The sequence below is a fragment of the Pantoea sp. ME81 genome (assembly GCF_903970985.1).
Taxonomy (GTDB): Bacteria; Pseudomonadota; Gammaproteobacteria; order Enterobacterales; family Enterobacteriaceae; genus Pantoea; species Pantoea communis.
Genome location: NZ_CAJCKS010000025.1, coordinates 1 through 45,253, shown reverse-complemented (window position 1 = coordinate 45,253; position 45,253 = coordinate 1). Strand labels below are relative to the sequence as shown.

42 protein-coding genes and 2 pseudogenes are annotated in these 45,253 nt (G+C 54.4%); 30 read left to right on the top strand and 14 right to left on the bottom strand.

The features are described from left to right. Positions 1-858, bottom strand: an 858-nt coding sequence (locus H7A81_RS07070; RefSeq protein WP_182057093.1) for an SDR family oxidoreductase, incomplete at its 3' end; no start/stop codon positions are given. Between the two features lie 103 nt (positions 859-961). Here H7A81_RS07070 and H7A81_RS07065 point away from each other — a divergent pair. Beyond that, positions 962-1,786 carry a helix-turn-helix transcriptional regulator gene (locus H7A81_RS07065; RefSeq protein WP_182057092.1) on the top strand — a complete coding sequence of 275 codons (825 nt, stop codon included), beginning with the start codon at positions 962-964 and terminating at the stop codon, positions 1,784-1,786. On the opposite strand, the gene H7A81_RS07060 is transcribed toward H7A81_RS07065, so the two are convergent. Next, positions 1,728-2,159 (bottom strand): helix-turn-helix domain-containing protein, encoded by a 432-nt coding sequence (locus tag H7A81_RS07060; protein ID WP_182057091.1) that lies wholly within the window; start codon positions 2,157-2,159, stop codon positions 1,728-1,730. The two genes, H7A81_RS07065 and H7A81_RS07060, sit on opposite strands and share 59 nt — an antisense overlap. 110 nt (positions 2,160-2,269) lie before the next feature. Between H7A81_RS07060 and H7A81_RS07055 the strand changes: the two genes are divergently transcribed. After that, complete coding sequence (locus H7A81_RS07055) at positions 2,270-3,319, top strand: NAD(P)-dependent alcohol dehydrogenase (protein WP_182057090.1); 1,050 nt, start codon at positions 2,270-2,272, stop codon at positions 3,317-3,319. Positions 3,320-3,353: 34 nt separating this feature from the next. On the opposite strand, the gene H7A81_RS07050 is transcribed toward H7A81_RS07055, so the two are convergent. Together H7A81_RS07050 and H7A81_RS07045 are read right to left on the bottom strand one after the other, a co-directional pair. Then, positions 3,354-4,277: a formyltransferase family protein gene (locus H7A81_RS07050; RefSeq protein ID WP_182057089.1), complete on the bottom strand. Its 924-nt coding sequence runs from the start codon at positions 4,275-4,277 to the stop codon at positions 3,354-3,356. Positions 4,278-4,473: 196 nt separating this feature from the next. Continuing rightward, entirely contained in the window at positions 4,474-4,914 is a 441-nt protein-coding gene (locus tag H7A81_RS07045) for an ester cyclase (protein WP_097117666.1), read from the bottom strand. A gap of 111 nt (positions 4,915-5,025) precedes the next feature. Between H7A81_RS07045 and H7A81_RS07040 the strand changes: the two genes are divergently transcribed. From H7A81_RS07040 to H7A81_RS07030, 3 genes are all read left to right on the top strand, one after another. Beyond that, positions 5,026-5,937, top strand: coding sequence for a LysR family transcriptional regulator (locus tag H7A81_RS07040; RefSeq protein ID WP_160866927.1), 912 nt, complete (start codon positions 5,026-5,028; stop codon positions 5,935-5,937). A gap of 118 nt (positions 5,938-6,055) precedes the next feature. Beyond that, on the top strand, positions 6,056-6,697 hold the full coding sequence (locus H7A81_RS07035) for an aspartate/glutamate racemase family protein (RefSeq protein ID WP_182057088.1): 642 nt from the start codon (positions 6,056-6,058) through the stop codon (positions 6,695-6,697). A gap of 137 nt (positions 6,698-6,834) precedes the next feature. Beyond that, positions 6,835-8,670, top strand: a complete 1,836-nt coding sequence (locus H7A81_RS07030) for a methyl-accepting chemotaxis protein (protein ID WP_182057087.1) — start codon at positions 6,835-6,837, stop codon at positions 8,668-8,670. 40 nt (positions 8,671-8,710) lie between these two features. Here H7A81_RS07030 and H7A81_RS07025 read toward each other — a convergent pair whose 3' ends face one another. Then, positions 8,711-9,973 carry an MFS transporter gene (locus H7A81_RS07025; protein WP_182057086.1) on the bottom strand — a complete coding sequence of 421 codons (1,263 nt, stop codon included), beginning with the start codon at positions 9,971-9,973 and terminating at the stop codon, positions 8,711-8,713. Between the two features lie 275 nt (positions 9,974-10,248). Here H7A81_RS07025 and H7A81_RS07020 point away from each other — a divergent pair, with 275 nt between their 5' ends. After that, positions 10,249-11,334, top strand: a complete 1,086-nt coding sequence (locus H7A81_RS07020) for a diguanylate cyclase (protein ID WP_166935300.1) — start codon at positions 10,249-10,251, stop codon at positions 11,332-11,334. Here H7A81_RS07020 and H7A81_RS07015 read toward each other — a convergent pair whose 3' ends face one another. Then, positions 11,335-11,793, bottom strand: coding sequence for an OsmC family protein (locus H7A81_RS07015; protein ID WP_034822428.1), 459 nt, complete (start codon positions 11,791-11,793; stop codon positions 11,335-11,337). It lies immediately after the preceding gene. A 72-nt stretch (positions 11,794-11,865) separates the two neighbouring features. Then, a complete protein-coding gene (locus H7A81_RS07010) occupies positions 11,866-12,525 on the bottom strand; it encodes a helix-turn-helix domain-containing protein (protein WP_034822430.1) in 660 nt (219 codons plus the stop codon). Between the two features lie 133 nt (positions 12,526-12,658). On the opposite strand from H7A81_RS07010, the gene H7A81_RS07005 reads away from it, so the two are divergent. The 9 genes from H7A81_RS07005 (at position 12,659) to H7A81_RS06965 (ending at position 21,278) form a co-directional block, all read left to right on the top strand. Beyond that, positions 12,659-13,576 (top strand): carbon-nitrogen hydrolase family protein, encoded by a 918-nt coding sequence (locus tag H7A81_RS07005; RefSeq protein WP_160833158.1) that lies wholly within the window; start codon positions 12,659-12,661, stop codon positions 13,574-13,576. Beyond that, positions 13,569-14,351 (top strand): ABC transporter ATP-binding protein, encoded by a 783-nt coding sequence (locus H7A81_RS07000; RefSeq protein WP_034822435.1) that lies wholly within the window; start codon positions 13,569-13,571, stop codon positions 14,349-14,351. Before H7A81_RS07005 ends, H7A81_RS07000 begins: the two co-directional genes overlap by 8 nt. Positions 14,352-14,363: 12 nt before the next feature. After that, positions 14,364-15,206: an ABC transporter permease gene (locus tag H7A81_RS06995; protein WP_034822437.1), complete on the top strand. Its 843-nt coding sequence runs from the start codon at positions 14,364-14,366 to the stop codon at positions 15,204-15,206. 2 nt (positions 15,207-15,208) lie between these two features. Beyond that, positions 15,209-16,216, top strand: coding sequence for an ABC transporter substrate-binding protein (locus H7A81_RS06990; RefSeq protein ID WP_034822438.1), 1,008 nt, complete (start codon positions 15,209-15,211; stop codon positions 16,214-16,216). A gap of 66 nt (positions 16,217-16,282) precedes the next feature. Beyond that, positions 16,283-16,486, top strand: coding sequence for a hypothetical protein (locus H7A81_RS06985; protein ID WP_034822440.1), 204 nt, complete (start codon positions 16,283-16,285; stop codon positions 16,484-16,486). Continuing rightward, positions 16,479-17,849: an amidase gene (locus H7A81_RS06980; protein WP_182057085.1), complete on the top strand. Its 1,371-nt coding sequence runs from the start codon at positions 16,479-16,481 to the stop codon at positions 17,847-17,849. The genes H7A81_RS06985 and H7A81_RS06980 overlap by 8 nt, the downstream gene beginning before the upstream one ends. 5 nt (positions 17,850-17,854) lie before the next feature. After that, positions 17,855-18,721: a DMT family transporter gene (locus tag H7A81_RS06975; RefSeq protein ID WP_182057094.1), complete on the top strand. Its 867-nt coding sequence runs from the start codon at positions 17,855-17,857 to the stop codon at positions 18,719-18,721. A 446-nt stretch (positions 18,722-19,167) separates the two neighbouring features. Further along, positions 19,168-20,403, top strand: coding sequence for a polysaccharide biosynthesis C-terminal domain-containing protein (locus H7A81_RS06970; RefSeq protein ID WP_182057084.1), 1,236 nt, complete (start codon positions 19,168-19,170; stop codon positions 20,401-20,403). 5 nt (positions 20,404-20,408) lie between these two features. After that, positions 20,409-21,278 carry an ATP-grasp fold amidoligase family protein gene (locus H7A81_RS06965; protein WP_182057083.1) on the top strand — a complete coding sequence of 290 codons (870 nt, stop codon included), beginning with the start codon at positions 20,409-20,411 and terminating at the stop codon, positions 21,276-21,278. A 107-nt stretch (positions 21,279-21,385) separates the two neighbouring features. On the opposite strand, the pseudogene H7A81_RS06960 reads toward H7A81_RS06965, so the two are convergent. Beyond that, positions 21,386-21,511 (bottom strand): annotated as a pseudogene (locus H7A81_RS06960) (Fic family protein); the annotation flags it as partial. Positions 21,512-21,921: 410 nt separating this feature from the next. On the opposite strand from H7A81_RS06960, the gene H7A81_RS06955 reads away from it, so the two are divergent. The 5 genes from H7A81_RS06955 (at position 21,922) to H7A81_RS06935 (ending at position 25,104) form a co-directional block, all read left to right on the top strand. Continuing rightward, a complete protein-coding gene (locus H7A81_RS06955) occupies positions 21,922-22,635 on the top strand; it encodes a response regulator (RefSeq protein WP_370529941.1) in 714 nt (237 codons plus the stop codon). Between the two features lie 155 nt (positions 22,636-22,790). Beyond that, positions 22,791-23,312, top strand: a complete 522-nt coding sequence (locus tag H7A81_RS06950; RefSeq protein WP_182057081.1) for an autotransporter outer membrane beta-barrel domain-containing protein — start codon at positions 22,791-22,793, stop codon at positions 23,310-23,312. 175 nt (positions 23,313-23,487) lie between these two features. Continuing rightward, complete coding sequence (locus H7A81_RS06945) at positions 23,488-24,111, top strand: response regulator transcription factor (protein ID WP_182057080.1); 624 nt, start codon at positions 23,488-23,490, stop codon at positions 24,109-24,111. 226 nt (positions 24,112-24,337) lie between these two features. After that, entirely contained in the window at positions 24,338-24,559 is a 222-nt protein-coding gene (locus H7A81_RS06940) for a hypothetical protein (protein WP_058960781.1), read from the top strand. Positions 24,560-24,654: 95 nt separating this feature from the next. Continuing rightward, a complete protein-coding gene (locus tag H7A81_RS06935; RefSeq protein WP_182057079.1) occupies positions 24,655-25,104 on the top strand; it encodes a GNAT family N-acetyltransferase in 450 nt (149 codons plus the stop codon). Positions 25,105-25,111: 7 nt separating this feature from the next. On the opposite strand, the gene H7A81_RS06930 is transcribed toward H7A81_RS06935, so the two are convergent. Beyond that, positions 25,112-25,720 (bottom strand): TetR/AcrR family transcriptional regulator, encoded by a 609-nt coding sequence (locus H7A81_RS06930; protein WP_182057078.1) that lies wholly within the window; start codon positions 25,718-25,720, stop codon positions 25,112-25,114. A 190-nt stretch (positions 25,721-25,910) separates the two neighbouring features. Here H7A81_RS06930 and H7A81_RS06925 point away from each other — a divergent pair, with 190 nt between their 5' ends. Next, positions 25,911-27,116: an MFS transporter gene (locus tag H7A81_RS06925; protein ID WP_182057077.1), complete on the top strand. Its 1,206-nt coding sequence runs from the start codon at positions 25,911-25,913 to the stop codon at positions 27,114-27,116. A 93-nt stretch (positions 27,117-27,209) separates the two neighbouring features. Here H7A81_RS06925 and H7A81_RS06920 read toward each other — a convergent pair whose 3' ends face one another. Continuing rightward, the gene (locus H7A81_RS06920) at positions 27,210-28,133 is read right to left on the bottom strand and encodes a LysR family transcriptional regulator (protein WP_182057076.1); all 924 of its coding nucleotides are present in this window, start codon (positions 28,131-28,133) and stop codon (positions 27,210-27,212) included. Between the two features lie 110 nt (positions 28,134-28,243). Here H7A81_RS06920 and H7A81_RS06915 point away from each other — a divergent pair, with 110 nt between their 5' ends. Both H7A81_RS06915 and H7A81_RS06910 read left to right on the top strand, forming a co-directional pair. Continuing rightward, positions 28,244-29,383 carry a M20 family metallopeptidase gene (locus H7A81_RS06915; protein ID WP_182057075.1) on the top strand — a complete coding sequence of 380 codons (1,140 nt, stop codon included), beginning with the start codon at positions 28,244-28,246 and terminating at the stop codon, positions 29,381-29,383. Continuing rightward, positions 29,370-30,770: a YfcC family protein gene (locus H7A81_RS06910; protein ID WP_182057074.1), complete on the top strand. Its 1,401-nt coding sequence runs from the start codon at positions 29,370-29,372 to the stop codon at positions 30,768-30,770. The genes H7A81_RS06915 and H7A81_RS06910 overlap by 14 nt, the downstream gene beginning before the upstream one ends. A 65-nt stretch (positions 30,771-30,835) precedes the next feature. Here H7A81_RS06910 and H7A81_RS06905 read toward each other — a convergent pair whose 3' ends face one another. The 3 genes from H7A81_RS06905 to H7A81_RS06895 are packed head-to-tail and all read right to left on the bottom strand — an operon-like array spanning position 30,836 to position 36,246. Further along, positions 30,836-32,827 (bottom strand): hydantoinase B/oxoprolinase family protein, encoded by a 1,992-nt coding sequence (locus H7A81_RS06905; protein ID WP_182057073.1) that lies wholly within the window; start codon positions 32,825-32,827, stop codon positions 30,836-30,838. Between the two features lie 15 nt (positions 32,828-32,842). Continuing rightward, positions 32,843-34,894: a hydantoinase/oxoprolinase family protein gene (locus H7A81_RS06900; RefSeq protein ID WP_182057072.1), complete on the bottom strand. Its 2,052-nt coding sequence runs from the start codon at positions 34,892-34,894 to the stop codon at positions 32,843-32,845. 8 nt (positions 34,895-34,902) lie between these two features. Beyond that, positions 34,903-36,246 (bottom strand): FAD-binding oxidoreductase, encoded by a 1,344-nt coding sequence (locus H7A81_RS06895; protein WP_182057071.1) that lies wholly within the window; start codon positions 36,244-36,246, stop codon positions 34,903-34,905. A gap of 247 nt (positions 36,247-36,493) precedes the next feature. Between H7A81_RS06895 and H7A81_RS06890 the strand changes: the two genes are divergently transcribed. The 3 genes from H7A81_RS06890 (at position 36,494) to proX (ending at position 40,329) form a co-directional block, all read left to right on the top strand. Then, positions 36,494-37,243, top strand: a complete 750-nt coding sequence (locus H7A81_RS06890; protein WP_182057070.1) for an IclR family transcriptional regulator — start codon at positions 36,494-36,496, stop codon at positions 37,241-37,243. A 267-nt stretch (positions 37,244-37,510) separates the two neighbouring features. Further along, the gene (locus H7A81_RS06885; protein ID WP_176505742.1) at positions 37,511-38,878 is read left to right on the top strand and encodes an MFS transporter; all 1,368 of its coding nucleotides are present in this window, start codon (positions 37,511-37,513) and stop codon (positions 38,876-38,878) included. A 452-nt stretch (positions 38,879-39,330) separates the two neighbouring features. Then, the gene (gene proX / locus H7A81_RS06880) at positions 39,331-40,329 is read left to right on the top strand and encodes a glycine betaine/L-proline ABC transporter substrate-binding protein ProX (RefSeq protein WP_182057069.1); all 999 of its coding nucleotides are present in this window, start codon (positions 39,331-39,333) and stop codon (positions 40,327-40,329) included. A 62-nt stretch (positions 40,330-40,391) separates the two neighbouring features. On the opposite strand, the gene H7A81_RS06875 is transcribed toward proX, so the two are convergent. After that, complete coding sequence (locus H7A81_RS06875; RefSeq protein ID WP_182057068.1) at positions 40,392-41,162, bottom strand: GntR family transcriptional regulator; 771 nt, start codon at positions 41,160-41,162, stop codon at positions 40,392-40,394. A 79-nt stretch (positions 41,163-41,241) separates the two neighbouring features. Between H7A81_RS06875 and H7A81_RS06870 the strand changes: the two genes are divergently transcribed. From H7A81_RS06870 to H7A81_RS27960, 4 genes and pseudogenes are all read left to right on the top strand, one after another. Beyond that, a complete protein-coding gene (locus H7A81_RS06870) occupies positions 41,242-42,522 on the top strand; it encodes a M20 family metallopeptidase (RefSeq protein WP_166935348.1) in 1,281 nt (426 codons plus the stop codon). A 21-nt stretch (positions 42,523-42,543) separates the two neighbouring features. Then, positions 42,544-44,142: an ABC transporter substrate-binding protein gene (locus H7A81_RS06865; RefSeq protein ID WP_182057067.1), complete on the top strand. Its 1,599-nt coding sequence runs from the start codon at positions 42,544-42,546 to the stop codon at positions 44,140-44,142. Between the two features lie 9 nt (positions 44,143-44,151). Continuing rightward, positions 44,152-45,099 (top strand): ABC transporter permease, encoded by a 948-nt coding sequence (locus H7A81_RS06860; protein WP_084932348.1) that lies wholly within the window; start codon positions 44,152-44,154, stop codon positions 45,097-45,099. Further along, positions 45,065-45,253, top strand: a pseudogene (locus tag H7A81_RS27960) (hypothetical protein); the annotation flags it as partial. The gene H7A81_RS06860 and the pseudogene H7A81_RS27960, both read left to right, overlap by 35 nt.

Genomic DNA, 45,253 nt, shown 5'->3' with positions numbered 1-45,253 from the left:
CTGCAGCAGTCCCGGTCCGGTGGGCTGACAGTTAAATGTTTGACGTGTCCATTCACTGGAAGCCGGATTATCAATGGAAGCAAAGAACGCCATCCAGCCCAGCCACTCTTTCGCTTCTTCCGTGCTCAGGCTTTTCACCGGCAGAGACAAACCTGCACCAATGGTTTCGGCGATCTGGCGGAATGCGATGCCTCCTTCCTGAATCGCATGCAAAATCGTGCCGGCTTCGGCGTGCTCGGCGGCGAGGCAGAACAACTCTGCCGCATCATCACGATGCACCGCAGGCCAGCGATTCGCACCATCCCCGATATACACCGCCGCGCCTTTCTCTTTCGCCATATTAATGATCATCGGCACAAAGCCGTGGTCGCCTGCGCCGTGTACCGTGGGCGGAAGACGCACTAGCGAGACGCGCACCCCTTTATCCGCCAGCGCGAGTGCGGCGATGTTGGAGTCGGAACGAGGATGGCCGCCGGAAACCGGTTGAGTCTGTTCAACCGCGAGACGTCCTGGCGAGACCAATGCAGTACCGGTGGTCACCACCAGCGGACGGTTTGACCCGGCTAGTACTTCACCCATCGCCAGAATCGCCTGCTGATCGATAGCCGCTGCGTGATCCATGCGGCTGAAATCATGGATATAGCCGGCATGGATCACACCGTCACTCTGTTCAACGGCGCTACGCAGGCTGGCAATATCTTCTAAATCGCCGCGCATCACCTGGACTCCCTGCTGGTGCAGCTTCTCTGCTGACGCGTCACTGCGTGCCAGTCCAAGCACGTCCACGCCGCGTGCCTGCAGTTTTTTCACAATGGCCGAACCGATAAAGCCGCTTGCGCCGGTCACAAAAAGTCGCATATTCGTACTCCTATTTCTGGCTGTTGAAGCACTATGATAAAAGTCTGCGGCGCGGCGAAAAGTCGTGAGCTTATACAGGTATAGGCACTAACAGGATAACGCCATGACCCAACAAGACGACAATCTGCTCGGCAACTACCTGCGTGAACGACGTCAGCGACTGGATGCCGGCAAACTCGGCTATCCGTTGCTGCGGCGTCGTACGCCCGGATTGCGTCGGGAAGAGGTGGCGGTGCGCGCCTGCGTCAGCACCACCTGGTACACCTGGCTGGAGCAGGGCAGAGGCGGTGCGCCCTCCGAAGAGGTATTGGAACGGTTATCCAAAGCGTTGGAGCTAAGTGCCGCCGAGCGCGACCACCTGTTTCTGCTGGCGCAGAATCGTTTGCCGGGCGTCACCTGGCAGGCGGGCGTGGATGTTTCACCCTCGTTGCAACGCGTCCTGGATAGCATGACGCACACGCCCGCGCTGGTGAAAACCGCTGAATGGCAGGTGGTGGCGTGGAACCGAGCGGCGACCAAAGTATTTGTGGATTACGCCCAACTGCCGCCGGAACAGCGCAATATCCTGTTGATGATGTTCAGCAACGAAGAGATGAAAAAACGCCTGCCGGATTGGCATCAGGTCACGCGTAACATGGTGGCGAATTTCCGTGCCGACGTAGCACGTACCGGTGCCAGCGAGCATGTGCGCACGCTGGTGGAAGAACTCAGCGCGATGAGCGAAACCTTCCGTCAACTGTGGCAATCGCAGGAAGTGAGCCAGCATGGCGAAGGGATAAAGCAACTGTGGCTACCGGACGAAGGCGTGCTGGAACTCGAATACAGCACCTTCGCCGTTGAGGGTAAGCCCGGCCTGAGCCTGGTGGTGTTTAATCCTCGCTTGCCGAGAGATCGTGAGACGGTGGCGCGTCTGATGGCACGTCCGTAGCCGCGCGCAGGTTGGCGTCCATTGCATCCAGCGCCGCCTGATTCTCCAGTCCCCACTGGTACATCTGTTCGATTGGGGCTGCAAAGGTCTGTCCCAGCGGCGTCAAACGGTAATCCACTTTCGGTGGAACCACGTCGTACACATGGCGGGCAATCAATCCGCGTTGCTCCAGCTCTTTTAATGTCTGAAACAGCATCTTCTTCGAAATTCCCTGCAGGCTGCGCTGCAACTCGCCGGTGCGCGCACGCTGTCCCGGCCAGTGATAAAGCGCGTGCAGCACCATGCTGCTCCACTTCAGCGAGAACAAATCCATCAAGCGACGCGGCGGGGAATCCGCATAAAAAAACAGCTTGCCGTCAACCCAGGCTGGCATCAGTGTCACTCCTCTATGGTCACCAAAAGGTGACTACTATCATTTCTGCACCACGTTGACTATAGTCTGCCGCCTTCAACTCAATAACGCCAGCACCTTGCGGAGGCACCATGAAAATCAACGCATTAGTCGCACACGACGCGGCAAAACCTTTAGTATCCAGCCAGATCGCGCTGCGTCCACTGCAACCGCAGGACGTTAAAATCGATATCCTGTACTGCGGCGTGTGCCACTCCGATCTGCATATGGCACGTAACGAATGGGCGGTGAGTCGTTATCCGCTGGTGCCGGGCCACGAAATTGTCGGCCGCGTGCGGGAAACTGGCGTAGCGGTCACAAACTTCAAGGTCGGTGATGTGGTGGGTGTCGGCGTGATGGTCGATTCCTGTCGTGAATGCCATTTCTGCCAGCAGCAGGAAGAGCAGTACTGCGAAGCCGGATTTACCGCGACCTATAATGGTATCGACAAACACACTGGCGACAGCACCTGGGGCGGCTATGCACAGAATGTGGTGGTCGATCAGCATTTTGTGGTGTCAGTGCCGCAGAACCTGCCGCTGGCAGGCGTTGCGCCGTTGCTGTGTGCGGGCGTCACCGTTTGGTCACCGCTGCGTCACTTCAAGGTGCAGGCCGGCGACAAAGTCGGCGTAGTAGGCTTAGGCGGGCTTGGGCATATGGCGGTAAAACTGGCGAGTGCGATGGGTGCGGAAGTGACGCTGTTCACTACCTCTCCGGAAAAAGGTGCCGATGCGCGACGCCTGGGGGCCAGCCGCGTGGTGGTCTCACGCGATGCGGAACAGATGGCAGCGGCGCAAACCTCTCTCGACTTCATTATCGACTGCGTGTCCGCGCCTCACGATCTCGATCCCTACCTCGCCACGCTCAAAACCAATGGTCGTTTGGTGCTGGTAGGCATTCCGGAACAACCGCATCAGGCACCTGACGTCACGCCGATGGTCTTCCGTCGCCTGAGCATCAGCGGCTCATCCATCGGCAGCATCAAAGAGACGCAGGAGATGCTGGATTTCTGCGGCGAACACAACATCACGGCAGATATCGAATTGATTGCGGGTGAAGCAGTCGAAGATGCATTTGCGCGCATGCTGAAGGGTGATGTGAAATATCGCTTTGTGATTGATATGGCAGCGACCCGCTGGTGATAAAGGTTGGCGATTTCAGCCTGAAATCGCCAGCTCAACATGACTTCAGTTGCATCCCCACGCACAGTGAGAAGTGCTGCACGAGCTGCGCCGCACTAAGATTGTCGTGATGCGATAACCCCGTCGCGACAATTTCCAGCACATTTTCGCCACAGGCGATATACAGCGGATCGATGGAAATAATGCTGCCCGCTGCGTGCTGATGCGACTGGGTAATCACGCGGCTTTTCCACACGATAAAACGCTGTTCTCCCATCAGGCTATACGCACCAGGCCACGGATAAGCAACGCCGCGAATCAGAGCATGAATCTCATCGGCAGACTGATGCCAGTGAATCTGCCCATCCTCAGGCTTTCGTTGTCCCGGTTCGCTGGCGAGACTTTCATCCTGCACGCGTTCAATCAAACTACCCGCCCGCAGAGCGCGCAGCCAGTTTGGCAACTGTTCACGTGTGGTGCGTACCAGTTTGCGATGTAATGAAAGCGCCTCATCTTCATCAGTGATAGCGACACGGCTTTGCGCCAGAATTGGCCCGCCGTCTGGCACGTCATTAATGCGATGAAGCGTCACCCCGGTTTCACGCTCATTGCGGATAATCACCCAGTTGAGATGCGCACGTCCGCGATAGGCGGGCAGCAGCGAAGCATGCACATTGAATGCGCCTTTTTTGGCGGTGGCAATCATGGCAGAAGAGAGCGCTTGTCGATAAGACAGGGTCAAAATCGCATCGGGTTGCAGCGACGCTACTTTGGCAATCCATTCTGGCGTATTGATATCGTCCGGACAAAACACCGGGATCTGTTGCTGCAGCGCCATGGCTTCAACCGAGTCAAAGAAGCTATTTTCCTGATGGGCGCCCGCGTGGGTGAACACGCAGACCACTTCAAATCCCACTTCCTGCAAACTCTCCAGCGCCGCGCATCCCATCTCATGATACGCACATAACACGACTTTCATTCTTCCGCCTGTGAACACTGATTAACGTCTGGTGCTTAGCATAGCAGGGGAAGATTATGCCTGGCTTAAACCATGCAGTTGATCGCTGTTAATTCGTCAAAGACTTGTTTATGTCCTTAACTCTCCGCTGCGTCATTAGTGACTAACAATGCCGCGGACTTCTGCCATGAGTTATACGCTATCTGCAGTGCTTCTTTTAGGGAGTTGGGAATTGCCCAATTTGCTGGAACATGGCAAACCAATCTTCCATATGCCAGGTGGTGGTCACGCGCTCGCCGTTGAGCAAGTGGAATTCGTGCAGGCGCACGCTAATGCGACGACCGGTTGGTGCAATGCCCATAAACTCACCCTGGTGCGTACCGGTAATTTCTGCACGCACAGCAATCTTTCCAGGCTCCTGAAGCATGTCGTGCACGGTGATGTTGATATCCGGGAACGCGGCGATAAAACCTGCCAGTAGTGGCTTAAATCCTTCTGGTCCCGGCCCCTGACCTGGCGCCAGTGGGATGTCATCCCAGTCTTGTGTGACCGCCAGATCCAGCAGATCGGGATTTTTGTCACTAAAAGCGCGATAGAGGTTTTCTACCGCAGTACGTTCAGCTTGCAGGCGTTGGTTCAGTGGTTGTGTCGCAGACATGTTGGAAACCTTATTGGATTAGTTAGCGGTGCATCTCACCGGCTTGTGCAGTATTCCTGAATCTGACACTATCCATCCAACAAATGATTGGTATAGAGCATTATACAAAATATGAATTTTGAAGGATTCGATCTCAATTTGCTGGTGGCATTTAATGCCTTAATGCTGGAGCGCAACGTCACTAAAGCGGCGGCACTGGCTGGCGTAAGCCAACCGGCGATGAGTGCCGCGCTTTCTCGCCTGCGTCGTGTTTTTGACGATCCTTTGTTTATCCGCAGCGCAGAAGGCTTGTTACCCACGGCGAAAGCGCAGGAGATTGCGATACCGGTGGCCGATGCGTTAGGGCAGGTGCGTCATTTAATGAAGCCCGCAGAGGTCTTTGATCCCACAGCCAAACAGCGCAGTTTTACCCTGGGATTGACGGAGTATCCGATGCATGTGCTGCTGCCTGCGCTAACCAAAAAGCTCGCGGCGGTGGCACCTCATTGCACGATTCATGTGCGTTATTTTATTGATCGCGATGAGGTTGTTGCGCTACTCGATGCGGGCAAGATTGATATTGCCGTAGGCGTACCGCCAACCAAAGCAGAGAACCGAATTCTTTCCCAGCCATTGCTACGTGATGACTTTGTCACCTTAGTCGGGCGCGACCACGAAGCCGCGCGTAAAGGCATGAACCTGCAAGCGTTTCTATCAATGCGCCACATCCTGGTGTCACCGGAAGGCAACCATTACGGCTTGGTGGACCAACAATTGCGAGAGCAAGGTTTAGCGCGCACCATTAGTCTGACGTTGCCCACCATGTTTACCGTGCCCGCGCTCTTGCCGGGAACGGATTATGTGGCAACGGTACTGCGCCGCGTGGGCACCACTTCATCCCGCCAGGGCGACATCATCATGTTTGAACCGCCGTTGGCGCTGCCCTCGATTCCATTTGATCTGCTTTGGCATCGCAGGACGCAGGACAGTGCGGCGCATCAGTGGTTGCGCGGTGTGATCGCGGAAGTCGGAGCAGCATTGTAGATCAAACCAGCGGCAGGTACGTGTTGCCGCTTTTGCATAAACCTGCCATGTTACTCGACACAATAAAAAACCAGTCCGCTTTGCAAACCCATTTAACATCAGACCAGGAGTAACAGCCATGCTGGGGATAATCCGCGTATTAACCCATCCAGATCAGCACTTTGTCGAAGAACATGGTCGGCTGATTCATCAGGAGTACGCTATCAACTCAATTAGCCGGGCGATCCCCGATCAGCACAAAGGCATTTTCGATGATGCCAGTGAAGCGCTGGCGGTGCCTAAGATCGTTACGCTCGGGCGGCAATTAGAGTCCGACGGCTGCAATGCGCTGTTTCTCAGCTGCGCCGCCGATCCTGGCCTTGCGGCATTGCGCGATGCCGTATCGATTCCCGTCATCAGCGCCGGTTCGGCATCGGCAAGTATTGCGCGTATGCTCAAGCGTCCTGTCGCGGTGATGGGGATTGGCGCGACGGCCCCGGCGCCTTTCCGTCAGTTGCTGGGTGAATCCGTGCGTTACGCGCGTCCGGAAGGGGTGCTGAACACCACGGACTTGCTGAGCGCAGAAGGTCGCGCCAGCGCCCTGGCCTGTGCGGATAGTCTTTATCGCGATGGCATTGAAGTCATCGCCTTCTCATGCACCGGTTTTTCCACCATCGCGCTAGGCGACAGCATTCGCCAGCAGTTAGGGAAAGTGGCGGTGGATGCGGTGAGTGCGGCAGGCCTGTTTATCAGCCAGTTAGCCCCGCAATCCGCGCGATAACCTGCTCGCGCCGCTGCCCGGCGGCGCATAACATCCTGTAATCGTTTTTTTGTGATCTCCGCGATAAACAAATCCCGCTTCGCTCCGATAACTCCCTTACCAGAATTTACAAAAACAACATTCGCAGGAGAGGGAACATGGGGCTGGTATCCCGTTTACGTAATGTACGCATCACCCGAAAATTGTCAGCAGGATTTGGCATTGTGTTGCTGTTAGTGGCATTAGCCACCGGCATCAGCGTGCAGCGTTTCAATGCGATTCATGACATCTATCAGAAAACCAATCTGATCTATGACATCAATATCGAGGTGTTCCAGGCCAAAATTAACCGCCTCAAATACCTTTATGGTGATGATAAATCCGGCAAGGTGATGGCCGACTATGTCACTCATGCACAGCAGCTGAATCGCGAGGCTAAACAACTCTCCTGGTCAGATAACGCGCGTCCTCTGGTGGATGAACTCGATACCCATCTCGCCAGTTTCCAGAACAGCATCGGGGCGATGACGCAAGCCACCCAGCAACTGAACAGTCTGCGTGCACAGCTTGATTCCCTGAGCCAGCAAGACATGACTTCGCGCTACACGCAGTTGATTCGCACGCCAGTGGCCAATCCAGAACTGACCAATCAGATCTATGAGCAGCTCTTCGCCATCAGCAACGTGCGTGAAGAAGCCTGGGCGCTGCGCTTCAATGTCTCCGATACCCTGCGCAATACCTTGCAAACCCATTTCCAGCAGGCCGATCAGGGTATGAAAGCCTTGTTGGCTCAGCTGCCACCGGAACAGCAGGGCGAATTTACCGCGCTGTGGCAGGATACCGAACGCTTTAAAGATCTCAGCCTGCAAGCGGCGGACAGCTATGGTCAGCTGCGTGCGTCAGAAGACACGGTAAAAGTCGCGGGTGATAAGAGCAGTGCGGCGATCAAAAAGATCATTGCCATCGTCAAGGAGCGCAATGATGAACTGGCGAACGGTTCAGCAACGCTATCCCTGTTGATTGGGGGGCTGGCGATTCTGTTTGGCGTACTGGTAGCGTGGTACATCATCCGTCAGATTACGCGTCCGGTATTCCACAATCTTGAGCTGGCGGAGCGCATTGCCAGCGGCGATTTAAGCTCGCAGTTTACCACCGATCGTCATGATGAACTCGGCAAGCTGACCTCGGCGATGGGGCGGATGAACGACCGTCTGCGCAGTATGATTGGCGATGTGTTGCATAGCGTCAGCAGCGTTTCGCAAGCTGCTAGCGAGATCAATCAGGGGAACCTCGATTTGTCATCACGTACCGAGCAGCAGGCGGCGGCGGTGGTGGAAACGGCTGCCAGCATGGAGCAGTTAACGGCTACCGTTAAAAATAACGCCGAGAACGCGCGGCAGGCCAGCCAGATTGCCGCAGAAGCTTCACACAATGCGAATCAGGGCGGTAAAGCGGTGCGCGATGTGGTCAGCACCATGGGGGAAATCTCCGACAGCTCGAAGAAAATCGCCGACATTACTGCCGTCATTAACAGCATCGCTTTCCAGACCAATATTCTGGCATTGAACGCGGCGGTCGAAGCGGCCCGAGCCGGTGAGCAGGGGCGCGGTTTTGCCGTGGTCGCCAGTGAAGTGCGCAACCTGGCACAGCGTAGCGCCGGTGCAGCGAAAGACATCGAACAGTTGATCAGTGAGTCGGTGAGCCGCATCAGCAACGGGCATCAGCAGGTAGCGCGTGCTGGCGAAACCATGGATCAGATTCTCGGCAGCATTGCGCGCGTGAATGAGATCATGGAGGAAATTTCTGCTGCTTCCGATGAGCAGAGCCGTGGCATTGAGCAAATTGCTCGCGCGGTAGGTGAACTTGATACCACTACCCAGCAAAACGCCACGCTGGTTAGCGCATCCTCGCATTCGGCAAACTCGCTGGAAGAACAAGCGATGATGCTGGAGCGATTGGTCGCGCAGTTCCGCTTGCAGGGGGCGGGGCGTTAAGTTTGTTCAAGGATGGGGCGGCCTGATGGCCGCCTTCTTTTTATAACGGCCTGCGGTGATCGTCTTTATTCAACGTCCACAGCGCGGCAAAGCTCACCAGCGCTGTGCCCATCACATACCAGGCCGGAATATCCGCATTACCGGTCTGTTTCATCAAACCGGTAATAATCAGTCCCGCACAGCCAGAAAACAGCGCATTCGACAGCGAGTAGGCTAACCCAAGCCCGGTGTAGCGCACGCGCGTCGGGAACATCTCCGCCAGCATCGCGGGCCCCGGCCCTGCAAGCATGCCGACCAATGCCCCGGCCACAAACACCACCGCCGCTTTGATCAGCAAGCCGTTTAGTGGGTCCTGCAATACTTTCAGCAGCGGGAATGCCAGCACCAGCAACAAGAAGGTCGCCAGTAACATCACTGTGCGTCGTCCTACGCGATCGCTCAGGATACCGGCAGGCAGGATAGTCGCCGCAAAGCCGAGATTCGAGATCACCGCAATCAGCAGCGCCTGATTGAAGCCGGTATGCAGCGCTGCCTGCAAATAGGTGGGCATGATCACCAGATAGGTATAGCCCGCTGCGGACCACACCATCAGTCGTCCGATCCCCAGCACAATGGCGCGTACAGTGGCACTGACCGACGCGCTTTCTGCATTTGTTGCTTGCTCAAACTGTGGAGACTCTTCTAAGCCCGACCGTAGCCAAAGTGCGATAGCGCCTAGTGGCAGTGCGAGCAGAAACGGGATGCGCCAGCCCCAGGCTATCATCGCTGCGTCTCCGATGAGCAACGGCAAAACCGCCACCACGGCCACGCCCGCCAGTAATCCAAACGCTACGGTCAGAGACTGCCATGCTCCGTAAAAGCCGCGTTTGCCCGGAGGCGCAAATTCCGTCATCAGTGAAACTGCGCCGCCGTACTCTCCCCCGGCAAACAACCCTTGCAGGATGTGTAACGCGGTAATCAGCAGCGGTGCAGCAACGCCAATGGAGGCATAAACCGGCACCAGACCGATCGCAGCGGTCGCGAGCGTCATCAATATCAACACAGCGATCAATACCGGCTTGCGTCCATAACGATCGCCCAGCCTGCCGAACACCACCGCGCCTAAAGGACGGAAAAAGAAGGCCACGGCAAATGCCGCATAGGTCAGGATGAGACTGGTGAGGGCACTTTCGCCCTCAAGCTGGAAGAAGTTTTTAGCCATCAGCGTGGCCATAAAACCGTAAACGGCGAATTCATACCACTCAATAAAATTGCCGACGGATCCGGCAATGAGCACGCGCTTGTGTGCCGCAGAAAGAGACATGACGTTTTCCTATCAACAGGGGGCAGTGAACATCCTGCGTTCAAGCTGCTGATGTGACAACCGCTGGCGCTAATCAGCTGCTGAAAATCGCTGTGGGTTCAAAGTTTTAATGTGGAAGGGCGCTATTCCATGCTGATGTTTGCCGGACTTTTCAGCATAACGAAGGGTTTTTGCACTATTGCCTCAGCACAAGGTAAATATTCTTAAAATAAACCGCTCCGCTCGCGGTTTTTCCCGTTAAACTGCTTTTCTTGTCGATCAGATTTTTCCAGTGAATGAATTATTACTCACCTGATGATAGCCATCTGAAGCGGCGTTCACAGCGCTTCGTTCGTCGTATGTTTATCATGCGCCAGCTTGGCACAATTTTATGTTTCTTCCCGATTCTCTCGGTATTGATGGAGATGGATCGCGGTCTGGCGTTCAGCGCCCTGTTATTTACCAATGCATTTATCTGGCCGTGGGTGGCTTATCGCCGGGCATTGCGTGCCGAAGACTCCACCGGCACCGAACGGCATAACTTAACGCTGGACGCGGCATTTGGCGGTATTTGGGTAGCGCTGATGGCGCTTAGCCCATTGCCGTCATTTATCATTATGGCGGTGCTGGCCTCGGATCGTTATGCGGCAGGAGGCGCAGCGCAGTTAATCGCTGCCATGCAGGCTTTCCTCTGCGCTTTCGTTATGGTCTGGCTGGTGGATGGCGCGGGTGTCAATCTAACATTCAGTCAGCAAACCGTCTGGCTGACATTGCCGTTGGCAACCTGCTATATGCTGGTATTGAGCGTGACGTCCTACAATTTGACCTGGCAATTGCGTAAACGAAACCGTGAACTGGAGCGTATTGCGTTAATGGACCCTGGTCTGGAGATCCCTAACCGGCGTCTGTTTGAACGTCGTCTGGAGAGCGAATTCCTGAGTACGCGTCGTGGCGACAGCGCGGGCTATCTGCTGCTGATGGATCTTGATTACTTCAAGTCGGTGAATGATACCTGGGGCCACGAAGCCGGGGATTTTTTACTGGCAGAGATTTCGGCACTGCTTCGTAATCATGTGGGATTGCAGGATATTCCCGCACGTTTCGGCGGTGATGAGCTGGGCGTGATCGTGCACCATGCGACCGATGAGACGGTGGTCGCGTTGGCAAATCACTTAAAGGAAAAAATCGCCCAGGTACGCCTGCCAGCGTCGGCAGAGTTTCGCTGTTCGGTGAGTATCGGCATTGCTTCAGCCGCCAACGCCGAGTCCTTGCGCCATTGGTTACGCCATGCAGATGAAGCGTTATACGAGGTAAAACGCGCCGGACGAAATGGTGTGCGGCTGTGGGTCCCGCCGCAACCACCGTTGGCCGGCGCCGCCTGATCAGGCAAACGTCGGTTCGCAATTCACCGGGAAGTTGAGTGAATTGGCCACATAACAGGCCTCATGTGCCTGATGATGTAACTCACGCGCGCGATCCGCATCTGCCGGATCGCGCAGCGTAATGCGCGGTTTCAGCGTGATTTGCGTGAAACGACCCCGAGCGCCTTCCACCATGGTGCCTTCCGCGGCATCCTCATAAGCTTCCACCACAATTCCCGCGTCCGCGCACAGGTGCAAATACCACAGTTTGTGACAGGCGGAGGCTGAAGCCAGCAATAACTCTTCAGGATTCCAGCGCGTGGCATCGCCACGAAATGCCGGATCGGCGCTCAAAGGCATCATGGGTTTGCCGTCTGCCAGCATCTCACTGTTACGATCGTAAGCGGTGTAAGAGGAGGTGCCGGTGCCGCGATTGCCGGTCCAGCGGACCGTGACCTGATAGTGATGTTCCCGTGCCATAGCTGAAGTTCCTTTTGTGGGGTAATCGGCGGTCAGTTTACTGTGTTTGCTGGCGTGGCGGGAAGGCTCTGATCAGCCACCGCGCGTCAAATCCTCAATATCCAGCGTTTCAGTCTGACAAATGGAGATCAGGCTGGCGGCTTCATCACTTAGCCGTACAAAGGTATGGCGCATCGTACTGTCGATGTAAGCGCTGTCACCTTGTGCCAGCCGCAGCGGTGCATAGAGTTGCGTATGCAACATCACTTCGCCTGACAAAACATAAATGAACTCTTCACCGGCATGTTGGGACCAGGCTTCCGGCGGCGGCAACTCGCGCGTCTCAATTCCCATCACCACCGGAATCATCCCTTTCACCAGCAGTTCAGCGGCATGCACTTCATAACGAAAATAGGGGTTGGTAAAGGCCAATCCTTTACCGGCCAGTGTGTAAGTGCGGCGGCCCTGAATGGCGGTGCTCGCCACCGAAGGCAGGGGCAACTCTTCGGCGAACAGTTCGGCCAGAGAGTAATCAAACGCGCTGGCAATCTTGGCAATGGTATCGAATGAAGCGGATACCTGACCTTTTTCAATCTTCGAAAGTGTCGAAATCGACACGCCACTCAACTCGGCGACCTGCTCCAGCGTCAATTCTCGCGCCTGACGTATCGTTTTGATTCGCAGTCCAAAATCTTGTTCGCCGGTTAAGGCGGCGCCCAGCCCGGAGGCTTCATGCTGTCGGGTGGTTTTCATTGGCAATGATTCTTCTGCTAAGTGAACTGGACAGTTAATTTCTCACATATGATAAAAATTATCACATAAGAAAATTGTATTGGTCTAAATGTGAGCAGAGTAGCAGTTTAAATGAAAACTTCTGGGAGCTGCTATGAACATAACCACCATCGCCAGCATTACGCTGCCCGCGTTTTACGATAAAGCCCGCAACCTCAACAACCTGCTGAGTTGGATGGAACAGGCAGCACAGGAAGGTGCCGACCTGGTGGTATTCCCGGAGCAGGTTTTACAAGGCTATCTGCCGGATACGCTCAACTGGAACGGTGAAGCGGTGGCGTGGCAAATGGCGCAAGCCGAAGTGGTGACCGAAGGTGAGAGCGTGCAGGCCATGCAAAAGCTCGCCACGCAACTGGGCTTGCATGTGGTTTTCGGCATGACCGAGCGCCATCCTGAACGTGCCGAAGTACTGTTTAACAGTGCGGTGCTATTGGGGCCAGACGGTTTGCTCGGCGTGTATCGCAAAGTGCATCAGCCGGGCGATGAGAAGCACGTCTACTATCCCGGCAGCGATTTTCCGGTGTTCAGCACGCCAATTGGTCGTATTGGTATGTTGATCTGCTACGACAAAGTGTTCCCGGAAAGCACTCGCGAGCTGGCGCTGAAAGGCGCGGACATCATGATTATGCCCACCGCATGGGGCTATGCCGGGGACGGCAGTGCAGGCGATGCCGATCCCATGGTGGATAGCTACACGCTGTTTGGCCGTGTGCGCGCACTGGAAAATCAATGCTGGATGATCGAATCCAATCTGTGCGGCCAGCACGGCAATCTTCACTATCACGGCCACAGCCGCATTATCGATCCGCTGGGAAATATCGTGGCTGACAGTGGCACCACGGAAGGCATGGCGATTGCCCGCGTCGAGGTGCAGTCCGCCATCCTGCGCGCCCGCAGCAGCGACTATCTCGGCTATCACTTCCTGAAAGATTACGTTCCGGTGCAGGCCCCGCCTTCGCCGTTGACGGTTCACAATCGCCACGCGCGACCTTTGGGGGAAAACCATGAGTAAAGTTCTGGAAGCCGCTGGCATCCACAAAAGCTATCCCACGCCGGAGGGTGAGGTGACGGTGCTGCGCAACCTCAACTTCCATGCCAATCGCAATGAATTCGTCTCATTTGTCGGGCCCAGCGGCTGCGGCAAATCGACGCTGTTCAACATCATCACCGGGCTGCTAATGCCCGACAGCGGCAGCATTTTGCTGAAGAATCGCGAAACCACCGGCACGCCGTCACCGGAACTCGGTTATGTGCTGCAAAAAGACCTGCTGTTCCCGTGGCGTACGGTAATCGACAACGTGATCCTCGGTCTGGAAGTGCGCGGCATGCCCAAAGCACAGGCGCGAGCCAAAGCACGTGAACTGTTCGAACTCTACAAAATGACCGGTTACGAGCAGAAGTATCCGTCGCAGCTTTCCGGCGGCATGAAACAGCGTGTGGCATTGATGCGCACCATGGTCACCAACCCGGAAATCATCCTGATGGATGAGGCTTATAAGGCGCTGGACTACCCGCTTAAAATCTCGCTGGAAAGTGAATTGCTGAGTGTGGTGAAAGAGCAGCACAAGACGGTGATCTTCATTACGCATGATATCGAAGAGGCGGTCACGCTGTCAGATCGTGTTTACGTGATGAAAGCGCGCCCCGGTGAAATTGTGCAGGAGATTGAGGTCGATCTCGGCACGGATAGCCTGTCGATACCCGAACGCCGCCTGTCGCCGCGTTTCAATGAGTATTACGAGCATATCTGGCGCAGCATCGGCATTCAGCCTGAGCCGGTTAACTAACGAGAGGACGACATGACAATGAACTCAGTGTCTACACGCCCTACGGTTGCGGCGACGGCAAATCGCAGTTCGCGAGAAACCTTTTTCCGCTCAGCTAACGCACGTCGCTACACGCTGCTGTTCTTACAGGTGGCGATTGTGGTGCTGCTGTTGGGAGGGTGGGAGCTCGGTGTGCGCAGTGGCAACATCAACGCCTTCCTGTTCTCCAGCCCCTCGCAGGTATGGGAGGTGCTGGTCCAGCGCTTTCAGTCCGGTGAAATGGTGACTGATGTGCGCGTCACCGCCGTTGAAACCCTGGTGGGGTTTGCCGTGGGCGCGATTGGCGGCTCTATCCTGGGGTTGCTGCTGTGGTACTCGCGCTTTATCTCTGACCTTGCCGCGCCGTTTATCGCCGCGATTGGCTCAATTCCGGTGCTGGCGATTGCGCCGATGACCATCATCTGGTTCGGCACGGAGATGCTTTCCAAAGTGGTGATTGTGGCGTTTTCCTGCGTGGTGGTGTCCCTGACCACCTCTTATAAAGGCGCGATGCGCACCGATCCCGATCTCATCAACCTCCTGCGATCCTTCAACGCCGGACGCGGCACCATTTTCTTCAAGCTGGTGGTGCCATCCGCGATGTTGTGGGTGCTGTCGGGCTTACGGCTTAACGTTGGCTTCGCACTGGTCGGTGCCATCGTCGGTGAATACATCTCTTCAGATAGCGGCGTGGGTCACATGATCCTGCTGGGGAGTTCCAATTTCGGTATGAACATTGTGCTGGCTGGCATCGTGCTGGTCATGCTGATGATGCTGTGTTTCAACGCGCTGGTGGCATTTATTGAACGCCTCATTCTCTCCTGGGACAGGAAATAATCATGAAAAAATTCCGTTTAGCTACGATCTCTGCCGCAGTTTGTCTGGCTTCTCTGGTGAGTGCGCACGCGGCTGACACGCCAGTGCGCATCAACCAGGCGTTTCAATCGCTGCTCTATCTGCCGTTGTATGTGGCACAAGAGCAGGGCTTTTTTAAACAGCAGGGCGTTGATGTGAAAATCAGCACCGGTGGCGGCGGGGCGCAATCCTGGGCGGCGGTGATTGGCGGCTCGGCAGATTTCTCGATTCAGGATCCGGTGTTTGTGCCGAAAACCCGTGAAAACGGCGGCAAAGGGGTGGTGGTGGCCGGGGTACAGAACGCGCCAACCATCTTCATCTTCGGCAAAGAAGCGGCTTCTTTGCAGGACAATTTGTCACTGCTCGCGGGCAAACGTGTGGTGACCAGCCCGCAACCGGATACCACCTGGGCGTTTATGAGTTATCTGATCAAACAGAACAACCTTAAAGACGTGAAGCTGGTGCATGTGGCGATTGGCAATGAGATCCCGGCGGTGGCGGCAGGTCGCGCAGATTACGCGTTAGCGGCGGAGCCACAGGTCACCATGGCCGAAAAGCAAAACGGCTTGCATGTGGCTTATTCGTTCTCAGCCGCGCAATCCTGGTATCCGTTTGCCTTCTCTAGCCTGACGACCACACAACAATATATTGATAAGAATCCACAGGCCGCGCAGGCCGTCGTGACCGCCTTTGAACAGGCCTCACGCTTTATCTACAAGCATCCGGCTGAGTCGGTGACCATTGCACGTAAATACTTCCCGGCGTTGCCCGAGGAGGTGGTGAAAACCGCAGTGCAGCGTGAAATCGATGCCAAAGGTTATCCGGAGAACGTGCTGGTGTCGCAGAAGGCCTGGGATAACAACATGAACATCGCGCTGTATGCCAAAAACATCAAAGCCTATCCCTCTGAAGCCACGTCATATCAGAACAACGTGAACACGACGCTGGCGACTAAGGCCAAAGAAGCGGTCGATGCGATGGGTGATAAATAAGCCATCACCGACTGTCGCCAGATTACGGGCGTACCACTGTGCGCCCGCATTAAAAGAGGAATGATTATGGATGCACTGACACTTCGACTGGCATTGATACAGCGCCATTGCGCGGCTGATGCGGTTGAGCTGGAACACCTGCTTACCGATTGTGAAGCGCGTGCGGCGGGCGTGAGTGCCTTTGCTGCACAACATTTTGCGCCAACGCTGCTGCCGGCAAACGCCTGGGTTTCCGCTTTGCAGCCGCCGCTGGAGTTGCCTCATGAGTGAGTTAATCGATGCCTCAATGCTGACGCTGGCACAGCAGTTGCGCATGCGGCAGACCAGCGTGCCAGAGCTGGTCGAAGCCTGTCTGGCGCGTGAGGAAATCACACGCGATCTCAATGCTTTCAATGAGGTCTATGTGTCTCAGGTCCGTCAGACGGCCAAAGCCAGCCAACGTTTACTGGAACAGGGTTACGATCTGGGCCCGTTGCATGGCATGCCGATTGCCATTAAAGCCAATATCGATTTGGCCGGTGAGGAGATGCACGCGGGCAGTCAGATACTCAGCGGCAATATCGCCCAGCGTGATGCGGTGGTCGTGCAGCGTCTGAAGCAGGCGGGTGCGTTAATCATCGGCAGCACCAATATGCATGAGTTCGCCTGGGGCGGCACCACCAACAATCCGCACTACGGTGCCAGCAGCAATCCCTGGGATGATGCCCGCATTCCTGCCGGTTCCAGCGGCGGTTCGGGTGTCGCCGCCTCGGTGCGCAGTGCGCTGGCAACGCTCGGAACCGATACCGGTGGATCGATCCGTTTACCGGCGTCGATGAACGGGATCACGGGGTTACGTCCGGGCGTGGGGCGACTCTCCACTGAAGGCATTTTTCCTCTCGCCACCAGCCTCGATACCGTTGGGCCACTGGCACGTTATGCCGAAGAGTGTGAGGTGCTGTTTAACGTGCTCGACGGCAAAACACAGCCGCTGACAGCATTACCGGAACTGGCCGGATTGCGTATTGGCTTGCTGCCGGATGTGCATCAGCAGGTGCAGCCTGATGTCGCGACTGCCTATGATCAAATGGTGCAGTGGTTGAGTGCGGCGGGCGCGCGTTGCCAGACGCTGAGTTTGACCGGGCTTGAGCAGGCGGTGAACGCGCTGGTGCTAATCAACCTTGCGGAACCGGCTTCATTGCACGCCGCCTGGCTTGCTGACCGTCCGCAAGAATACGGTGCGGATGTGCGTAAGCTGCTGCAAGCGGGACTCGCCATTACCGCAGTGGAGTATCTGCAGGCACAACGTTTCCGCACCGGTTTACGCCAGCAGTTGTTGCAGCATTTGAATCAGGTGGATGTGATTCTGGTGCCGACGCTGCCATTTACCGCACCGCATAAAGGACTGGAAGCGATTCAAATGGGAGACCGCGAAGAGAGCGTGTTGACCGGCAACATGCGTTACAACGCGCTGGCAAGTCTGTCAGCACTGCCCGCTATCAGTCTGCCGGCCGGGTTTGATCATGCAGGGATGCCCATTGGCATGCAGCTCATCGGACGTGATGGCGCTGAGCGCAAACTGCTCGCTTTCGCGCGTCGATTCCAGCAGGAGCACGATTATCATCTGCAAACGCCAACCCGGCTACGTGCGTGAAACCCATTCCGCTGCGCGACCTGTTAATCCTGCTGCTGGCGGTCAACGGCTGGGCTTTTAACGTTATCGCCATGAAGTTTGGCCTGATGGAACTGCCGCCGCTGTTCATGCTGACGCTGCGTTTTGTGCTGGTGGCGGCCCTGCTGCTGCCGTTTCATCGCCTGACGTGGCGTCAGCTACCTGGCATGATGCTGCTGGGATTCACCTTTGGCTTTGTGCATTTCGGGTTAATGGTGATTGGCATGCAAACCACCGATGCGGGCACCACCGCCGTGTTTATCCAGATGGGCACGCCGATCGCCATGCTGCTGGCAGCATTCTGGCTCAAAGAGCGGCTGCGCTATCAGCAAATCGGCGGCGTAGTGGTGGCGTTTTTGGGCGTGATGATTCTTGCGGGCAGTCCGGCGCTGTCGCACTGGCAAAGCATTATGTGGTTATTGATGAGCGCCTGTGGTTGGGCATGCAGCACGGTGCTGATCAAGCGTTTGCCGCCGATTGCACCGCTGGCGATGACGGGCTGGCTGTCACTGTTTGCCATTCCACTGGTGGGGGTGAGTTCGCTACTCACCGAGCAGCACCAGTTCACTTTGCTACTCGCAGCGGGTTGGCGCGGTTGGCTCGGGGTCATCTACAGCGCGCTGGGTTCGTCCATCCTCGCTTATTCATTGTGGTACGGCCTGCTGAAACGCTATCCCGCCAGCCAGATTCTGCCCTGGTCACTGCTCAGCCCGGCGCTGGCATTACTGATGGGCGTGGCAATTCTGCATGAATCGCTGGATCACAGCAAAGTGATCGGCACGCTGCTGATTGTAGGAGGGATATTGCTGGCAGTGGTACGAGGCACAGTCATGAAGAAGAGGGTGGTCGTGTAATTGGGATTTTTCAGCCGGAATGCTGAGAACTCTTTATGTAAGAGGGTTATATCGGCATATCACTCAAACCTGCTATGCGGCATGTAAGGCGCGCACGTCGGCTCAAAACCGCGAGTTAATTCCCCTATCTTCCTGATTATTACTCTCCTATTTAATTAACTCCCTCAATACAACGCTTTATTAAGTCTGGCACTAATATTTATAAATGACTGCTATTAATCTGATTCGAACAGAAAACCCTTCACTATTTTTGTGTAAACAGTCACAGTATCGACCAATTAAAATGAAAGCGTAAAGTAAAGAGAGAATATGAAGGTTATTTGACTATATAACCTTTGGAAAAATAAATATACCAGTAATGCATATAAACCCCGTTGCTTTTGAGCGTAGAACATCATTCAAGCATAAACAACTGCAACTCAACATAAGTGTATGTGAGACGTGACATGTATTCTAACGCGATATGGATCATGCTGGAGAAGTCAGTCAATATCATCGGGCTGATATATATCAATTCGTTAATGGCTAAATACATTGGCCCGGATAATTTTGGCAAGATAAACATCGCCACCTCTCTGTTTATCTTTGTACAGACGTTGTCATGGTTTGGTGGCCAGAATATTATTTTTAAACGCATGAGTGAGAGAGCCCGTTCAGGTATCTCTTTGGCGATGCACACGCAGAATCAGAGGCGTTTTTTCTTTCTCATCTCCTCAAGTGCAGTACTCACGTATCTCTACTTCTTTACGGATCTCACGGTCTTTATCTTTGGCGTTGCCAACTGCATCGCGACGTATTACATCGTGATGGACTTCTTTTCGATCTATAACAACACTCAATTAAAATCAAAGATCAATACGATTACCAATGTCATCGGATTGTCTTTGGCACTGATGGCTAGATTCTACATATCACACTTTGAACTGCCGATTTACTATTTCACGATACCTATCATCATTATCCCTCTGATCCCTTATGTCATGCGCCTTGTGTACTTTAGGCAGACCACAGTAGTCAATGAAAGTAGTAAAGGTGTTATGATGTATAACCGCCATATGTTGTATACCGGCGGGGCCTTAATCCTGTCGAGTATATCAGCGGATATCTACACGCAGATTTCGAGTATTTTCCTGGCTAAAATGATCTCTTACTCAAATCTGGGAATCTATAGCGTTGCATTAACCATAGGAGGCGCCTGGTCATTTATCGTATTGGCATTAATAACGAGTTTCTTCTCAAAGATTTACAATGAAAAGAATCAACCTGCTGTTGATGAATTACTAAGTAAAATCAACAGGATTGTTATACTGCTGTCTCTTGTTGTGCTAGGTGGGTTCTATCTGTTTGGTGATGACTTTATCCATCTGCTTTATGGCAATAAGTACATGGGTTCAGTGGAAATCATACCTATCATCATTATTGGCACGATGTTCTCGTCACTGGGAACGATCTGTTACCGGTATATGATCAAAGAGTCAGGATACAACTACCTGGCTAAGAAAATGTTTTTATGTTGTGTATTAACCGTGCCATTTTCCTGGCTCATGATTCGCACCTTTGGGATTAATGGCGCTGCATACTGTTTTTTGATTGTCGAAATTTTGTCTTGCACTCTTCTGAATTATTTTTTCAAGAATAGAACAATCATCAAAATGCACCTCAACATTTTTAAAATGAGATAATTTCAATGAGAATGATAAAACACACAGTTAAGTCAGCTCTAAAAATTAGCGCTAATATTTCACCAGAGTTCTGTGCTAAAGCTCACTACTATATAAAATTCAAGAAAAAACTTAACTTATCAAACCCCACGAATTTCAATGAAAAAATTCAGTGGCTTAAGTTTAATGAGTTCAATAATGAGATTTACACGCAGTGTGCAGATAAATTCAAGGTCAGAGAATATATTATATCCAAAGGCTGCGGTGAAATTCTCAATGAACTTTATGGCGTCTATGATAATCCGCAGGACATTGACTATGCTGCACTACCGGAAAGATTTGCCCTGAAGTGCAATCACGGCGCAGGCTACAACATCATTTGTAGTGATAAATCCGCGTTAGATGTTGAAAAAACCAACAAGCAGCTGGGTAAGTGGTTAAGTGAGGATTTCTCATCACATTTTATTGAGCCTCAATACCGCAAGATCGAGAGAAAGATTCTCTGTGAAAAATTCATCGAGAATGAACGTGGTGGTTTTCCAGACGACTATAAGTTTTACTGCTTTAACGGCAAACCTTACGCGGTCATGGTTTGTGTCGGCCGAGAAAAAGGCACGCCGAAATTCTATTACTTTGACATGAACTGGAATCCGCTTCCCTTTGAGGACACGGTGAAGTTGATTAATAAGTATGACCTGCCAGAGATGCCCGATGGCTTTGTGAAAATGAAGCAGTATGCAATGAAACTGGCGACGGATTTTAAATTTGTGCGCGCTGATTTCTATCTTCTCAATGGTGAGGTCATTTTTGGCGAACTGACATTTACACCTTCAGCGGGACTGGATGTGTCACTTCAGGAAGCGGATGCCATTTTGGGAGGGCAGCTGAGGTTGTGATTGGTGTGCATGGAGCGCCCCAGACAGAGTAAAGTTAACTCTCGCAGTTGATAAATAGCGGTTCGGGGATTGAGGGCGGCATAATGAAGCACTCAATCCCTTTTCATTTATTGATTCAGTTCCTGCAACAGGCGTGTATTCATGTACAGCTTCTCGCGCCCATAACTTTTCTCTTCTAATACGCTGATTCCCACAAGCTGTTTCAAATAAGCGGGTGCCGTTTGACGTTTAGCGGTAGCCAGTCGCTGTACTGCATGGTAACAATCCAAAAAACTATTTGGTGAGGCACCATAGGGGTCCCATTGATGCTGTTTGTCCTGCATTAACGCCAATAACCCGTTCTCAATTTCCGTTTGCTGAAGTAGAGGCTGATCGGAATGTAACACCACGGCCTGACCGCGCAGCTAGGGCAAGGAGGCGGCAACGGTACGGTTATTCTCCAGAGCGGGACGCCAGATGGCCAGCATGTCGATGTCACCCTGATGTAACGCCTGTCAGAGAAGTTTGATGGCACTACTATTTGCCATGGCTGTGTAAGTAAATCCCTACCGTTTAATCAGTAACTGTTGACTCAGAATGGTCTCACCTTGCGTTTCGATCAGCACGCAATAAAACGTATTTTGTTGTTTATTCTGGCTGACTGATGAGGTTGACATTGATGATTCGTTACGCGGGTGAAAAAATAACGGTAGTATTACTGGATGACCACCCGATGATTCGATTATCACTGGAAATGGCAGCCAGCCACTATCCCGATATGCAGATCACCGGCAGCTTTTCCCATAGCCACGAACTCTTATCATGGTTGCAAAAGAACGCTGCTGATGTGCTGGTGCTGGATTATATTTTGGGTGGCGATGAGCTTGATGGTTTGTCGTTAATAAAACAGATCTTATCACGCCATCCAACATTAAAGATTTTACTCTCGTCCTCCATGGAAAGCCTGGCGGTAATACGTGCCGCCTTTATGAGTGGAATCAAAGGCTATATTTCTAAACGTGAAGAGGCGCAGACGTATTTTGAAGCCATCCGTGTGATTGACAGAGGGCTGCGCTTTATTCCAGATAACATTGAAAGTGAATTAAGCAAAATACCGGTGCGAAAGCGCGATGGCGCGGTATTAGATGGGCCGCTGTATCACGCCAACGGCGAGAAGCTTTCGCGACTGGATACGCTGTTATCGCCGCGTGAAGTGGAAGTGATCCGTTGTTTCCTTGATGGCATGCAGGTAATTGAGATCGCAGAAAAATTAAAACGCAGCCGTAAAACCATCAGCGGGCACAAGCAATCGGGGATGAAAAAACTGGGGCTGACCACCGATTTAGAATTGTTTAAATACCGCGACCATCTTTTCTAACATTCAATTTTTTATTCCAATTCAGCAGAGACTGGATGGTTTTACGTCAATCAGGAAGTATACACCTTATGAACACCTTGGGCGCGTCACCTTTAAAGGTGTACCGCCGCAAAACAAAGGTGAGAATCAAGTGCGTATGTCAAAGCAGTGGCAATGTGTTACAGGGCAACAGCAATGACTTAGCCGCAGTCACCGCCAGCCATGACTCGGTACTCACCGGTAACCACCGCACTGACACCACCAGCCGCATCGCACTGGCATTGAACAGTGGTTCCTCGCTTGCAGGTACGATGACCGGTTTAGACAGCTTCAGTATTGATGGCAGCGGTGGCGGGTTAGTTGAGGCGTCGGCACAGTTGAGCACGCTGTGGACGAAGAGTGATAGTTTGGCTGCCCGTAGCGGTTCGGCTCGCTCGCAACAAGTTGCGCTGCACGGCGTCGTGGGCAAGTCACTGACCTTATCCCAGGGGGCGCAGTCAACGCCGTGGGTACGGTTATCAGCGATTCAGAAGCTGGAAAACAACAATCGCATGACCCTTAACGATCAGCGTTTCAGCAATGATCTGGCCGGTACGCGCGCAGAGATGACATGGCGGATGCCTGCTCAGCTTCAACCTGATCTACAGCTTTATACCGAAGCAGCTACCAGCAAAGCACGGCATATGAACAGCCCTTAGAATGCGGCTTTCGGTGTGCGCTGGAGCTGGTAATCACCGATATCCGGCGGCATCTTGTCGCCGGAATTTTACTCAACAGATAAGTACTCTCCTACAGCCGATACAGCGTTCGCGGGCTAAGGTGATAAGCATGCAAGGACGTTTATTCATCCTCTGAAAGGAACATCAGAACGCCATGGAAACCGCCATTATTATCAATGACCACCCAGACCATTGCCGCGAACGCGTGATGGCGCTTAAAAACAGCGGCATCGCCGTCTTGGCTGACTGCTTGCCTGAGGTTGAAGCGCTGGATCAGGTTCAACGACGGTGTCCGGACTTGCTGGTGGTCAATCTCATCAACAACATCGAAGGGTTAACGCTGCTGTCCGCATTTCGCGCACTCAGTGGTGCCATGAAAATTTTGGTGATAGCGACACCGCACAGTGGGCACTTCGCGCAGCGTTGTCTGGACGCGGGCGCCGATGGCTATGTCATCGCCTCGGATCAACTCAGCGAATTCAAAGAGGCGGTGCGCATGGTAATGCGCGGCTACAGTTTCGCCCCAGCGCAGGATTTTCCGACGGCAGCCCATCGTCGCTATGGCGCCAGTGATGAGCAACGCTTACGCATGCTCTCCGCGCGCGAAATGACGGTGTTGATTTTGCTGGCAAAAGGCATGGGCAATAAACAGATTGGTGCGCAACTGTCGCTCAGTGAAAAAACCGTCAGCACCTATAAACATCGCCTCAAATTAAAGTTGAACATCACCTCCGCAGTGGAACTCATTGACTTCGCGCGGCGCTATCATCTGCTGTAGCATCACTCACAGTCTTAATCAGAGCCCTTCCAGGCATCGAACAGCATGTCGATGTGCCGTGTGTGATTGATGAATGGGTGATTGACGAAACCCCATTGCAGCACCCAATCAACAACCATTCATCAACAGCCCTCAATCAGTGGTGCGCCTCAGCGAATAGTGCACGAATTCAAACAAAATTTTCGGTAACGTACTCAGCTTCATCCCTTTTCGGAACCACAGTTGTATGAAAAATCTGTCAAAGCTGGTTATCACTTTAGGCCTGTTTTTAGCTGTTAGCGCTCAGGCGGAAGCGCAAGGATGCCTGAAAGGCGCGATGATTGGTGCCGCAGCGGGGCATGTTGCGCACCATGCCGTGATGGGCGCGGTAGGGGGCTGTGTCGTGGGTCATCACATGGCGAGTAAGAAGCAAAAGGAAGCTGAGGCCAAACAGCAGCAACAAAAGTAATTGGCAGATAAGCGCTTCCGGTTTAACGTGCTGACTGCAGATTAATCCGGAGGCGATGAGCATCATCGCCGCACATCAGGAATAGATCCCCCATTATGATCACTATCGAGTCCGCTGACCCCCTCGCCCCTGAATCCCAACGTCTGATTGAAAAACTCTCTACAGAGTTGGCGGCCATCACCGGGAACAACGGAAAGAGCCACTTTAATGCTGAAGCCTTGAATGAAAGACGCTCCATCTGGGTGTTAGCAAAAGATCAGCAAGGGAGAGCGGTAGGATGTGCTTCACTGCGGCCGCTATCGCATGACATCGCAGAACTAAAACGCATGTATTCGGATCGCAGCGTATACGGCGTGGGGGCGGCGCTGTTAGAACATTTGCAGCGGTGGGCCGTGAGTGTAGGCTTCGAAAAAATTCAGCTTTCAACACGCGCCATCAACACTCGCGCCGTGAATTTTTATCTTAAACACGGCTTTAAGCAGATTGAAAACTACAGCCCGTATGTTGGTCGCACCGAATCCGTTTGTTTAAGCAGAACACTCTGATCTCACCTTATCTATTCGCATCCCACATCCACATCATCTGCTTAATCGCCTGGTTAAGTTCCTCAATGCTGGCGCCGTCGCGTGCCTGAATCGATAAACCAAACATAAAAGTGCTGAAAGATGCCGCCAGCGCGCTGACATCAACGTTCGGCCGCAACTCGCCCGCGGCAACGGCACGCGCGATCGCGGCGGCGATTCCGGCTCGGGTACGATTGCGCGAGCGTGTCAGCGGTTCGGTCACGGCGGCATGTTCGGCAGAGGTGGCGCTCATGGCACCAAGCCCAACCATACATCCGGTGGGATGGCCTGGCTCGCACTGCATTTGCGCTGAGCGTCGCAACGAGGTTTCCACGGCTTCACGTCCCGTCAGGCGGGTATCCCACAGGAATTCCGTTACCTGACCAAAAGTGGAGAGATAGCGATGCACGCACTCACGGAACAACGCCTCTTTCGAACCGAATGCGGCATAAAAACTGGGCGCGGAAATGCCGTTATTGATGCTGGCCTTGAGCTGATTAAGTGAGGTCGATTCGTAACCCTGCTGCCAGAACAGATACATCGCCTGTTCGATCGCCTGGTCTCGATCAAATGTTCTTGGGCGTCCCATCGTCGCCATCGCGTCCTCCTGTTTAATGCGTGCAGTGGATTACTATACTAAACGATACATAACTCGTTGACAAAGCGAACCTGTCTGACTAGTGTATCGATCGTTACATTAATCCAGGCCGCTCTCTTTAACCTTAACAAGGCGACATTGCACGCCTAAATATATACCAATCGATACATAAATGATTTCAGAAGGAATTATGGAAAAAGAACTGGCACTCAACGGGCAAGATACTGCGACAGAACGTCTGCCGATATCGGCTCTACTGGCGCTGGCGATGACGGGCTTTATTTGCATCATCACCGAAACCTTGCCCGCCGGGCTATTGCCGCAAATGGCGGCGGGACTGAACATCTCTAACGCGCTGGCGGGGCAGACGGTCACGGCTTATGCGCTGGGCTCGCTGATCGCCGCAATTCCATTGACCATCGCGACACAGAGTTGGCGGCGCAGAAATGTATTGCTGCTGGCTATCGCCGGGTTCCTGATTTTCAATTCTATTACGGCGCTGTCCGCAAACTACTGGCTCACGCTAACGGCACGTTTTTTGGCTGGCGTAGCAGCGGGATTGTCATGGAGTCTGCTGGCGGGCTATGCCCGCAGGATGGTGGCGATTCACCAGCAGGGCAAAGCGATGGCCATAGCCATGGTGGGCACGCCTATCGCCTTGTCACTGGGCTTGCCGCTCGGCACCTGGCTGGGTGGCCTGCTGGGTTGGCGCAGCGCCTTCGCGGTTATCTCTGCCTTAACCCTTGTGCTGGTGGTATGGGTGCTGACCAAAGTGCCTGATTATCCGGGGCAATCGCGCCATGAACGCATGCCGCTGTTAAAGGTGCTCACCACGCCAGGTGTGAGACCCGTGCTCAGTGTGGTGATCGCCTGGATGCTGGCTCACAACATTCTCTATACCTATATCGCCCCGTTTCTGCAGTTGGCCGGATTGGGTTCACAAGTGGATGTTGTGCTGCTGGTGTTCGGGCTTTCCGCGCTGCTGGCGATTGCTGTGATCGGGCGGCTGATCGATCACCACTTACGCAGCAGCGTGCTGGTGAGTCTGGCGGTTTTTGCCCTGGTTTCATTGGGATTTATGGGCTTTTCGCACATTCCAGCGGCGCTGTATCTCGGTGTTGCCGTGTGGGGATTGACCTTCGGCGGGGCAGCAACCCTGTTGCAAACGGCACTCGCGGATACCGCCGGAGAGGGCGCAGATATCGCACTTTCCATGAACGTGGTGGCGTGGAACGGCGCGATTGCGGCGGGCGGCATCACGGGCGGCATTTTGTTGAATCACTGGGGCGCGCAATCATTCCCACCCGTTTTGCTTGTGCTCTTGATCGTCGCATTCGTTATCGCCTGGCAAGCAAGTGAACACGGATTTAGAGCGGGCGCTCGCACGGGTCATTAATCGTTCGCGCAACATCAGGTTCGCCTATTCGTGCGTTGGCTACGTTATTCGTCGCCAACGCAACCTGGAGCGGCGTTTTCCATGTTAAATCTGTCATGATGTTTCATGTGAACTGCCCTCAAAAAACTGGCACAGCAGCTGCCAAAGGTGCTGTGCCGCTGGAGTAAAGCGGTGGTCGGCGCTGCGTAACAGATGGCATTGGCTCTCGCGGGCGATGCGATGATTGATCGGCACCGCGATCAGATTGCGTGATGCCAGGGCGTCTTCCACCACTTTAGTGGTCATAAAGGCAATGCCCATTCCCGCCTGGCTCAGCGCAATGGCACTGGAAAACAGGTTGCAGCTGTAGGCGGGCGTGAACACCAATCCTTCCTGATTAAACATGACGTTCATATAGCTTTGAATACCAAAGTCTTTGTCCATGCCAATCAGTGGATATTCGGCAAGATCGCTGACATCCACCTGTTGATACAATCCGATGGGGTGATCACGATGCACAATGGCGCAGATGGGGCCGCGCAGGTAACTGTGGCACTTCACGCCTGGCGGGCCAAGGGGGCCAAAACCCACCGCCATATCCACTTCGCCACGAGTGATCAGGCTCACCGTGGTTTGCATATCGCCCGATAAAATATCGATGAACACTTCAGGATAGCTTTGCGAAAAAGGCCGCAAGACATACTTCACCACCTCATCGACCATCCCCTGGCCGACACGCATACGGATCGAGCCGCCGCGTTTATGGCGCAAATCACGCAGACGTCTTTCCAGGTGGCTTCTGCGTTGATGCGTTTGCGCATAATCCTCAGCCAGCAATTTCCCCGCTTCGGTGAGTACCACATTGCGTCCGCGCCGCTCCAGCAGCGGTAGTTGCATATCACGCGCCAGCTGCGAAAGCTGACGACTGATGGCCGCGGGATCCACATCCAGTGCTTCCGCCGCACGACGAATGCCGCCATGGACACCGACTTCATATAAGTATCTTATGGACTTGTCAGGATAGAGCAGCATTGCCATAGGTTTTCATTATCTGTTGTTCTCAGGTCAACAATAATAACGTTTTATACCCATTTTTTAAGCGCAATTTTATCCTCATACTCGGGATTCACTTGGTGAGGACAGAAGTAATGAAAAATATAATAAGTTATTTGCAACAGCATTCAGACGACATTCTCTCAGATATCAAAACCCTGGTGGCAGCAGAGTCACCCTCCATGAACAAGGCAGCGGTGGATCGCTGTGGCAACGTGCTGCAAGCCCTGTTCGCCGAGCGTCTGGGTATTGATGCTGAAATCGATGTACAGGAACACTACGGGAACCACCTCAAGTTCACGCTGGGCTCAGGCGACGATCAAACCGTGGTGCTCGGCCATTTTGACACCGTCTGGGATGAAGGCGAATTGCCGATGGGCGAGGAAGACGGCAAGTTTTATGGTCCTGGCATTCTGGATATGAAAGCGGGCCTGGTGCAGTCGATCTGGGCGGCGCGCGCGTTAAAAGAACACGACTTGCTGGCAGGGAAACGCATTGTTTTCCTCTGTGGCAGTGATGAGGAAGTGGGCAGCCCAAGCTCCAGCGAGTGGCTCTCACGCCATGCGCTGGGATCATCGCAAGTGCTGGTGGTGGAACCCGCCGTGGCTGGCACCGGTGCGCTGAAGGTTGCGCGCAAAGGCACGGGTCAGTATCAAATCGCGATCACCGGCCAGGCCGCGCATGCAGGTAACAACCCTGAAGAAGGTATCAGCGCGGTGCAGGAGATGGCGCATCAGGTGCTGTTCCTGCATGGATTGAATGCACCAGATCGCGGCACCACCGTCAACGTCGGTATTGCGCAGGGCGGTAATCGCATAAATGTGGTGGCGGATAAAGCGGTACTGGGCATCGACACGCGCGTCACCAGCGAAGAGGAAGCCCAGCGCATTCACGCCGAAATCACCCAGATTCAGCCGCACTTACCGGGCATTAAGCTGAAGATTACCGGCGCACAATCACGTCCACCGATGCGCCAGAGCGCAGAGTCTTTGGCGATCATGCAGCGTGCGCAAGCCGTGGCACAACAGATTGGTTTCAGCGTGGAAGGTCAATCGGTGGGCGGCGGCAGCGATGGTAACTTCACTGCAGCGTTGGGTATCCCAACCTTAGATGGATTGGGCGCAACTGGCGCAGGTATTCATGCGCGTCATGAGCACATCATCATTGCCGATATTGCCTCACGTACCGCGCTGGTAGCGGGTCTAATGCTGGGGGAAAACCATGTCGCAGGTTAATGTTGAAAAAAATAGTGCGATGCAGCCCGCAGGCAAAAAGAGTGAGCAGAGCCCTTATCTGCTGCTGTTTATCATCCTGGTGCTGGCAGCGGTCGCCACCTGGATTATTCCGGCGGGTAAGTTTGATCACGAAACCCGCAATGGCGTGACCTTTGCCATTAAAGGCAGTTTGCATGAAGTGGCGCGTACGGGCGTTTATCCCGGCGAGATTTTCATGGCCATCGTACAGGGGGTGATCAAAGCGGCACCGATCATTTTCCTGATTCTGTTCACCGGCGGGCTGCTGGCGGTGATTGAAGCCACCGGCGCGATTGCCACGGCGCTGAATTCGCTGTCACGCAGCACCAAAATCAGCGATACCCGTCTGATCCTGATTTTCGCGGTGATCTTCGCCATCCTCGGCAGTACCGGCGTGGTGCAAAACTCGGTGGTGGCCTTTGTGCCGATTGGTCTGCTGGTGGCACGTTCGTTAGGCTTGCCGCCGGTGATCGGCATGGCGCTGATCTATCTGACCTGCGCGGCAGGCTTCAACGTGGCGTTTCTCGGCCCGGCCACCACCGGTCTGACACAGCATCTGGCGCAGTTGCCGCTGTTCTCGGGCATGTTACTGCGCGGCATTACCAACCTGCTGTTTGTGTTGACGGTGGCGATTTACCTGATTATTACCGTGAAGCGCATGCGCAAAAATGGTCAGGTGCGCGTGGACACTGCGGTGGAAAGCGCTGAACCGCTGGCGATTACCGGCCGTCATAAACTGATTCTGCTGACCTGCGCGGTGACGCTGATTCTGTTTATGGTCGGCACGGTGCAGCTGCATTGGGCCACCAATGAGATGTCGGCGATGTTTATCATCCTGTCGATCATGGTCGGTTTGATTGGTGGCCTTTCCGGTTCTGCTATTGCTAACACCTTCCTGTCCGGCTGCTCTCAGCTGGTCAAAGGTGGTTTTATTGTCGGGATGGCAGGTGCGATTTCGGTGGTGCTGCAGCAGGGCAATATCCTCGATCCGATTGTTGGCTTCCTGTCAGACTTGCTGGCACCGGTTCCGCCTGCGATTGCCGCTGTGGGCATGTTTATCAGCGCCGCACTGATGCACTTCGGCATTTCATCCGGTTCGGGCGAGTCAGCGTTGTTGATCCCGATTTTCTCCCCGCTGGGCGATAACCTGGGTCTGACACGTCAGGTCACGGTGCAAACCGTGCTGCTGGGCGAAGGGATAGTGAACTCCATCAGTCCGACCTCGGGTGTGCTGATGGCCGCGCTGGCCACGGCCAATATCTCGTTTGGCAATTGGCTTAAATTCGTGGCACCGGTCGTTGCCATCTGGTTTGCGATTTGCGTGGTGACGTTGCTGATTGGTGTGGCGATCAACTGGGGTCCGTTCTAACCCAGTGAAAATGAGAAGGGATGCTGACGATAGCATCCCTTTTTTATAGCTTCTTCAGGGCAACGTTACGCCTGCAGGAAATCCCGGAACTCCTCACTCAATTCGTCAAAGAGTTGATAGATTACCTGACCACCCTGAGCGGTTTGCCCCCGGGCTTCCGCAGCGGCAAGCGCATCAAACAGGCGATGTTTGATATGAAAACGCCATATGACCGGCACGCGAGATAAGATATCAGTCAATGCCCGATAGCGCTCCGGCGTCCAGCTTTGCTCAAAGCGAGTACGCCATGGGCCAAAGTCAAAATGTGCCACGCTGGCGGCTGTCGCAGAGCGTTGATTGCGTTTCATCTGCGTGGCTTCCACATCCAGCTCACCCTCGCGGATCACCACAGCATAATCCTGCTCGGCACGCGCCGAAGAAACGTAGCCGCTTTTCACGTCTGATAGCACCTGCTGGGGATCACGCTCCAGCGGTGAACCATATCCGCCGCCACCGGCCCCGGTTAATCGAATCACATCTCCTGCCTGGCAACGGATCACATCGCTGTTGCCGAGCATTTCAGGTGCTTCACTCTCCGGGTTTTTCACAAAAATGGCATTGCTGCCCGCTTTCCCGCCAAGGACACCCCAGGAAGCGAAATGGGTGCGATCGCGATTGCGCGCCGTGACGGTGGTATCAGGTGCAAACACCTGAAACTCCATCATTAGCCCGGAACCACCGCGATATTTTCCTGCACCGCCGGAGTCGGGTACCAGACAATAGCGGGTGATACGAATCGGCACTTCCGCTTCGTTAATCTCCACTGGCGTATTGCGCAGAAATGCCACGTTAGCGCCCGATCCTTCTTCTCCGTCACCGAACGGCATGCCGCCCGCCCCGCCGCCCACCGGGCCGATGGAAGCAATCACCGGGCGACCCGAGGTGTTGGTGGTTTTCACGTTCAGAATCGCCAGTCCACAGGCCGCGCAGGCAGGCAAACGATCAGGGATCGCTTGTGAAAATGCGCCAAAGGTCAATACATGCGTTAACTTACAGGTCAGACTGCGCATGCCGACGGCAGCCGGGTAAACGGCATTCATCACGCTGCCTTCGGGCAGCACACATTCGACGACGCGATCCAGCCCCGCGTTGAGCAAAATATCGGGATTCAGGGTATAGAGCACATAGTGATAGCCGACCAGCGCCAGCGCGTGACGCGTCATGCCGCCGGTCGGCATATTCAATGATGAAAGCAATTGCGGATCGCTGCCGGTGTAATCAAGGATGGCGCGGCCGCCGCGAATTTTCAGCGTCATCGCCACGCGCATCGGTTTGCCGTTCACGCTGTCTTCGTCAGCGTATTCCGCAAAGAAATAATCGCCATCCGGCACGCTCTCGAGGATGCGTTGTGCCTGCTGCGCCGCATAATCGAGCAGGGCCACCATACCTTGCTGAAAATCTTCCACACCAAAATGCGCGATCATCTCCAGCACGCGTTTTTCGCCATTGGCCAGCATCGCCAGTTGGGCATGCAGGTCACCCATATTCTGTTCCGGCGCACGCACATTGGTTTTGATTAACGTGAGCAACGCTTCATCCAGCACGCCTTCACGCACGATCTTAGTCGGGGGGATACGTATTCCTTCCTGATGGATCTCTGTCAGCGTGCGCGACAGCGAGGCGGGCACGGCCCCGCCCACATCGGTGTTATGAATATGACCACCAACAAAACACACCAGCTTGCCTTGCCAGAACACCGGTTTCCACATCACCATATCCGGGCTGTGTGTCGCAACGTTACCGCTGTAAGCATCGTTAGTCATCGCCACATCGCCGGGGCGATAGTCCTCGATCATGCCGAGTACCGGCCCGTAATCGAGACCGATATACCAGGTGGCACCTAAGGTTTTCGGCGAAGCAAATGCCAGACCTTCGGGGGTGAGCAGGGCGCATGAGAAGTCTTCCGTCTCTTTGACAAAAGTCGAATGCGCGGTGCGCACCAGTGTATGGGCCATGCTTTCTGCTGCCGCCACACAGTAGTTAGCCAGAATCTGCAGACCTGAAGTATCAAAAGCCATATCGCGACTCCTTTATTAAGCCGTGTGGGTGAGGTCAGTGAGGATCAGATTGCCGAGCGCATCCACCTGGGCGCGGAAATCGGGTAATACGGCGACAGTGGTGTCGGACTGGGTAATCACTGCAGGTCCGGTAAATGACTGACCGCCCGCAAGCTGCTCGCGCTGATAAAGTGGCACGGTGAGATAACGGCCCGACATCCACACATCAATATGTTCGGCGGGGATCGGTGCTGCGTCAGAGTGCGGCAAAGATTCGAGTTGCGGCTTTGGCGTGGGCATGCTGACCACCAGACGTAGCGACACCACCTGAATCTGGGCATCACGGTCGCTGTAAGCATATAAATGATGGTGTTGCGCATGGAAGGCTTCACGTAGCGTTGAGAGATTGCCGCTCGCCAAATCCTCACGCTGTAACGGTGTGGCGATCTCAAATGACTGCCCCTTGTAACGCATCTCTGCCGAGAGGCTAAACTGGCCCTGTCCTGCATCACTGACTTCGTGGCTCAGCCATTCGCGGGCTTGCTGTTCGAGTTGCTGATATTCAGCTTCGAGGTGTGGCAAGCTATCTGCGCTTAAATCACCATAAATGATGCGAACAAAATCGTTTTTCACATCGGCAACCAGACCGCCTAATGCGCTCAGCACGCCGGGCGTCAGCGGCACCAGCACTTCACGCATGTGCATGGCGTGCGCCAGATAACAGGCCAACATCGGGCCTGCACCGCCAAAAGGCATCAGGGAAAAGGCGCGCGGGTCGATACCGAAACGGGAAACCAGTCGGCTAATCCCTGCGTACATGCCGGACACGGAAACGTTAATGATCGCTTCCGCCGTGGCTTCGATGGATTGGCCCAGTCGATCGGCCAGCGATCCTATGGCGGCTTTCGCGGCGGCGACATCCACATTCACCGCGTTGTAGCCCAACGTTGCCTGGCCAAGAATGCCCAATGACACGAAAGCATCGGTAATCGTGGGCTGCGTGCCGCCACGTCCATAACACACTGGCCCAGGCGTTGAGCCTGCGCTTTCTGGCCCGACTTTGAGCACGCCAAACTCATCAACGCGCGCCACCGAGCCGCCGCCATCACCAATCGATGTGACGGACACGGACGGAATGTGAATCTGGTAGTCACCGATATACTCACCGGTGTCATATTGCGCTTCTCCGTTGACGATCAGCGCCACATCGGCGGTGGTGCCGCCAATATCCAGACTCATGACGTTCTCACGACCGCACTGGCGTGCCACCCAGGCTGCGCCCATCACACCTGATGCAGTTCCCGACAAGATCATCTGCACGCACTCGGCTTTGCCGCGCTCTGCGCTCATCACGCCGCCATTGGACTTGGTGACTTTCAGCTCAGCCGTCACGCCTGCTTGCGTCAGTGCCTGCTGCAAAGCGCCGAGATAATGCGCGACGCGTGGCTGAACATAGGCACCAATCACGGCGGTTTGCGTACGCTCGAATTCGCGGATAGTCGGCCAGACATCGCTAGAGCAGCAGACAAAAAAGCCTGGCACGGCCGCTTCAATCAGGGCCTGGACCTGCTTCTCATGTTCGGGATTGCGATAGGCATGCAGCAGGGCAATCACGACACCTTCACAGCCCGCATCGCGCAAGCCCGCGACAGCGGCCAGCACACTCTGTTCTGCAATCGGCGTGAGTTCTTTTCCGGTCGCATCCATTCGACCGTCAATGCCAAACACATTTTCGCGCGACACCAGGGGTTCCGGACGCAGCGAATGCAGGCTGTACATATCCGGCGTCTTCAGCCTGCCAAGTGCCAGGACATCCTCGAAATAGCGATTGGTGATCAGCCCCAGCTTCGCCCCTTTTTTCTGCACCACGGCATTCACGCCAACGGTGGTGCCGTGGGTAAAATATTCAATATCGGCGGGATCGATCCCATAGCGCTTCACTAACTCCTGAACGCCGTGCAGTACTTCCTGGCCCGGATCATCGGGACGAGAAAACACTTTCAGGCTGTGCAACTGCCCCGATGCTTCGTTGAAAACGGCGAAGTCAGTAAACGAGCCGCCGATATCGACACCAATGCGTAATCCCATACTTCCCCCTAATTGGTTTGCGAATGAGCGGATTTATCCAGGCGATCGCGCACCTGGTAGTAGCTGCCAAGCAGCGGCATAAACCAGGTGTTGCCGGTGTAGAGCGGGTGGCCGGGCAGCGGCGATACCCCATAAGGACTTGCGTTCAGCGGTGTATTTTCGATCAGGTGACGGGCTAAACGGTGGCCGAGCCAACTCATCATGGTGACACCGCTGCCGTTGCAGCCCACGGCATAAAAACAGCCTTGCGGCGTCTGGCCGATATGCGGCAGGTAATCAAGCGTGACGGCGACTTTACCGCCCCAGCTATGGCTGATTTTGATATCGCGTAATTGTGGAAATCGTTGCGTCAGATGTTGATGCAGCACGCGCGCAGACTGCTGGCGATCAAGGGCGTAGAAGCGTGCGCGGCCCCCAAAGAGCAGACGAGAGCCATCGGGTGAATAACGGAAATAGTGCGTGACGCGTTGGGTTTCCGCGATGCCGCGCTGGTGCGGGATCAGCGTGCGTCGCAGATCTGCGGATAACGGTTCAGTGGCAATCTGATGGCTGGTGACGGGTACCACGCGTGCGCGCAAATGGGCCATTTCTGGCCCGGTATAGCCATTGGTGGCGATAATCACCTGACGCGCATTGAGCCTGCCGCGCAGAGAATCAACCTGGTAATGCGCCGCGTGTTTCTCAATGCGACTCACCGCAGAACCACTGCACACCACCACGCCAGCTTTGCGCACCGCATCCAGCAAACCTGCATAATAAAGCGCGGGATTGAGCAGACCAGCACGCTCAATCAGTACGCCGCCGTGATAAGCCGGGCTATCCAGTTCGGCGCGCAGTTCATCGCGCGTTAGCATGCGCGCCTGCACCTGACTCACGCTATTGAGAAGTGGCAACCGCTTTTTCCAGTTCTCCAGATGTTCCGGGATCCACGCGGCGGCGAGGCGACCGGTTTGTCGATAATCGCAGTTGATAGCGTGCTGTGCGATCAGGCTTTCCAGATAGCGATAGCCGTCAGCCGCCTCCAGCAGCAGGTCGCGTTTTCGCTGCTCATCGCTCTGCCGCAGCCCCTTTTTGGCCGACATGGTTTTGCCCACATTGATGCCGCCAGTGACCTGACCACCGCTCAACGTACTCGCGCCACTGCCCGGTAAGCCGGCTTCCAGAATCACCACCTGATTGCCGTGTTGCGCCAGCGTCAATGCACAGCACAGCCCGGCATAACCAGCGCCAATAATCACGTATTCCGTTTCGGGCGGAACGTCATTGGGCGACGCATCCTGCGGCTGCCACTGCTCCCACCAATAGGGCGCCGCCTTAAAATCTTCGGTAAAAATCGACTGATGACTTCTCATCACTCTGCCTCGCTAAACATCATTCATGAAATCCAGCGGCTGAAATCTAGCCGTTCCACAATAAGGAATGCCATTCCATAAATTTAACGTGACATGATTTTATCTGTCCTGCAAGCACAAAAATTAAGCATTCGGAGGAAATTGTGATCGGCTTACGGGCAAAACGCCGAGCGGCAGAGGGCAGGCTGTGCCATATTACGGCACAGCAAGTGGAGACAATGAAGTCAGAAAGTAGGGAGGGTGGAGTATGCAGAGCCTGATTAAAAGCTTGAAAGTGCTGGAGAAGGTGGCCGAGAAACAGCCGATCAGTGTGGGCGAGTTGGCCAAAATGATGTCGATGCCAAAAACCACCGTACAGCGTATTCTCTGGACCTTTCATGAGGCGGGCTGGTTACGATTGATTGAAGGCGACATGCCGCGCTGGACCGTCAGCCCTCGTGTGCTCAGCGTGCGGCCGATCGAGCTGGCGGGCGGCGGACTGTCTGCTGCTGTCCAGGATCCGATGGCAGAGTTGCGCAATCGCACGCAGGAGACGGTGTATGTGTCGGTGTATGACGGCAATGGCGCGGTGGTGGTGATCGACAGGCTGGAAAGTCCGCATCCCGTTCGCGCGGTTAGTCCGATTGGGGATATTGCGCCCATTCACTCCACAGCAAATGGCATGGCGATTTTGGCGTTCTTACCGGAAAGCCAGCTTGAAAATATCCTTACCGGCGAGCTGAGTGCCTTTAACCCGGCCACCATCACCGATGCCGATAAACTTCGCGCAGAACTGAAGAAGGTGCGTGAGCGCGGGTACGCAATCAACCGAGGCTATTATCGCTCTGGTATTTTCGCCATCGGGGCACCCATTTTTGATGCAGCCCACCAGCCGGTCGCCAGTATCTGCATCTCGATGCCGGACTCTCGTTACCATGAAGAAAAAATTGCAGAGTGGGGTGCGTTAACCGTTCAGGCAGCCCAGGCAATTGGCTTCCAGAGAAATGCCAGAGGTTAACGGCATGACGCAATGGCCACACTGCGGTGTGGTCATTTCATCCTAAGATCTTGTTTTTTTATGACATTAATCGACTCATCTCCCTTCTCGTCCTCCAGCTCAATCTCCGTGTGACCTATAGCGAAATCCTCTCACCCGCATATTGACGTCTAATTTTCACTCAACTAACGTAATTAACGGAATGCCATGCCGTAATGTGGAATGATTGATTTCATTCTGAGTCACGTTCACTGACCGTGCTGTTATGCGGTGAAGATGGGGTTAACCATGACAACTTCTGCCACGCTTCCTCAGGTGACACCTGAAATGCAGCGCAAAACGCTGATCGGTGCTGTTGCCGGCAACCTGGTCGAGTTTCTCGACTTTGCCCTCTACGGCCTACTGGCCAGTGTGATTTCACGGATCTTTTTCCCGCAGGATGCGCCATTGACGGCACTGCTCTCGGTATTACTGCTGTATGCATCGAGTTTTCTGGTGCGTCCGATTGGTGGCATCGTGTTGGGATTGGCGGGCGATCGCTGGGGAAGGCGTTCGGTGTTGATGATCACCATCACCGGCATGAGTGTGGTGACCGGTTTGACCGCTCTTCTCCCCACTTACGCGCAGGCAGGCACCAGCGCCACCGTATTGCTGGTGATTTGCCGACTGATTCAGGGCTTTTTTGCTGGCGGCGAATACGCGACAGCCACGGATTACATTGTCGAAAACAGCGATCAAAAACGCCGCGCCTTTCGTGCGTCATTCTCACCCATAGGTGCCTATATCGGCACGGTGATCGCTATTGGTCTCTACACCTTGTTGTCTTCGTTGATCACGGCGGCACAAATGGAGGAGTGGGGCTGGCGTGTACTGTTTGCCATCGGCCTTCCGTTGGGGCTGGTTGGGTTGCTGATTCGCCGCAAGCTTGATGAGAGCCCGGAATTCCGCGCGGTTGAACGGGCGCGGGTGGAGCAGCGTTTGAATCCACCAACGGTGACTCAGGTTATTCGCTCGCAGTGGAAAAATATCCTGGTGTTCATGTCGATACTGATGAGTCATACGCTGCCCAACTATCTGATTCTGGGCTTCTTCGCCACGTATCTCACCACGTTTGTCGGGTTAGCCAAAACCGATGCGGCAATGGCGGTGTTAGTTTCTCAGTTTGTACTGATTTTTAGCACGCTATTGCATGGCTATCTCAGTGATGTGGTAGGCAGAAAACGCTGGTTACTGTTGGGGTGTGTGCTGGTGATCCCGGCGATGTTTTTTGCTTTCACCTATGCTGAGCATGGCACGTTAGGCAGTGCCATTATCGCAGCGGTTGTGCCAGTGATGGTTTTCCCAATGGTCACCAGTGGAATGACCATCAGTCTGGTCGATATGTTCCCGGCCGAGATGCGTGCCTCTGCGGGTGCAATGGCGTACAACACCGGTACCGCGTTGTTCGGTGGCACAGCACCGCTGATTGGCGCGGCGTTGATTGGCTGGTCGGGCAGTGCGTTTACGCTGGTGTACTATGTTGCCGCCGTGGCTATCGTCTCATTCATTTCGATTGCGTTGTTTTTCCGCTATCCGCAGCGCGCCTCGCATAACGCTTATCAGCTTGCGAGCAGCGCCGCGCAGGGCAATCCTATAGCGGCGCGCCTGCGCCGATAAACGTATTACATCACGGAGCATCGGTAACCGTTTTCCCGTGGTTACCGATGTCTATTTGATGAGAGGTGAGTAGAGATAAATTTCATGGCTTTAGCGTAGTTAAAAAACGCTATATTTTTCAGCCCTGATTTCTCTGCTGGTAATGGGTAAATGATTAGCGGTTGCAGTGAGAAAATAATGTGTTATGGTAACTGCACGATTAATTTACCGGAGTGAATGTCGCGGACCTGATAACAGGAACCAGGGTCTGTCACCAGATATCATAATGATGAATTCTGACTTATCTTTTTTCTCCACCTACAACACCCGCCTTCGTTACGCACGTCACTATCTGCAACAGTAATATTCTGCTTTTAAACTTTTACTGACAGCTGCATATCATCTCTCTTCACTGCAGAGGGATATTCTCACGCCATTTGCTGGCATCGACCAAAATAATAAGGTTTTAAATTATGACCAGGAAGAATCTACTCGCGATTTCCCTCACTGCGTTAATCAGTTCACCGACACTGTTTGCTGCCGATTTGCCGGGCAAAGGTGTGACGGTCTCCCCGGTGCAAAGTACTTTGCCGGAAGAGTCATTCCAGACGGAGCTGATTAACAGAGCGCTGGAAAAACTGGGCTACGAGGTCAAACCCACTGAAGAAGTGGATTACAACGTGGCTTACACCGCGATTGCTGCGGGCGATGCCACTTACATGGCGGTTAACTGGGAACCGCTGCAAAAGGATATGTACAACGCCGCAGGCGGGGATACAAAATTCTATCGCAAAGGCACCTATATCAGTGGTGCCGCGCAGGGTTATCTTATCGATAAAAAGACCGCTGACAAATATCACATTACCGATCTCTCTCAGCTGAAAGATCCGAAACTGGCTAAACTCTTTGATGCTAATGGAGATGGCAAAGCCGATCTGGCGGGATGTAATCCGGGCTGGGTCTGTGGTCAGGTGATTAATGCACAAATTGATGCTTATGGCCTGAGTCAAACGGTACAGCAAAATCAGGGCAACTATTCTGCCATTATTGCCGATACGTTAACCCGATATAAAGCCGGCAAGCCGGTGCTCTATTTTACCTGGACACCTTATTGGGTGAGCGATGAATTAAAACCGGGCAAAGATGTGGTCTGGTTGACGGTGCCGTATTCTGTCACGCCAGGCTCGCAGAAGAATGAAGATACCGCGCAGCCAAATGGCAAGAATTATGGCTTCAAACCGAACAATGAACATGTGGTGGCAAATAAAGCCTGGGCAGAAAAGAATCCTGCCGCGGCGAAACTGTTCGAGATCGTCAAACTGCCGCTTAATGATGTTAATGCGCAGAACCAGCGTATGCATCAGGGAGAATCGTCCAGCGAAGACATTCAGCGCCACGTGAATGGCTGGATTCATGCGCACAAGGCCACGTTTGATGGCTGGGTGAAGCAGGCCGCTGCCGCAGCGCAATAACGCCGTTAGCGTCCCCAGGGATCCGCATCCCGCCCTGCAAAATCGCAGGGCGGGAAACCGTTTTACCGTACTTCGTTCACATACATGAAGTGCTCGGTGCTGAAACGATGATGCGCCAGGATCACGGGGATCGCACTCTGGTCAAAAGACACTTCATCTATCACCATCACCGCGTGCGGCAATGCCAGCTCCAGCAATGTCGCATCTTCTTCGTTTGCCAACTGTGCCGTAATCTGCTCACGTACCGCTGCCACTCGCACATCGTAATGTTCAAACAGAAAGCGATAGAGCAGCGGCGGCAAGTGTTCTGCCGGAGGGAAATCAGGCAGACGCGCAGCAGGCAATATCAGCGTTTCATGCATGGCGGCAATGCCTTTCACCCGACGCGTGCGCTTCAGGCGTATCACGTCATCTCCGGCAGCGATCTGCAGTTTTTCTGCTTCCCGCTCGTTAGCTTGAATCAACTGATAATCCAGCAGTGTCGTTTCTGAATGTAGCAATCCGCCGCTTTTATCGTGCAGGCGAAAATACTGGAAAAAGTGGCTCAGGTTGTGCAGCGGTGCCCAGCCGGTCACCACCGTGCCGGTTTTGCGACGGCGCATCAACATCCCTTCGGTGGTCAACGCGGCCAGCGCTTTGCGCACCGTTCCCACCGACACGCCAAATTTTGACGCCAGGCTGTTTTCACTCGGCAGGATTGTGCCCGCAGGTAGCTCACCCTGCAGGATCGATTCGCTGATATGGCGTTTCACCACTTCATACAATGGCGCGCCTTCCCCTTCGCTTAAACGAGAGAATTGCGGCCTGTTGTCTGCGTCATAGTTTTTTTGCATGTTTCCGATTACCGATTGACCTGCGTCCTTGAATTGCATTATCTATAAACTATATAGAAATACAACAGACGATAATCCTATGTTGCAGAATTCTCGCCTTAACAGTGCGTTAGAGACCATTGCGGATGACACCGCACAGATAACTGACGATATGCAGCGCATGCTGGCCGTGGATACCTGTTTTCCACCGGGCAATGGCTATGGGCAATTTGCCGATCTGATGACACAGCTGTTAGCGCCAATGCACTTTAGCTTTGAGCGTGTTTCAGTGCCGGAAGATCTCTGGCAAGCGCCCGATGGCAGCGCATCCGGCGAGCGAGTGAATTTGCTGGCAACGCTTAACTGTGGCGCAGCCGAAAACTGCAATCTCTACTTTCACACCGATACGGTGCCTGCGGGTGATGGCTGGCGATTTCCTCCGCTGGCACTGACGGTGGCCGAAGGTAAGTTGTTTGGGCGCGGCGCGGCGGACATGAAAGGGACGATCGTGGCGGCGATGGCGGCGATCCGTGCAGCGCAGGCCTGCAATCTGCCGCTGCGTTTCAATCCGGTCTTTCTGCTTTGTACCGATGAAGAGGGCGGGTTGTATCCCGGTATTCGTTACCTCGCGGAACAGCAGCGCTTCGCTGGGCATCTGTTGAGCTTCAATGGTGGCGCAGTGCCACGCATCTGGGCGGGCTGCTTTGGCAGTATCGATCTCAAAATCATTGTTACCGGGCGTTCCGCGCATTCTGGCGATCCGCTGCACGGCATCAATGCGATTGAAGCCGCGCTGCCGCTGATGAACGCGCTTTATCAACTGAAAGGCGAAGTGGAACAGCGCACCTCGGCAATGCCTGCGCCGCCGCATTATCAGGGCAAACCGCTGACCTCACTGTTGACGCTGGCTGCCGCACAGGGTGGCAGCAAAGGCTCAACCATCCCCGAACGTTTCGAACTGCTGATCAATCGACGTTATGCCCCGGAAGAGGCGTTTGACAACGTCTGGCAGGAGTTGACCCACTGCATCCAACAAGCGATGCAAGGCAGCCCAGCGCTTGATGTCAGCGTGCAAATGATTGGTCATCTGGCCCCGGTGGCCAATCCTGATGGCCCGCACTGGCCACGCTGGCAGGCCGCACTGAGTCAGGGATTTGGTTTTAAAGCGGAGGAGTTTAAACCCTGGGGATCCTCAACCAGTTCGGATATGGGTTGGGTTCAGCAGGCCGGTATGCAGGAAATTTTACTGGGCGGTTTAGCCCGCCCCGACAACCGCATTCATGCCGCCGATGAGTTCACAACGATGGCAGATGTTATCGCACTTTCGCAGTCCATTCTGGCGTATCTCGCCGATGAGTTTCAGCCAACCCAGGGTATTTAACAAACTAACGAGGAAGAGAAGATGTGCGCGATGAAAGGGTTAAACCGCAGACAGTTTATCACCAGCTCTACCGCTCTGACCGGTGCAGCCATGTTACCCTGGTCGTTCTCGGCCCATGCCGCAGCGGTAACCAGCGCGACGCCGGGCGGCACGCCACGTAAAGGCGGCGTACTGCGTATTAGTGTCGATCAGGCGGTCAGCGTGCTGAATCCGCATCAGGTGCGCGTCAACCCGGAATATCTGGTCGCGGAGTTGCTCTACAGCGGCCTGACGCGCCTGACGCAGGAGATGAAAGCCGAAGCAGACCTGGCCCAATCCTGGCAAGCGAGTGCCGATCTCAAGCAGTGGACTTTCACCCTGCGTCCGAACCTCAAGTTCAGTGACGGCACGGCCCTAACCTCAGCAGATGTGGTGGCCAGTTTGCAGGCGCTGCTGGATCCAAAGAATGCTTCTCCTGCCCTGCATAACATCGGCCCAATCAAAGCGGTGAGCGCTCAAGGTGCCAACACCGTGCTGATCGAAACCGATGCCCCTTACGCTGACCTGCCGGTGATGCTGGCCTATCCCGATGCCAAAATCATTCCCGCCAGCATTGCGCAGGGTCAGTACGACAAGCTTACCAAAGCCTCGCTGGGCGCGGGGCCGTTCCAGCTGGTTTCCTACGATCCCGAACGTAAAATCGTGGTAAAGCGCAACCCGCATTATTACGACCCGGCGCGTCCTTATCTGGATGGCGTGGAAGTGGTGGTCTATCCCGATGGCATCGCAGAAAGCTCGGCGCTGATCTCCGGTGATACCGATTTGATGCTGAGTGCGCAGTCGAGCGAATTTGCGCGTCTCTCCAAATCGTCAGGTGTGCTGCCACTGCGGGTGGCATCCGGTCAGTTCCTCAATGTGAACATGGGCTGCGATCAAAAGCCGTTTAACGATGTGCGCGTGCGTCAGGCGCTAGCACTGTGCGTTGATCGCCCGGCATCGGTGGACTTTGTTGCCGATGGCCTCGGTTCGCCAGGCAACGATACGCCAATCAACGCCTCTTACCCTTACTTCGCTAACCTGGCGAAAAAAGCGGTGGATTACAGCAAAGCCAAAGCCTTATTGGCGGACGCGGGTTATCCCAACGGCCTCGATTTAACGTTGATTGCCTCGGATAAACCGGCGACTCGCACCCAGTTGGGTATCGCGCTGCGTGAGATGGCTAAGCAGGGCGGTTTCCGCATTGACGTGCAGACCATGGCACACAGCACTTACCTCGATCAGGTATGGAAAAAAGGCAATTTCTACGTCGGTTTCTACAACATGCAACCGACGCCGGATGCGGTGTTCTCACTGCTCTACACCTCGACCGCATCATGGAACGAAACACGCTGGAACAACGCCGATTTCGATAGTGCGGTCAATGCCGCCCGTGAAACCAACGATGATGCGCAGCGCACCACGCTGTACGGTAAAGCACAACAGTTGATGCATGACGAAGTGCCTTCGCTGATTCCGACCTTCTTCGATTTGCTGGCTGCCAGCCGTGATTACGTCGGCGGATATCATCTGCATCCGCGTGGTGCCGTGTTCCGTCTCGACCATACCTGGTTAACTGACAAAGCGCCTAAGCGTGCAGTGTAAGGAGCGACCGTGACAGCCAGTTATCTGCTTAAACGCCTGCTGCTAATGATCTACACCTTGCTGGTGGTGTCATTGCTGGTCTTTGGCATCACGCAGCTGTTGCCAGCGGACGCCGCTGTCACCTTGCTGGGGCAAAACGCTACGCCAGAGGCACTCGCCGCGGTGCGCGAACGACTGGGATTGGATGCGCCAGCATGGTTGCAGTATTGGCATTGGCTGAGCCAGGCGTTGCAGGGCAATTTTGGTGTGTCGATGCGCAATGGGCTCGAAGTGGGGCCGACGTTGTTGACCGCGCTGTCGCGATCGCTGTTGCTGGCGGTGTGTGCACTGTTGCTGATGCTGGTGATCGCTATTCCGCTCGGTATCTGGGCGGCAGTACGTCGCGGTAAAACCGCCGATGTGCTGGTCAGCGTCATCTCCTACATCGGTATCTCTTTCCCGGAGTTTGTCACTGCCACGCTGGTGCTGCTGCTGTTTGCTGATGTCTGGCAGATTCTGCCCGCCACCGGCTATGTGCCGCTGAGTGAAAACTTCATCAGCGGCGTCCAGCACCTGATCCTGCCGTCAATCACCGTAGCGCTGATTCTGGTGGCGCACGTTTCGCGCATGGTGCGTTCGGAGATGGTCGATGTGCTGCATACCGACTACATCCGCGCCGCCTGGCTGAAAGGCCTGTCGCGCCGCCGCATTCTCTGGCGTCACGCGCTGCGCAATGGCTTGTTGCCGACCATCACCATTGTGGCATTGGATGTCGGTTATCTGCTGGGCGGCATTGTGGTGGTCGAGGAGATCTTCGCCATTCCCGGTATTGGTCGTGAGCTGATTGTTGCCGTGCAGGCACGCGATCTGCCCACCATTCAGGCCGGTGTGATGATTCTCGCCGCGACCTATTCGGTGGTGAATTTCCTCGCCGATTTGGCCTATGTGGTTCTGGATAAGCGAATTTCCTATGCCTGATATTTTAAAACGTTTACTGCGCTCACCGCAGGGCGCGGTCGGGGTACTGATTATCCTGCTGTCGCTGCTGATGGTGGTCGGTGGCGCGCATGTTGCGCCCTTCGATCCTGAATCCATCTCTATTTTGACACGTTACAAACCGCCGAGTGCCGAG

Coding starts and splice junctions, on each gene's coding strand:
- H7A81_RS07065 (WP_182057092.1), top strand. CDS start 962: ATGACCCAACAAGACGACAATCTGCTCGGCAACTACCTGCGTGAACGA.
- H7A81_RS07060 (WP_182057091.1), bottom strand. CDS start 2,159: ATGCCAGCCTGGGTTGACGGCAAGCTGTTTTTTTATGCGGATTCCCCG.
- H7A81_RS07055 (WP_182057090.1), top strand. CDS start 2,270: ATGAAAATCAACGCATTAGTCGCACACGACGCGGCAAAACCTTTAGTA.
- H7A81_RS07050 (WP_182057089.1), bottom strand. CDS start 4,277: ATGAAAGTCGTGTTATGTGCGTATCATGAGATGGGATGCGCGGCGCTG.
- H7A81_RS07045 (WP_097117666.1), bottom strand. CDS start 4,914: ATGTCTGCGACACAACCACTGAACCAACGCCTGCAAGCTGAACGTACT.
- H7A81_RS07040 (WP_160866927.1), top strand. CDS start 5,026: ATGAATTTTGAAGGATTCGATCTCAATTTGCTGGTGGCATTTAATGCC.
- H7A81_RS07035 (WP_182057088.1), top strand. CDS start 6,056: ATGCTGGGGATAATCCGCGTATTAACCCATCCAGATCAGCACTTTGTC.
- H7A81_RS07030 (WP_182057087.1), top strand. CDS start 6,835: ATGGGGCTGGTATCCCGTTTACGTAATGTACGCATCACCCGAAAATTG.
- H7A81_RS07025 (WP_182057086.1), bottom strand. CDS start 9,973: ATGTCTCTTTCTGCGGCACACAAGCGCGTGCTCATTGCCGGATCCGTC.
- H7A81_RS07020 (WP_166935300.1), top strand. CDS start 10,249: ATGAATTATTACTCACCTGATGATAGCCATCTGAAGCGGCGTTCACAG.
- H7A81_RS07015 (WP_034822428.1), bottom strand. CDS start 11,793: ATGGCACGGGAACATCACTATCAGGTCACGGTCCGCTGGACCGGCAAT.
- H7A81_RS07010 (WP_034822430.1), bottom strand. CDS start 12,525: ATGAAAACCACCCGACAGCATGAAGCCTCCGGGCTGGGCGCCGCCTTA.
- H7A81_RS07005 (WP_160833158.1), top strand. CDS start 12,659: ATGAACATAACCACCATCGCCAGCATTACGCTGCCCGCGTTTTACGAT.
- H7A81_RS07000 (WP_034822435.1), top strand. CDS start 13,569: ATGAGTAAAGTTCTGGAAGCCGCTGGCATCCACAAAAGCTATCCCACG.
- H7A81_RS06995 (WP_034822437.1), top strand. CDS start 14,364: ATGACAATGAACTCAGTGTCTACACGCCCTACGGTTGCGGCGACGGCA.
- H7A81_RS06990 (WP_034822438.1), top strand. CDS start 15,209: ATGAAAAAATTCCGTTTAGCTACGATCTCTGCCGCAGTTTGTCTGGCT.
- H7A81_RS06985 (WP_034822440.1), top strand. CDS start 16,283: ATGGATGCACTGACACTTCGACTGGCATTGATACAGCGCCATTGCGCG.
- H7A81_RS06980 (WP_182057085.1), top strand. CDS start 16,479: ATGAGTGAGTTAATCGATGCCTCAATGCTGACGCTGGCACAGCAGTTG.
- H7A81_RS06970 (WP_182057084.1), top strand. CDS start 19,168: ATGTATTCTAACGCGATATGGATCATGCTGGAGAAGTCAGTCAATATC.
- H7A81_RS06965 (WP_182057083.1), top strand. CDS start 20,409: ATGAGAATGATAAAACACACAGTTAAGTCAGCTCTAAAAATTAGCGCT.
- H7A81_RS06955 (WP_370529941.1), top strand. CDS start 21,922: ATGAGGTTGACATTGATGATTCGTTACGCGGGTGAAAAAATAACGGTA.
- H7A81_RS06945 (WP_182057080.1), top strand. CDS start 23,488: ATGGAAACCGCCATTATTATCAATGACCACCCAGACCATTGCCGCGAA.
- H7A81_RS06940 (WP_058960781.1), top strand. CDS start 24,338: ATGAAAAATCTGTCAAAGCTGGTTATCACTTTAGGCCTGTTTTTAGCT.
- H7A81_RS06935 (WP_182057079.1), top strand. CDS start 24,655: ATGATCACTATCGAGTCCGCTGACCCCCTCGCCCCTGAATCCCAACGT.
- H7A81_RS06930 (WP_182057078.1), bottom strand. CDS start 25,720: ATGGCGACGATGGGACGCCCAAGAACATTTGATCGAGACCAGGCGATC.
- H7A81_RS06925 (WP_182057077.1), top strand. CDS start 25,911: ATGGAAAAAGAACTGGCACTCAACGGGCAAGATACTGCGACAGAACGT.
- H7A81_RS06920 (WP_182057076.1), bottom strand. CDS start 28,133: ATGGCAATGCTGCTCTATCCTGACAAGTCCATAAGATACTTATATGAA.
- H7A81_RS06915 (WP_182057075.1), top strand. CDS start 28,244: ATGAAAAATATAATAAGTTATTTGCAACAGCATTCAGACGACATTCTC.
- H7A81_RS06910 (WP_182057074.1), top strand. CDS start 29,370: ATGTCGCAGGTTAATGTTGAAAAAAATAGTGCGATGCAGCCCGCAGGC.
- H7A81_RS06905 (WP_182057073.1), bottom strand. CDS start 32,827: ATGGCTTTTGATACTTCAGGTCTGCAGATTCTGGCTAACTACTGTGTG.
- H7A81_RS06900 (WP_182057072.1), bottom strand. CDS start 34,894: ATGGGATTACGCATTGGTGTCGATATCGGCGGCTCGTTTACTGACTTC.
- H7A81_RS06895 (WP_182057071.1), bottom strand. CDS start 36,246: ATGAGAAGTCATCAGTCGATTTTTACCGAAGATTTTAAGGCGGCGCCC.
- H7A81_RS06890 (WP_182057070.1), top strand. CDS start 36,494: ATGCAGAGCCTGATTAAAAGCTTGAAAGTGCTGGAGAAGGTGGCCGAG.
- H7A81_RS06885 (WP_176505742.1), top strand. CDS start 37,511: ATGACAACTTCTGCCACGCTTCCTCAGGTGACACCTGAAATGCAGCGC.
- proX (WP_182057069.1), top strand. CDS start 39,331: ATGACCAGGAAGAATCTACTCGCGATTTCCCTCACTGCGTTAATCAGT.
- H7A81_RS06875 (WP_182057068.1), bottom strand. CDS start 41,162: ATGCAAAAAAACTATGACGCAGACAACAGGCCGCAATTCTCTCGTTTA.
- H7A81_RS06870 (WP_166935348.1), top strand. CDS start 41,242: ATGTTGCAGAATTCTCGCCTTAACAGTGCGTTAGAGACCATTGCGGAT.
- H7A81_RS06865 (WP_182057067.1), top strand. CDS start 42,544: ATGTGCGCGATGAAAGGGTTAAACCGCAGACAGTTTATCACCAGCTCT.